The organism is Ruegeria sp. YKSD179, assembly GCF_059612885.1.
In genome coordinates this window covers 1-41,552 of the sequence record NZ_JBXWRL010000050.1, presented here as the reverse complement: position 1 = coordinate 41,552, position 41,552 = coordinate 1, and the positions used below count along the sequence as shown (strand labels likewise).

Genomic DNA, 41,552 nt, shown 5'->3' with positions numbered 1-41,552 from the left:
CTTGGCGCGGGATAAAGGACAGTATCACTGGCCTACCAGAGACGAGTTCGAATTCGTCTGACAGCACCTTGATACAAGCGTGGCTTCAGAACCCCTTGTGTCTGCTTTGGCAGCGAAAGCCGTCATCCGACAGTTTTTGTCAGATGACCGCGTTGAGCCCATTGCAGACGTGCTCTTTCGGCTCTGTCCTCTCCCAAACGTATGGAATGCGCTCCTCCAAACCCGAGATTCTAGATTTCTTCTGAACTTGCACTAGCTCACCTGCAGTAAGTCTCATGACGCCTACCGTAGTTGGTTCTTAATGACATTTCTCAAGATCGAAAACGTTCAGGACTATCCGCGACCTCCAGTGTTGGAACCAGTGCAGCAGTCCATTCGTGTCGAGTTTGGCGGTGAAACAATCGTAGAAACCGACAATACATTTCGGGTGCTCGAAACCCACCACGCCCCAACTTACTACATCCACAAGGATGCCGTAGATGCCATTCTGATCCAGACCGCTGGTCGATCATACTGCGAGTGGAAAGGCGTTGCGACTTACTGGGACATTCAGAGCGGGGCAGTCAAGGCCACAAAAGCTGCATGGAGTTACGCGGCACCGACCAAGGGTTTTGAGCAAATAAAGGGCTACATCGCCTTTTACGCCGGGCTTATGGACGCTTGTTTTGTTGGCGAGCATCGAGTGATTCCGCAACGTGGGGACTTCTACGGAGGCTGGATCACTGAAAATTTGAATGGTCAAATTAAGGGTGCTCCTGGCACGGAGCTTTGGTGAGAATTGGTGACCGACCCTAAACCCTCGTCCAACCCTGTGGCTGTTCCTACAGGGCGTTTGGCCCGTATTGCCGGTTTGAGCAGCATGACGGCAGGCATTGCCGGGAACGTTGCAGCGAGCGCCCTACGGGAGATTGGTCGCGGGGCGCGACCAGATATGCGTGGTTTGTTGATGACAACGGGTAACGTGACACGGATCGCGGATCAACTTGCGCGGATGCGAGGGGCCGCAATGAAGGTGGGTCAGCTGATTTCTATGGATGGAGGTGAGGTTCTGCCACCTGAGCTCGCTGACATCATGGCGCGTTTGCGAGATCAGGCAAATTTCATGCCTCCGAAACAATTGCGAGACGTTTTGAACCGAAACTGGGGGCAAGGCTGGCTAAAGTCGTTTCAGAGTTTCAATGTTAGGCCGATAGCGGCGGCGAGTATTGGGCAAGTCCATCGCGCAACCCTAAGAGATGGGCGTGATGTGGCGATCAAAGTCCAGTATCCTGGCGTCGTTCGCAGTATCGACAGCGATATTGCCAACGTGGCTTCTTTGGTTCGGATGTCGGGTTTGCTCCCCAAAAACTTTGATCTTGGTCCATACATCCAAGAGGCGCGCTGTCAATTACATGAAGAAACGGATTATGAACGCGAGGGCCAGCACCTACGCCATTTTTCTGAACTATTGCAGGGTGACGAAGCGTTTGAAATCCCGCAGTTCTATCCAGATTGGAGCACATCAGAAGTTCTAACGATGTCATTTCTAGAAGGTCGCCCCATCGAGACAGTGAGTGATGCGACCAAAGAGGAACGCAGTCGAGTGGCCGAGGTCTTGGTTGATCTCACGCTGCGCGAGATTTTCGAGTTCTGTATTATGCAAAGCGATCCAAACTTTGCCAATTTCCGTTACAATCCGGCCAATGGGAAGATCAGTCTGTTGGATTTTGGCGCGGCCCGCACACTGCAATCATCTGCAATTAAGGGGTATGTACAAATTTTGCGTGCGGGTTTGCTTGAAGATGACAGAGGCCTTCGCAAGGCTGCCATCCAACTAAAGTTCATTGAAGGTGATGGTCCATTCGACGACCGTATCCTTGGAATGATCCGCAGCGTTTTTGGTGCAATCCTATCTGCGGATGAATTTGATTTCTCAGACCGAACGCTTTCCAAACACCTCAACAAAGAGGGCATGGCCTTGGCCGAGGCCAAGTACATCCCGCCCGAGGTGCCAATGGACATTCTTTACCTTCAGCGAAAAATCGGGGGGATGTTCTTACTGGCCACTCGTTTGAACGCCTCGGTGCCTGTGAAGACGCTTCTTGCAAAGTACGTCATCTGAATGGTCACCATTCTCCTTAACCCTGTTGAACGGCCAGATCAGACATTTGAAATGGCTTTCGTCAGGGCGGATCATGTCAACGTATCTGTATGGTTGACTGGCTTCACCCCCATCCAACACGCGATCCGGAAAAGTGTCGATCTAAGAGGTAGGAAGCCCCGATATGCAAGCTCCAGCAGAGGCATGACACCCGGCAAACGCGCCACACGTGCCAACCAACGCCATTTGGGCAGAGCGTCCCAGAGTTCCACGAACCCGCGCGCACCGGATACCAGTTCTCCATCTGATCGACGCACATGGAACCGGCTCATCGCATCCTGCCGCGTTAGATCATCACTAACGCGACCACCTGCTTTTGAGACGTCGAGAAAATGCAACCGATCAGCGCCTTCGCAAGAGGCGTAGTGACCAATCTCAACAGAGCAAAGCGGACAAGATCCGTCGTAGTAAACCGTAGTGCCGTATTGATTGACTTCGGCTTCAACCAATTTGACCGCAGCGACAGCCTTGTCCGTTTTATGCACTTTGTTTTACCTCATCCGTGGGGCCTCGCCCGTCCATCTGTAAGAGCTAGCGCACAATACGAAGAAACGAGGGAGCAGCCGGGGAAAACAGATGCGGTATGAGGCCGCAACTTGGGATACAGTTGGCCAAGTTTAACGGCGGGTTTGTCCGCATAGTGGTCATATGTGCTATTTCGGCCAACGTCTGCTTCGAGCCCATGGCGGCCGTTAATCTAGCTGGTTTGACTTAAATCATACCGCGTTTGCCGACGCCCGCTAAACTGCCCGTCCTATTAAACTGGATGGGAGAAAATTCGATGACCAAACGCAACTGGTTACCCGCATTTTTTGATGGCGAACGGGATGACGCCAATGATCCTTTTGGTGCTCTTCGAAAGCAAATGGATGAAATGTTCGAGGACTTTGGCAAGAAACTTCCCATGAAATCCGGCGGACTCTCTGTTCGTTCGAATGTCAGCGAGACGGAGAAAGAAGTCTGTATCACTGCCGAACTGCCAGGCATCAGCATGGAGGATGTCGATGTTTCAATTGAAGGAAACCGCATCTCCGTAAGCGGAGAGAAAGTTTCTGAAGAGGAAGAGAAGAAAGAGGACGAAGGCCGCCAGTTTCGCCGGGTCGAACGGATGTCCGGCTCCTTCCGGCGTGACATGACTCTGCCCTTTGAGATTGACCCGGACAGCGTGAAAGCCCACGCGAAGGACGGCGTGCTGACCGTTACGATTCCAAAACCACCCGAGCAGGTGGCGAAAGCAAAGAAAATCAAAATCGAGTCTTCGGGATAAGTAATCATCCGAAAACTGAACAGAAGCTTCCCCGTCGGTTCACACAAAGCGATCCGCCGGGGGACACTCGGCACGCGGTGCATTTGATGATCGGAATGAAGTCGTGAGGACAAAGTTTTACCGATTAGCTAGGGCCTTTCGCGTCTGCTTGCCCTGTTTGCGTTCGATCAAAGAGCCGTTGACGACTTTTTGCTAAAAGGAGTCCGATTTCATCGCGAAGAAGTATCTGTGGGAGGGGCTGCTGTGACTGATGGGCGCTTAATATTCTCAAACCGCGATGATGCTGGACGCAGGCTTGCTGCAGAACTGGTTAAGCGGAGCTTTAACGCACCAGTGGTATTCGCATTGCCGCGCGGCGGCGTGCCGGTTGCTGCGGAAGTCGCAGAAGCTCTTGGTGCACCGCTTGATCTGATCCTCGTGAGAAAAATCGGTGCGCCGCGCAATCCGGAGGTCGCGCTTGCGGCAATCGTTGAGGGGGACCCACCCGAGCGGGTTATCAACGAAGAGGTGATGCGTCGGTCGGGTGCCGATCAGGCATATCTGGAGAGGGCCACCGAACAGCAAGCAGCCGAAATGCAGCGCCGTCGTGAAAGGTACTTGGGCGAGCGTGGCAGGTCCGATGTTGAAGGCAAGACGGCGATCGTTGTAGACGACGGTCTTGCAACGGGAGCCACAATGAAGGCTGCGCTGATCGCGCTGAAACGCTGGGGTGCTGAAAAAGTGGTGGTGGCCATACCCGTCGCGCCCGCCTCGGAAATACCTCGACTTCAAGAGATTGCGGATGAAGTGATCTGCTTGGTCCCGGACCCTCAGTTCCGTGGTGTTGGTGGCGCCTACGCCGATTTTCACCAACTCAGCGATGAAGAGACTGTCGGCTATTTACGCCGGGCATGGACTGTTCAGCAAGCAAGCGTGGACGGTCCGGTACTGAGCCGCACCGTTGAAATTTCTCCCTTGCGGTTGCTGGGTGATCTGGTCGTCCCACCCGATCCGCGTGGCGTCATCCTATTTGCCCATGGTAGCGGGTCAAGCCGACTGAGCCCGCGCAACCGGGAAGTCGCGGAACGGCTGAACGAGCTCGGTTTTGCGACATTGCTCATGGACTTACTGACGGCGCAAGAGGCCGAGGACCGACGCAATGTCTTTGACATTCCTCTTTTGGCCGGGAGGTTGCTTGACGCAGATCTGTGGATAGCATCGGAACCGGAACTGGGCGATCTGCCCCTTGGCCTGTTTGGAGCGAGCACAGGAGCGGGTGCTGCTTTGTTGGCTGCCGCCGAACTGAGCGGGCGTATTTCAGCTGTAGTATCCCGCGGGGGTCGTCCTGATCTCGCCGGGGAACGGCTTTCCGAGGTCATGGCGCCGACACTCCTAATTGTTGGAGGCAAGGATTTTCAAGTTCTGGAACTCAACCGCCGCTCCCTCGCAGAGCTGCGCTGTGAAAAACAATTGCGGATCGTACCGGGCGCTGGCCATCTGTTTGAAGGGCCAGGTGAGTTGGAGAAAGTTACCGATATAGCTGGCGCCTGGTTCCAGCACTATTTGGTCAAGTCGGAGGCGCCTCTTGTGCCTCCCCCGACAGAGGAACGGGTGCCCGCCACTCCGAATGAGGTCGTCCGCGCCGCAGGCGAGGCCTTGCCTGCGTTGGACAATCCGAACTTCGGCACAGCATTTGATCGTTATGGCGCGGCTCGGGTCGTTTTGCTCGGAGAGTCGTCGCACGGAACATCGGAATTCTACCGCGCCCGCGCAGCGATAACGCGTCGGCTAATCGAAGAGCATGGCTTCAACATTGTCGCTGTTGAAGCAGATTGGCCTGACGCCGCGGTCCTTGATCGCCGCGTACGAGGGTTGCCTGAGCGGAGCCGCAACGTATCTGCGTTTTCGCGTTTCCCTGTTTGGATGTGGCGCAACCGTGATGTGGATGACTTCATCTCTTGGCTTTGCGCTTACAACACCAAGCTGCCAGACGCGAAACGCGTTCGTTTCCAAGGGTTGGATATTTACAGCATGTTCAACTCGATCGCGGAAGTTTTGTCTTATCTGGACACTCACGACCCTGCAGCCGCAGCGCTCGCGCGGCGGCGGTACGAATGTCTTGCGCCTTGGTCAAACGAGCCCGCAGCCTATGGTCGCGAAGCTTTGTCCCGTGGCCACGCACTGTGCGAGGAGCCGGTGACGCGGGTCTTAGTTGACTTACTTACAAGAGAGCTTTCTCAGGCGCGGCGCAATGGCGACAACTTGTTCAATGCAGTGCAGAACGCCCGGGTCGTCGCCGGTGCCGAGCAGTACTATCGAATGATGTACTACGGTTCGGCCGAAAGCTGGAACTTGCGGGACATGCACATGTTCCAAACCTTGAAGCAGATAGTGGACCATGTTGGACCGGACGCGAGGGCCGTGGTCTGGGCGCACAATTCTCACATCGGCGACGCAAGGGTCACTGACATGGGGGCGAACCGAGGCGAGTTCAACATTGGCCAGCTTTGTCGTGAAGAATGGGGCGAAGACACCGCCCTCATCGGATTTGGAACCCATACCGGCACGGTGGCCTGCGCGTCGGACTGGGATGGCCCCATGGAGATCAAGGCAGTGCGTCCATCGCGTCCTGACAGCCATGAGGGGGTCTGCCATTCCGCTGGGGGCGAGCGCTTTCTGCTCGACCTGCGGCCCGGGGTTAATGAGGCGCTCCGATCCGCAATGTCAGAGCCGCGGCTTGAACGGTACATCGGCGTGATCTATCGGCCAGAGACCGAGAGATGGAGCCACTACAGCCATGCGATCCTCTCGTCTCAATACGACGGTTATGTCTGGTTTGACCGCACACAAGCTGTGGTGCCGTTACCTGCGGAACCCGTGCCTGGGTCGAAGGATACCTTCCCGTTCGGTCTGTGAGACGATCCCTGATTATCGGACAGTGCTGCCACATAGATATGACTCCGCAGTCCTCGAATACATGCGGTCCAAGGTCGGGTTGGGCGCTGCCGTGGGCGGTCTTGTTCCGCATCATTGCAAGCCAAATCTCTGTGGCGAAGACCAAAAAAACAATCTGTCGGCGTAAATTTTGGCTCTCTGCAAAAATGGTCCTCATGGTGCGAAGCAACCCCAGAATGGAACCGAGGCAATTTTTTGGAATGGCGGTTTTGTCCGCATAGCAGTCTTTCACATCGAGCGCGGTGATTGGCCGGTCCCAGCCCAAAGTCGCCATGTAATCGACCATGGCGTACCGCTCCGCAGCAAGGCCAGGGCCTATAGCCGCTCCAGCCTACATTCAGACAGCAAGCGTTCGGCATCTGCGCATTCGAAAAGTGCGGTTCCCTCGGTGCTGACAGTCGCGCTGGCTGCCGCCACTCCCCATCTCAGCGCTTGCTCGGGAGCGATTCCACGCGCGAGCGATAGTGTGAACGCGCCGACCAGCGCATCCCCGGCGCCAACCTTACTGCGGACCGGTACCTGGGGGGCACTGCAAAAATACTTTTGGTTGCCATTAACCATGACAGAACCCTCTGAGCCGTGGCCGCAAACCACAATCCGCGCGACGCCACGCGCAATTAGGTGTTCGCAGTAAGCGAGATTGTCGGCGATTGTCCGCATTGGGCGACCGGTCGCTTTTTCCATTTCGCTGCGGTCAAGCCTTAGAACGTCTAAGGGGGAAGCGGGTGAGTTGATTAGGTGCAACAGCGGCGCCTTGGACGTGTCAACGACCAAACGTCCATCGAACCGCGATACAACCGCCTGCACTTTTGAGGGAAATTCATCTGGAAGGCCGTGAGCTGCGCCACCACTCAATACGACGAAGCCTTCCTGAGGCGCGGTCTTTGAGACCAGATCCAGGATCATCTGCGCTTCATTTTCACTCACCGGTTCTCCGGGCAGCGTAAAACGAAACTGCTCACCCGATGTCGCGTCGGTAACCGCTAGGCTATAACCCGTTTCACCGGCAACCCGGCATTCAACGGTCGGAACATTTTCCGCTTCCAGCAATCTAAGTAGACGATGTCCCATTGTTCCACCAACTACGACCAAAGCGCTGACGCTTCCGCACAATTTTATGATCGACCGTGCGACGTTGACGCCGCCACCGCCCGGATCAATCCGCGGCTTCGCGCAATATAGTTTGGGCCCGGGCTCTACATGTTTGGTAGAGGTTGCATAATCGACAGCCGGCTTCAGGGTGATCGTCAGGATTTCGGGCAAGAGGGTTTTCCCCAATTTCGGTGGTTACTATCGCGATGGCAGTTTACCATGATGAAGCCGTACTCTGAGTAAAATAGTCGGATGACTGCCTCGAGCCCAAAGCTGCCTCTAGGGAAATATCACATGATCTGCGGGTAAGTTGGCAAATATTTTTGTTTATACGACGGATCTGAACGTTTGTTTTCTGGCGGCTTTGACCTGCGCGAGAGCTTAAGGCATTATCGAACTATGGCTGCCCTGACAAAAATCGAAATCCTCTTGCCGGAAATCAGGGCCTACGCATATTCGATCTGCCAATCGTCTGTAGAAGCGGAAGACCTTGTCCAGGATGCGGTAGAAAGAGCGTTGAGAGCTGACAACAAGCCCGACGAACTTAACGATCTGCGCCCATGGATGTTCCGGGTGGTGCGAAACCTTTTTTTCGATGAATTGAGAAAGTACAGGGTACGAAGGGAATATTCACGGGTGCAGGGACGTATTTCTAGTGAGGTTGACGGATCGAACCAGGAAAGGGATGTCCTTTTGCGTCTTGCTTTCGAAAAACTCAGCCCTGAGTTCAGAGAAATTTTATTTCTTGTGGACGTGACAGGCCTGAAATATGCGGAGGCTGCAATAGTTATCGACGTTCCGAAAGGGACTGTGATGAGCCGCGTGAGTCGAGCAAGACGCGCACTTTTGAAGTTGGTTGGTGTTGAAGACCGCGACGCGATAGCGAAGAAACGGAAGTGACAGTGGCGCTGAGTGATAAAGATTGGGAATTGGTGAACGCCTACCACGACGGCGAGTTGGACAAGCAGTGTGCCGCGTCTTTGAAGAGGCGATTGAGAAGCGAACCGGAACTTGCGGCTGCACTTGAATGTGTCAAGCAGGTGTCTGTCAGCTTAGAAAAATTAAGCCCAAGGACTGCCGCTTCTAAAGCAACTACTCCGACCAATAAGCGTCTACGGAAGTGGGCCGCGGGCGGTGCCGTCGCGGCCTGCCTCATCCTTGGGATAGCCTTTACTATTTTGTCAGACGAAGAGTTGGGCGTATATGAAATCCACCAAGCGTTTCTTGATCAAACCTTCGCGTTTGGATCCGGAGATCTGCAAACGGTTGCTGGGATTGCACACTTTCCAGATCTCGGCGCTGCAAATCTGACTTTCGTTGCTTCCCGTACTATAGAAGTGGGAACAGCAGCCCATTACACAGGCCGCAATGGTTGCCGCCTTACTTTTTTGTCTATGTCCAGCACTGCTAAGGTTCCATCGCACTTAAAAATGCAGGTTCAGCAGTGGAACTATGGCGACAACTATTTTGCAATTTTGGCAAGCGGCATGGATCACGGAAAATTTGTCGCGATATCAGAATACCTCAAAGAAGAAACGCGAAAAGCGACTCTCCCAACGACTGTCTTGGCACTTCGAGAAGCAACGAATAAAGCTAATCGTTGCACTTGATCAGAATACTATTTGTTTGCCTTGCCTGGAAAGTTGGGTCTGTCTTCGTTGTAGTGCGTTGCCAAATAATCCAAGATGACCGTTCGATCAGGCTCGTCGATCTCCGACATACCTTGTTCCTCAACCATCCATTCCAACATTTCATCCCAGTGTGCTCGCGTTAGACCTTGCTGCGCTACAATCATCTCCGAATGGCAAGCGGTGCAAGAATAGTAGGTTTCCTCTACGCCCTCGGCCACATGCAGGATGCCGAATTCCGGCTCCTCTGCCGTATCTTCAGTTACCGCTGTTTCCGTATCGGCACCGAATTCGATCGGCGCGTCAGAAAATGAATTGAGGTAGGCAATCAAATCTGCCCGGTCACTGGGTTTTTTGAGCCCGGCGAAGCTCATCTTCGTTCCTTTTATAGCCTTGCGCGGCGCTTCGAAGAATGCATCCAGCAATTCAACATTCCATTCACCGCCGACGTTCGTCAGCGCCTTCGAGTATTTGAAGTCGTCTCGAGCAGCAACGGGGCCACCAACTATGCCATAAATGTTCGGCCCGGTCTTATTCTTGCCTCCCTGTTCGACCGTGTGGCAGGCCGTGCATTTTTTGAACACCTTGGCACCGTTCTTGGGATTGGCTGTCGCAAGGCCTTCAATCGTGTCGGCTAGGGTGGGGGAAGAAAAAAGGCCAAGGCACTGCACAGCTAGCGCCAGAAAGCGGGGACGCATGTAGTTCTCCTATTTTTGAGATAAGGGGCGGCTGCGTGCCGCCCCAACTGTCGAGTTTAGCTGGCTCGCACACCTACCCGGTGCATAGTGTTGTTGAGATAGCCTTTCGGGTTCCAGTCGATGGCATGTGGCTGTGCCTCGCCATCACTGTCTGTAGCCCGCGCCCATATCTCATAGTATCCGGCCACTGGGAGGCTAACATTGGCCCGAAAATTCTGCCAAGCCCCGGAATTTGCAGGGTCGTCAAGTTCCGCCTTCATCCAAGTTGCGCCAAAATCAATCGAAATCTCAACGCTGTCGATCGTTCGGTCACCAGACCAAGCGTGTCCGCGCACTTCGGTAGACAATCCAATATCCGCGGCATTTGCGGGGAAGGTCACAAGCGATTTCACTGGCATCCGTTCGATAATTTCAAACGCCTCTTTTGGCACTTCATCACCTGCCGCGACCGGATAGCCCGGCACCCGGTAGGATGTTCCGGTCATTTTCGGTCCATCATGAACCTGATCACGGAGCTCGATCCGGCGAAGCCACTTCTGTGAACAGGATCCTGGCCAACCCGGTACCACCAAACGCAGTGGAGCGCCGTTCATCGGATGCAACGCTTCACCGTTCATCTCGAAGGCAATGAGGATATTGTCGGTCATCGCTTTGTCGATCGGAACGCCGCGCGAGATTGGTAACTTCTCAGGGTCTCCAGACAGGTGACTGTCGGCCCCGTAATGTGCGGTGTAAACCACGTTCGATTGGACACCGGCTTTTTCAAGAACATCTTTTAAGCGTACCCCTGTCCATTCCGAGCACGCCACTGCGCCATATGTCCACTGGTTACCCTTTGCAGGCGGATCAAAGAAAGCGCGCCCATTGCCTCCGCATTCTATGGTCAGCGCCATGGTTACGACCTCGAACTGCGACTTTAGGTCGGCGATCGTCAATTCCATCGAGTTATCGACCAATCCATCAACTGTCAGGGTCCAGCTTGCAGGATCCATATCATCCGGCAACAACCCATTGTTACGGATGAAGTGACGGTTTGTTGGTGTAATCGGATCATCCAAAAATTCCGGCGGCGTTTCGGCATTGACGGGTCGATCATTCAGCAATGTCAGGCCGTCCTTACCAACGAGAACATCTCCTTGTGCGTGAGCTGCTGGAACGAAGCCCAAAGGTAAATTTTCATGGAAGGGGATCGACGTCCCTACGACAGCAGCCATACCCGCGAGGCCTGTGTTCTTGAGAAATCTTCGCCGTCCCGGATCGGTAGCATCGCCTAAGTGCCGAGAGACGTCCACCTCCGACCGATCTGCAGCTTTCTGTCCCACTTTGCGATTATTGTCGTCATCAAGCGCCATATCATCCTCCCTATGCTTGTCTACAAATGTGCTTGTCTGCACCTTCTTTCGGAAACCAACGTGAGAGAGTTATGTTTTATTCCATTTTGAATATTGGTTTTTGAAACTCGCAATCAGAAGCTGTGCAAGGCCTGGTTAAGAATTCATTGCGCGACGTACAAAAAACTTGCGAACTATTGCGGTTTTGCCGTTCGCATTCGGCAAAAAAACATTGACAATTAAAAAATCAAGTATTCGAATAATTGCATGCATAGTGAGGAGCCATATCAAACTAGGCTTGAAATCGGCAAGCGCATAAGGCGGCTCAGAAGGAAAATTGGTCTGACACAATGTGAACTTGCCGAGTCATTGGGCCACAACAGTTCGACCAGAGTTAACCAGGTGGAACTCGGAAGAATTCGGCTGTACGCTGAAGAGCTACCTAAGCTGTGCAGCACGCTGAAATGTTCGTTATCCGACGTCGTTGAGGAAGGAATTTCCCAAAACAAGGAAACCGATACCTAACTTGGGCATTCGTTGGCTGGTTTGTTCGAAAAATGGCCGCTAACAAATTTAAAACTGACTGGGCTTCCTGCTAAAAACTGGTGAGTCCGACGTTGTACATCCGGGAGAAAACTATGAAAAGTATTATTGCTGCCGCTGCGCTGTCACTGGCGATTTGTACTGGAGCATTTGCAGAGGGCAACACCCACTATGTTGCCATTCATGTTAACGAAAATGACCCCGGTGTGATGAATATGGCGCTCAACAATGCAGCCAACGTAAACAAGTACTATGGGGAGCAAGGAGACAACGTCGTCATTGAGTTGGTTGCATACGGACCGGGCTTGAACATGCTGATCCCTGACAAATCACCCGTTGCAGATCGAATTTCGACAATGAGCCTTGAAATTGAAAACCTGTCCTTTGCCGCATGTGGAAATACCCACCGCAAGATGTCCAAGAAAGCTGGAAAGGACGTAGTTTTGATGGACGAGGCGTCAGTTGTACCCTCTGGAGTCGTGCGTTTGATTGAGTTGCAGGAACAGGGATACGCCTACGTGCGGCCTTGAAGGCTAGCGTTAAAACAGGGCTTCTAAGCAACCGCTGAGTTCAAAGGCTCAACCACAGGTCTTGTCAGAAGAACTTTGCTTGAGCGGAGTAGGGCGGTTGCATACCATTTAGTAATGACCAAAAGCGAACCTTCCAGTCACATTGAACAACTACAATGCAAACCAGTTTCGAACAGAAAGCAAACGCTCTGAAGAGCATGTTTCTCTGACTGGTAAATCCACACTACAGCCAAAAGCGACAGTCAGAAGTTGAAGTTTATCGCGGCATAAGGTCCATACAAACCAGCATCTACTAACACTGCATCTTGATCAAAATCGAGCGTTAGGTATCGGGCCCCCCGGCGCCAGTTCAGTGCGGTCTGTCCATTGCCAGCGCACTTCCGCTGCGACGTCGAATTGATTGTCCGCGTCGCCAGAAACACCGAAGGACGTCATACCATGTAGAGAAGGGCGCCATCGAGATCGAGTGTTTCGAGGAAGGTACAGTTGAGGCATTGCTGGTAGAAACCGGCGATAAACTCCCCGTTGGAACCCCTCTCGCCCGCATCCGCGCAAAGGGCGACGATTTGGCCGAAGCCGACAAGCAAGCCCCTCAAAGCCCGCAGACGGAAACAGTACCAAAAACACCGGGAAAAAGAATGCCGATGGCCCCGAGTAAATCCCAAGTGGTAGTGCCACACCCGGAAACGGTCGCTGCGTCACCCGCGGCGCGCCGCAGGGCACGAAACCGTAACGTCAACTTGGGAGAGATCAAGGGTTAGTTCCCCGGCGGGCGCATTGTTCTCTCTAATGTCGAGGCTGCTGCGTCCGGGGAACCGATCCATAGGCCGAACAAACCACTGGTCGCGTCAGAGAGCATGCGGTAGGCGATCGGGGCGGCCATGACACGGTCCAAACGGTAAATTCCACACTTCTATCTTTCCCAGCAAATTGACGTGCAGCCTGCGATGGATCGGCTTGCCGCACATAATGAGGGTGTGCCGCCGTCGGAGCGCATTCTCATAGGAGCACTATTTGTGCTTGCTGCGGTACATGCCGCCAAGGCAGTCGGCGTAATGAACGGTCATTATGAAAATGGCCAATTTCTGCCTGCGGAGACCGTGAATATAGGCGTCGCGATGGCTTTGTGCGGAGGTGGACTAGTGGTACCGGCGCTAATTGGCGCGGATGAAATGACATTGCAGGAAACCATGCGCGGCATGCGGGATCTTGTTGGCCGTGCCCGTGCAGGCAGGCTTCGAAATTCTGAGATGACGGAAGGTACGATAACCGTCTCCAGTCTCAGTGAAGATGGCGCTGAAGCAATGACCGGTGTTATCTTTCCTCCCCAGGTGGCGCTGGTGTGTCTTGGAGCCCCTCAGGTCAGGCCTTGGGTGGTCTCAGGCGAGATTGTTCCACGTCGCGTTGTGACCTTGACCTTGAGCGCTGACCACCGCGTGAGTGATGGCCGTCAGGCCGCCCAGTTAATTGCAGCGTTCATCACAGCTGTGTTTGAACCGGAGAAACTATGACCGAAGAAGAAATCCGCGTCGCGTTTGTTGAAGAACTCGTAAGGATCGCGCCCGACATCGCGCCGGACGACATTGACGATAATGATCACCTTCAAGATGACCTTGGTTTGGATTCGATGGACGTCCTGAATTTGGTCACGGCTTTGCATAGCCGTGTAGGAGTGGATATTCCGGAAGTCGATTACCCGAAGCTTTCAACCTTGCCGTCTGCAGCAGCTTATATCTTTTCAAAACTTACCTAAGAACAAGTAGTTTGAGTGGTCGCAATGTAGCGGTCAGCCATCATTCAGCAGTATTCAACAAAATCGGCAGACATAATGGCGGCCAGTGGCTCACGATTCGCATCATTTGCGTTTGATCAAGGAAGCACTAGGCGCATTCTGCTAAAAAGAACCAAACCTTGCCGCTGAGTTTCTATTGAGACGTAACTTCTTCACAGGTTTATGAAACGGTGCTCAAAAGGAGAGACAAACATGAAAGATCCGGAACTTTCGACCCTAATCGAAGAACTTGAGACCAGATCAGATTTGTCTGTAGCTGACTTCGATGGAGTTGCCCACGGTCTAACTTTCCTGTTTTCAGGCCAAGAGAGCCTTGCAGGCCTTTCCGCACAGGATGTGGCAGGCGCAGAGCAGGCAATACATATTGCAGATGTGGCTTTTCCGAACTGGTCGGTGAATATTCACGGTCGAGCCAATGAAAGAGATGGACACTGGAGATGTTCGCTGCGGGAAAGCGATGCCAGGGACAATGACGCCGCGATTGGTATCGGCAGTTCACCTGTCTTGTCCCAAGCCATACTTGCCGCGACCATGCGGCTTGCAATGTCATTACACCCGGATTGAATCGCTTTCGACCGCCGATTGAGCTTGGGCAAGGAAATGAGTAGCGGGATAAAAACGGGCTGATATCTCCAATTTTCGTGCGTGCATTTTGGATGAAATTCTCACCATAACTCTTAACACAGCAGTGGATTATGCCACTTCCATTGAGGCTGTCGTTCCGGGTCCGAAGCTATACTGCAAAGCACCGAGGGTCGATCCGGGGGCGGTGGCGTCAATGTAGCCAGAGCCATACGCATGCTTGGTGGACGGGCAAAGGCGTTGGTCGCGACAGGTGGCGCTAGCGGCCAGAAACTGTGCACTTTGCTTGAAGCCGAGTGTGTTCCGCTTCATGCAATGGACGTCGGCGGCGAAACTCGACTGAGCTTCGCTGTGACGGACTAGAGCAGCGGTGAACAATACCGGTTCAGCCTTCCCGGAGACACGCTGACGGGAGATATCGGCGAGCGTCTGATAGAGGAAATCGTTTCGCAAGCCCCGCGCCATGGATTAGTGGTACTAAGTGGTGGCGTCGCGCCCGGTCTTGCCGATCGTTTTCCAGAGAAAGTCCGTACCGCTCTTGAAGGAATTACACACAGGCTCGTCGTTGATACCTCCAAGGGCGCGCTGCAACGGTTGATTTCCGAGCCTGTTGCTCCTCTTCATGTTCTGCGGTTCGACCAAAGGGAAGCTGAACGCGCCGCGATGCGGCCGCTTGCAGATCTGCAGGAGAGCATCGGGTTTCTAACCAACATGATTACGCGGGTCGTGGCAGAAACGCGGGTGATGGGTCTTGGTGCGGAAGGATCGCTGCTCGTGACCTCCGCGACGCGATACATATGCCGGACCCCAAAGCTTCCTGTCGTCAGTAAAGTCGGGGCAGGCGACGCTTTCATTGGGGGGCTCACCCTTGCATTGCAACGTGGAGATGGTTTGCGAGATGCGTTGCGGTGGTGGGGTTCTGCCTCTTCCGCAACAATGGCGACAGAGGGTACGGGGCTATGCAAGGAAAAAGATTTTCTGGCGCTTCTTCCAATGTGCCAGGTCGAAGTTCCATGAGTCAGCCAATTTCCGCATTCGCGACATTATGGAGTACCTTTATGAAACTGTCCGGTGTCACCGAAATACTATCGATCCCCAACTTCACCAATTGACGCGCGTAGGCCGGGTCATTGCTTGGCGCTTGCCCGCAAAAGCCAACTTTGACACCTGCATCATGTGCCTTGCGAACAACGGTTTCGATCATCCAGAGCACTGCGGGGTCATCCTCACGGAATAGCTCGGACAAGTCTTCAGAGTCTCTGTCGATGCCCAGTGTCAGTTGTGTCAGATCGTTGGACCCGATCGAGAATCCATCGAAGCGCTTCGCAAACTCTGCGGCGCACACAACGTTCGAAGGGATCTCGCACATCACGTAGACTTCCAAACCGCCGGTGCCGCGTTCCAGTCCGTTTTCGCCCATGACCCTGAGAACCCGGTCGGCCTCCGCTGGGGTTCGGCAAAAGGGGATCATGACAATCACGTTTTGAAAGCCAATCTTGCGCCGCAGACGGTCGATTGCCCGGCATTCTAACGCGAACCCCTCCCTATAGTGCTCAGAGTAGTACCGCGATGCGCCCCGAAAACCGATCATTGGATTTGCTTCGCTGGGCTCGAAGGAACGACCCCCCAACAGATCTGCGTATTCATTCGTCTTGAAATCGCTCATGCGCACTATGACCGGTTTCGGATGGCAGAAGGCGGCAATCCGAGACAATCCGCGTGAGAGCCGTTCGACAAAGAATTCCTCTTTGCTGTCATATGAGTGTGTAAGCCGTTCAATCTCGTCCAGCGCGTTGCTGTCCGCCACCCGTTCCGGATGAACAAGTGCCATCGGATGTACGCGGACGGTTGAATTTATCACAAACTCCATGCGCGCAAGTCCAACACCCCTTACGGGCAAGCGCCACCATCTGAATGCAGCAGACGGGTTTGCCAAGTTCATCATGACATCGGTACGCGTGTCCGGCAGGTCGTCTATTGTGTCTTCGGTCACGGTAATCTTTGACAGGCCTTCTGTGACTGTGCCTGTCTCTCCGCCAGCACACGAAACAGTCACTTCTTGTGCATCATGCAGCACATGGGTTGCGTCCCCGCATCCGACCACTGCCGGTAGTCCAAGCTCGCGGCTGATGATCGCGGCGTGTGACGTCCTGCCCCCATGATCGGTGACGATCGCTGCCGCCCGTTTCATAACCGGCACCCAGTCCGGATCGGTTGTTGATGTCACCAGTATGGAACCATCGACAAAGTTGTCGATGTCCCTAGCGCTCTTGATGATATTGATCCGCCCGCTTACGGCGGCATCGCCTACGCTCAGCCCGGTCGTCAGTGCCTCGCCGGGCGCTTCAACGGCATAAGTTCTAAGCGCAGGCAAATCGCGGCGGGATTGGACTGTCTCCGGTCTGGCCTGCACGATGAACATCTCGCCGGTATCGCCGTCGCGGGCCCATTCCATGTCCATCGGCTGGCCGTAATGTTCTTCAATAATGCTTGCCTGGCGAGCCAGTTCCAGGATTTCGCTGTCGCTTAGAACGTATTTTTCCCGCTCCGCAGTGGATGTGGCCACGGTTCGCGCGTCCCCGCTGGCGTCGAGGATCATCTTGATTTCCTTTCGTCCGCACTTTTTCTCCAGAATCGGACATAGCGCCCGATCGTTTAGAAACGGCTTGAATATCTGGTACTCATCAGGGTCGACCGCGCCTTGGACAACGGTTTCGCCGAGACCCCACGCCGCATTTATTAGCACAGCATTCGGGAAACCCGTCTCTGTATCGATGGAAAACATCACTCCGGATCCGCCTTTTCCGGCGTTGACCATTTGTTGGACACCAACAGACAGGGCCACTTTCTGATGCTCGAATCCTTTGGTTTGCCTGTAAGAGATTGCGCGGTCCGTATACAGTGAAGCGTAACAATTGCGGCAGGCTTCCAGCAAAGCGTTTTCCCCACAAACGTTTAAGAACGTTTCCTGCTGACCGGCAAAACTCGCGTCGGGCAAGTCTTCTGCAGTCGCGCTGGAACGCACGGCGACCGCGACGTTCTTCTGCCCGAGCGCATCGCTGAGGCGCCGATAGTGCGAGCGGATTTCTTGTGCAGTTTCGTCCGGCCAGTCGCCGTTTCTTATCGCGTTCCGGATGGATTTTCCGGCATCGCTTAACGAGACTTTACCAATGGCAAGTCTTTGCAAGTCGCGCGCGATTTGGATCTCCAGTTCATTGCGTTCGATGAAATCCCGAAATGCACCTGCAGTCGTCGCAAAGCCGGGTGGTACCTTTATGCCCTTCTGACCCAAGGTGCGAACCATTTCCCCTAGAGAGGCATTCTTTCCTCCGACTATATCGGTGTCGGTGTGCATAACGTGCTCAAAGCCGATAACGTAGCCGTCCCGATTGGACATGATCCCCTCCTCTTGGAAACTTCGAAACTGTAACATCTCTATTCAAGCGAGTTTTGATCCATGTCAGCATCCGAGAAATGCAATCGGAAAACCTAGACGAAAGCTATGTGAACAAGCCAGAACTGACGTAGATCAATGCATCGTCTTGCGCATTGTTTAACAATGCTTCGTCTGACGAGGCTGTAAGGCCCAAGATGATGGAGGTTTGCCCGTGTCGAAAATCTTGCGAGTACCTGAAGACGTCGTTGTTCTGGTTTGCGATTCAAAGAAAGCGCCGCTTCTCAAAAACACTGGGGCGGTCGCGCAACCGGTATTGCAAACCGAAAAAGCATCGAGCGACCCAAACATGCGGGCGAGGTTGGCAACCCTGATCGACCCGGCCGAAGGTTTGATGGTGGCGCCGCGGCAGTCTCTGGTAGTTCTCGCAGCGCCATGGAAGCAACCGACGTCGAAGCGAAGCGTGCAGAAGCATTCGCAGTAAGTGTCGTTTCGGCTCTGGGTGAACGACACCGTAAAAATCCAATAGGGGGCTAATAATCGCTGCACCAACAAATTTTCTTGGAATTCTGCGTCAGAACATGGATCATGATCTTCGACAACTCATCCGCGATGAAGTGGCGAAAGAACTTGCCGAAATGCCATTGTCGGAAATTCAGAAGGGCTTGCTTAACAGCCTGTGACAAAGTTTAAATTTGCTCGCGCGCTGGTAAATTCCCTTTAAGAAATCGTTTATTGTGACGATCGTACCAGAATAAATCGTTCTGCAACGCTCTTGGGGTTACGTATTCCGGAGCGGAGTAGAATAGTACGATCCAACAAAACAGAAAATGATAGACCTTTTGCGTAGTTTGCGCTCAAACGCATGTAAGGCAGTCTGAGTTGAACACTCCACAATGGCAGAGCCATAAACCAGAACATCTTCCATCATTCAGAAAAACAACTCGATCAAGTTTTTCAAGAATAGCCATAGTGTTTCTCGATACGGTCAAACGCGAGGTTTATCACATCCTCAGCTACACAGTATGCCATCCGAACGTGACCTGAGCCAGAAGGGCCAAATGCGCTGCCCGGCGTTACGGTGACCTTCGCGTCGCGTAGCAGTTCATGTGAAAACATTACATCTTCCACTTGCGACCCGCGAAGGCGAGGGAAAACGTAGTACGCCCCTTCGGGCCGCGCGTAATCGAAAATATGGGACACAGCATCCAGCCGATCACAGATCAGTTCCCGCCTGCGATCCAGCCGCGTCTCAAAGTCTTGCAAGTGGGTTGGCTCCGAAGACAAGGCCGCCAAAGCGCCAACCTGAGAAATCCGTGGCGTACAAATCATTGTAAGGTCATGCACCTTGGCTACCTCACCGCAAATCACTTCGGGAGCGATCATGTAGCCTACTCTCCACCCACTCATCGCGTAGGCTTTTGAAAAAGTGAAGAGGTATACTAGGTTTTCAACATGTTCTCGCGCCGAGGCCAGGTTAAAGAATGTCGTTTTGTTTTCGTAAGTGAATAGGCTGTAAGGGTCGTCGAGAATAATCAATACACCGTGCCGGGCAGCAATCTTTGCAGTGCGGCGCAAAGTGTGTTCCTTAATGATCCGACCCGTTGGGTTAGAAGGGGAGACCAGTACTATGGCTTTGGTTTGGGGCCCAATCAGTTTTTCGAGCGCATCGACGTCCAGTTCCCAGCCTTTATCCTCATGCATAGACCAGAACACAGGCGTTCCGCCGCAAAACTCGATCTGACTTATATGAGATACAAAACCTGGGTCCGTCACGATCACTTCGTCTCCGGCTTCGACCAGAACGTGTAGAAGGCTGTTCAACGCTTCCATATTGCCTGAGGTGATCGTCACATTTCGTTCTGGATCGACTCGTATTCCTGTTCGACGTTCATGCTCATGTGCAACGGCCGCGCGAAGTTCCGGTAAACCGGCAGGCAAAGTGTACATGCCCATCGTGGGATCACGTTCCAGTTCCCGCGCTACGCTCTCGCGAATGTAGGAAGGTGTGCGAAAAGAAGGCAATCCCCAAGCAAGCGATGCTGCTCCAGAAACTTTGGCGCTCAGAATAGACATTTCCTTGATCGCCGACATCGCTAGGCGGCGTGATCTGCTCGAGATAAGTTCAAACTGTTTTCTTTGCGCACTCATGGACGCTCTCTTTAGATCATAGAAAGATTCTCTGTCTTGAATACACCAGTAAACTCAAGTGTTAGTTTTCGGGTTCTGCGGATTCTTCGAAAAAGCTGGTTCTCTGGCATGTCTAAGACTGTTTCGGGCTCGTCTATGAGTACCTTTTGAATGACCGGACGTCCGCTCAGCAAACGCAAAGGACAAAGGCATGCTTGCCGGATTAGCATTGAAAAACGTATTCGCCTGGAGCATCGGCATAGGGGCGCCGAGGCCGAGTTTTATGAAACAGATTTGAGGGCAGCATGGCGTCAGTTGATCTTTTCCGCAACCATTTTACCAACTCTGGCCACCATGATCCGTTAACTGGATGGTGGCTTTCAAGCCAACTATCTGGGTCGACATAGAGACCGCCTCGCTTTCGGCGTCCCACGCGATAATGCCTTCCCGAGTGTCCCGGCTCACTTAAAATCCCGCCGTTATGTCCTGCATTGGTGAGAACGAAGGTCAAATCACAATCGGTGAACAAACGTGTTTTGTAGACAGACCGCCATGGCGCAATGTGGTCAGCTTCCGTGCCAACGACAAACATTGGAACTGAGATGTCTTTAAGAGCAATGACTCTGCCTTCGACGGCAAATCGACCCGCGGTGAGCCGATTTTCAAGAAACAGGCCCCGCAGGTACTCCGAGTGCATACGCGCCGGCATGCGAGTGGTGTCGCCATTCCAAACCAGAATGTCTGATTGTAGATCCTTTTGCCCAAGAAAGTAGCGTTTGACCGCGCGCGAGTAGATCAGGTCTTTGGCGCGTATGGTCGCAAAAGTTCGGGTCATCTGAGGTCGGTCAAGATACCCTTGCGTCCACATCAAATCTTCGATGAAAGAGACCATACTTTCATCCACGAAGAGCAATAGTTCTCCAGCCTCCGCGAAGTCTATCTGTGCTGCCATCAAGGTGAGTGAGGCTAGTCGGTCATCACCGTCGCGTGCCATCAGGCACGCCGCGAGAGCCAATAACGTGCCGCCGAGACAATAGCCGTTTGCGTGCACTTTTTGTCCCGGAACGATCCCGTTGATAACATCCAAAGCGGCCATGAAGCCTTTTTTGCGATAGTCTTCAAGGCACAACTGGGCTTGGTCCGCTGTTGGATTGCACCACGAGATCATGAATACTGTAAACCCTTGATCCACCAAATACTTGACCATCGAATTTTGCGGCGAAAGATCGAGAATGTAGTATTTCATGATCCAGGCGGGCACAAAAAGGAGCGGTTCAGGGTGCACTTTCTCAGTTTGCGGAGTGTATTGTATCAGTTCGAACAGATCATTTTGAAAAACGACTTTTCCTTGCGTGCAAGCCAGGTCTTTTCCGATTTCAAAGCCTTCAGGCGCGGGCTTGTGGGCTTGAGTCATCGTTTGGATCCAATCCTCGGCGCAGTGCTGAGCACCCTCTACTAGGTTCATGCCTAGCTTCCGAACCGTTTCTTCAATGATTTCAGGGTTCGAAAAAGGAAAGTTTGACGGCGACACCAAGTCTAACATCTGACGCACTTGGAAACGTATCCGATCTACGTCTCGCTTGCCCAAGCCCGGCATTGGTTCCGTAGCAGCATCCCACCAGTCCTGCATCGCCAGAAAACTCTGCTTCCAAAACTGGAAGGGCTGGTGTTCCCAAGCGGGGTGATCGAAACGGTGATCTTGTGGTTGCGATGCAAACAAGGGCTGGGATGGTTTCGCAGATGCTTCAACCAACAGCTTCACTGCGTCTTTATGCGCGCGTTCCATCAATTCGAGTTGCCTACCCGGTGACCGGCTGAGGTGCAAAGCCCAATCATTCCACGCTGAGAAGATCGAATAGGGTGAAACGCCTCCTGTAGATTGCGCAAGACCGGTGCGTAACGTGCGATCCAGCAATTGATGTGGGTGGTCACTCGTCACCTCACGGAATTCAGTTCCGTCAGAGATTTTAGATGCATGGCGGTTGCCTTTTTGATACTTAATCTTTTTGGCCATTGTCTGCACCCTTTCCTATTCCCAGGTCCTGAGAGTTGACCAAGCTTTAGAGAAAGATACAGGTCGCGACGTTGACCCATGTCATTAGTGGCCAAGCTGTCAACATGATTTTTCCAGCCTAGCAAACCAATTTTCGCAAATGAATGCTGGTAGTATCCGATTTTTACGCGGGGCTTTGTTCGCCGCTGAGCGGCATGCGAAGGTCTGATGCCTAACTGTCTTGGGCAGAAAAAAAGTCGTTCGCATCGAGCGCAATCGCTCCCTCCAAACATACAACCACTTTGGGCTAGCTGCAGCAACTAGATCTGTTTCTTTAAAATGACCGCTCGGCGGACTTTGCTTCCGTCCGCAAAAGGGCATTGTGTGAAGAACTAGACTCATGCTGAGGTAGCAGCACGTTTTCAGGTTGCGTGGAAGTCCCAGCGGTGGGAACCTGATAGAGCCGGTCTTTCAGCGTTTAGCAAAGGTGCGTTGAATCCACCTTTGGCCGGATCGGCCCCGATTCCAGTGAGCCAAACGGTAGTTTGCAGCAAGGAGCCGCCGATGAATTTAGACCCCCGGACAAGGGGACAGGTTCACGCCCAGGACAGCGCGGGCGCACTTGCTTTGCTGGAAGTTGATCTGGAGCGCGGGCTGAGTGCGGAAGAGGCGGCGCGCCGACAGAAGATCTATGGCGAAAACCAACTGGAACGAGCGAAACGTACTACAGTGCTGACGCTTCTACTTGATCAGTTCCGCAGCGTGATTGTTTGGCTTCTGACTGCGGCCGCGGTGCTGTCAATGATGGTTTCCGACTACCCTGAAGCGATTGCGATCTTCTGCGTTTTGGCTATCAACACCGCTATAGGCTTTTTCACCAGCTGGAAAGCGCTGCGGTCGATGGAGGCACTGTTTCAACTGACCGCGTTCACCACCCGAGTGCGGCGGGACGGAGAATCGGTGTTGCTGCAGGTAGCCAAGGTCACCCCGGGCGACGTGGTGATCCTCGAAGCTGGAGATGTGGTGCCTGCCGACTTGCGGTTGATCAAGGTTGAGAATTTACAATGCAACGAAAGCGCTTTGACTGGGGAGTCGGCTCCCGTTACGAAAACGTCGCAGCGGCTGGTCCCTGATACTCTGGTCGCAGATCGAACAAATATCGCCTTCAAAGGTACAGCGGTGACGCGTGGCGCCGGTATCGGCGTCGTCGCCTTGGTCGGTGCCGAGACGGAAATAGGTCGGATTGCTACCCTGGCCCAAACCGCGGAAGCAGCGGCGAACCCGCTAGAGAAACGTCTCGACAAGCTGGGTCAGGCATTAGTGCTGATTACTATCGTCTTATCAGGGTTGATCGGGCTGATTGGGTTCATGCGCGGCCTCGGGATGGTCGCGATGACTGAGACCGCGATAGCGCTCGCTGTAGCGGCAGTGCCTGAGGGCTTGCCCGTTGTTGCTACTCTAGCGCTGGCGCGCGGCATGCTGCGGATGGCCCGGCGCAACACGTTAATAGAACGTCTGTCAGCGGTCGAGACCTTAGGCGCAACTACAATGATCCTGACAGACAAGACCGGCACCCTAACCGAAAACCAGATGACGGTAGCGGGCTTTCTATTAGAAGATCGCGATCTGACTACCGAGAATTTAGTACGAAACGTGGCCGATGCACCGGACTTGCGCATGGCGCTGGAAATAGGGGCGCTCTGCAACACTGCGGAACTAACCCACAGCGGTCAGGACGGCATTGGGGATCCGCTGGAACTGGCGCTGTTGGACGTAGCGGCGCTATTGGGGGTACGCCCCGATCTCGACCCCGACGACCGGCCCGAGGTTGGAAAGCATCCATACGACCCAGCCTTCAAGATGATGGCGACTCAGCACAGCGCTGAAGGTCGCTATTTCGTCGCGGTCAAGGGGGCTCCCGAGGCTGTATTGGAAAGCTCGATCGCGGTGCTGACCGCGACCGGCCCTCAGCCTCTGACCGAGGCCCAGCGGCAGCAATGGCTGGACCGGATCGAGGCGGCGGCTGGGGCCGGCTATCGCCTGATCGGCCTTGCGTACAAGTATAGCGACAGCGTAGAGGAGCCGCTACTTGAGCAACCGACGTTTGTCGGTCTCGTTAAATTGCTGGACCCTCTGCGACCGGATGTACCGGCGGCGATCGCGGAATGCCTGAGCGCCGGCGTGCGAGTGGTGATGATGACCGGCGACCATATAGCCACTGCAACCGAGATCGCGGCTCAGGCCGGGCTGGGTGTGGATGGCCGCATTGTCGCAATGTCCGAGCAGTCGCTGCAAGAACTGAAAAAAGGCAAGGTCGGCAAGGTGTTGTGCCGTCAACTGGCTGAGACGAACGTATTCGCGAGGGTGGCGCCCGAAACCAAGCTGCGGCTGGTCGAATATTACCAGAATCAGGGCCACGTGGTGGCTATGACCGGCGACGGTGTTAACGACGCTCCTGCACTTAAGAAATCCGATATCGGCATCGCCATGGGTCAACGTGGAACTCAAGTGGCGCGCGATGCAGCCGATGTTGTGCTTAAGGATGATGCATTCGCCTCGATCGTCGCAGCGATGTGGCAGGGTCGCGTGATATTTGGGAACATTCGCCGCTTCGTGGTCTATCTAATGTCATGCAATTTCAGCGAAATCCTGATAGTCGGGCTTGCTATAGCCGCTGGTCTTCCCGCGCCGTTGGTGCCGTTGCAAATTCTGTTTCTCAATATCGTCACCGATGTGTTCCCCGCATTTGCCTTGGGTCTGGGAGAGGGTGATCGCAACGTAATGAAACGGCCGCCGCGCGACCCACAGGATCCGATCGTCGGCCGTCCGCAATGGATCGATATCGCGGTATTTGGCCTTCTGATCACGGTTGCCACTCTGGGCGCGTATTGGTTGGCGCTGATCCATCTTGCGCTTCCGGTGCACGAAGCGGTGACAGTGGCCTTTCTAACACTGGCGTTGGGGCAACTTTGGCACGTTTTCAATATGCGGGAACGCGGAGAAGGACTGCTGATCAATTCGGTTTCGAAAAACCCTTGGGTCTTTTCTGCACTGCTCTTGTGCCTGGCTCTGCTTACGGCTGCATTTCAATTGCCTTCGGTGGCAGGGGTACTGCAACTTTCCTCGCTATCGTTCGAAGAATTTGTCTTAGCGGCGGGGACGAGTTTGTTCCCGCTGATCGGAGGCTCGCTGTGGCTTAAACTGACCCGCGCTCTAGGCATCTAGACAAAGTTGCGGCGCATTGCCATCGCGTCGCGCACCCTTGAGTGCGCAATATCTAAGGCCGCCTGTCGCGGCGGAACTCGATTTTCGCGCATCACCTCCAGTACCACGCGAGTGTTGTGTCGGATCTTCCCTGCTATAGTTTGCATGGCTTGCGCTTCGGACCCGCCGTGATACTCAATCGAGGCGCAAATTACCCCGCCGGCATTGGCGATGAAGTCCGGTACTACGAGCACTCGTCGGTTATGAAGCTGAACTTCGATCTCGGCACTTGCTGGGATGTTTGCGCCTTCCAGAATCAACCGGGCTTTGATGCTGTCGACATTCCTTGCATGGATGGCACCGGGGCGCGCGGCAGGAATCAAAATATCACAATCGACTCCGATAACCGCTGTGGGATCAGGCAATACTTTACCGCCGGTAAGCGCAGTCACGCTTTCTCCCGCGCTTTTCAATTCCCTTAATTCGGCCAGCGGCAAGCCGCCTGCGTCCACCAGGCTGCCATGACTGTCAGAGACAGCGACCAAGTTTGCGCCTTTTTCGGTTAGGAACCGCGCCGCGTTTTGGCCGACCGCGCCAAAGCCCTGAACCGCCACCCGCGCACCTTCAAGGTCGAGGTCGCAATAATCCAAAGCCACTTCGGCGGCTGCAGCGAGTCCAAAACCGGTGGCGCCGATTTCATCCAACGGAATACCACCCAGAACCCGTGGCAAGCCGACAGCGCGGCCAATCTCGTCGGCAACCCAACCCATGCAGGTTTCGTTGGTGCCCATGTCAGGGCCGGGGATGTAGTCTTCAATCTGCATGATTGCCTGGGAAAAAGCGCGCATCAGCGCTTGTTTTGCTGCAGCCGGCATGGCCGGGTCTGCAGAAATCACCGCCTTTCCACCGCCATGTTGCAAACCAGCGGCGGCGTTCTTCAGCGTCATCGCTCGGGCCAGTCCGGCACATTCCGCTAGGGTTACGTCAGGTGCCATGCGAACCCCGCCGATCGAGGGTCCAGCAGCAATGTTGTCGACAACCACGATTGCCTGCAAACCTGCTTGAAAATTATGCAGGTGAATGATCTTTTGTGGACCTAAATCGTCGCACAATGCGAATATCTCGCTCACTGCATCATCCCTTTTCCGAGGGCGTTTCCAATCGGGCTCGCACCGTTGCAAGAAAGCGCGCCGCCTCGCCACCTGTGACGGCGCGGTGGTCGAAGCTGAGCGACAGGGGCAGCAGCCGCTGTTCCTGTGGCCTACCGTCCTTCATGATGATGCGAGTACCGATGCGACCGGCGCCGAGGATAGCAACTTGGGGCGGGACGACCACCAGCACCGCATGTTCACCACCGATCATACCGAAATTCGAAAGTGTTATTGTGGCATCGGTCATCGCATTTGGAGCGATGGTCCGGTCGTGGACCGAGGCTTTGAGCGCTGCTAATTCGGGCGCCAGATCACGAGGGGTTTCGACACTGCGCAGCACCGGGGCGAATAAACCATCGGGCGTGTCCATAGCTATGGCCAAGTCCACATGCGCGTGCAATTGTCGACGTTTACCGTCGAACCAGGCGTTCAGCGCGGGTTCCGCGGCGCATGCAGCGGTAATGGCGCAAATTAGCTGCTGCGTCGCATTGGCTTCCTTTGCCCAAGCGGATATGTCGGCATGATCCATAACGGTCGCGGGCACTACGCTTGTGCCAGAGCGCTCCATCTTCCGGGCCATGACTCGGCGCGGCCCGTGCAGCGCTTCGCCCAAGCCATCGATGGCGGTTAATACATCGGCAGACTGGATCGCACCGCCGGGACCGGTGCCTGTCACCATCGCCAGATCAACCTTGTGCTCGGCTGCTAACTTGCGCACCGCCGGGCTGGCTTTGACCGGAGTCGCTGTGTCCGCACTGGGTTCTTTCGGTGTAGGTTTGGGTTTTGGTGCCGCAGCATCGATCTCACCCACGATAGCACCCTTGTCTGTAGCCAGTTCGCTGTTGAACATTACCAAAGCTCCCCCGACTGGCACGACATCGCCGGTTTTCGCCATGAGCCGGGACACGGTGCCGCTAAGGGGCGAGGGCACTTCGATCACCGCCTTGTCGGTCTCGACTGATACTAATGGCTGGTCGGCAATCACATGATCGCCTGCAGCCACATGCCAAGCGACAACTTCCGCCTCTTTCAGACCCTCTCCAAGATCGGGTAAGTAAAATATGCTCATGCAAACTCCATAGTTTCCCGGGCGGCGGTCAAGATGCGGGCGACGTCGGGAAAGAAATGATCTTCGAGCCGAGAATACGGAGTTATGGTGTCATACCCAGTAACCCGTCGAACCGGCGCCAGAAGGCTGGTCAGGCGATGTTCCGCCAAATCGGCGGCTACCTCGGCACCAAACCCGCCAATCATCGGTGCTTCATGAACGATCACACAGCGTCCGGTCTTTTCTACAGAAGCGTGCACCGCGGCGCGGTCATAAGGTTTCAGGGTCGCCAAGTCGATCACCTCGGCCTCGACACCCTCACTAGAGAGCTGCTTGGCGGCTTCTATTACATCTGTGCAACAGGCACCCCATGTGATCAGGGTCAGATCACCGCCCGCGCGCAAACTAAAGGCGTTGTCGAGCGGCAACGCCTCTCCGTCATCCTCGACTGGCTCCGAAAACGCGCGGTAGAGCCGCTTCGGCTCTAAAAACACGACTGGGTCAGGGTCTTGGATCGCTGCCAGTAACAGGCCATAGGCTCGAGCGGGTGAACTAGGAATTACCACCCGCAGCCCGGGGATATGCGCCAGCATTGCCTCCATGCTTTCGGAATGGTGCTCGGGAGCCTTAATGCCGCCGCCATAAGGCGCACGCAACACCATCGGGCAACTCAGTCGCCCTCTAGTGCGATTACGCAGTCTTGCGGCATGATTGACCAACTGGTCGATGGCGGAATAGATGAAGCCCATAAACTGGATTTCGGCCACTGGCCGCAGCCCCTGCGCCGCTGCACCCACTGCCACGCCAGCGATCACAGTTTCGGATAGGGGCGTGTCGCGCACCCGAGCCGCGCCGTGGCGCTGGATCAGCCCGTCGGTGGCGCGAAAAACACCGCCATCGATGCCTACATCCTCTCCAAAGATGATCACCTCGGGGTTGTCTTGCAACGCCCGACCAAGTGCTAGCCGTATGGCCTCGATCATAGTAAGTTCAGCCATTGGTGACGTCCTCGGCTTGAAAAGCCAGATCGACGGGCAACTCAGCGTAGAGGTGATCGAACATTGCCCGAGCGGGTTCTGGTTCAATGGCCAGATAGGCTTCGGCCGCGGCATTGACGCGAGTATCGGAGTCCTGCAAGAGCGCCTTTTCTTCCTGTCTGCTCCAGCCATGATCCGCGACGAGAAGCTTTCGCAGCCTGGCAATAGGTTCTTCTTGCCAATGCGGGCTGACCTCTTCGTCATCGCGATAACGGCTGGCGTCGTCCGCGGTAGTGTGATCGCCTAACCGATAGGTCTGGCATTCGATCAGGCAGCCGCCTTTCCCGACCCGCGCGTTATCTACCGCTTCGGCGACGGCTGCGCGGACAGCAATCACATCGTTGCCATCAACGATTGTCCCAGGCACACCCGCCGCTACTGCCTTTTGTGCCAGTGTCTGAGCCGCGCTCTGATCGGTGCGTCTGACGGAAATTGCCCATTGGTTGTTATTGATCACGAACACCGCCGGCAAGCGCCACACTCCAACAAGGTTCAGCGCTTCGTAAAAATCTCCCTTTGACGTAGCGCCGTCGCCAGCCACTGCCACCGCCACCCGCGGCTCGCCACGCTGCGCCATTGCCAATGCCACTCCTGCGGCATGGGGGAATTGTGAAGCGACTGGGATACAAACCGGAAAATCTTGCACCGCCTCGGCAAAGGCATTGCCACGTTCGTCACCACCCCAGAACAGAAACAGTCCCTCCAGGGGCACGCCACGCAGCATCTGCGCGCCGTGCTCTCGGAAAGAAGGCAGGAAAACGTCCTCAGCCCGCATCGCTAGTGCGCTGCCAATACCAACCGCCTCTTGCCCCAAGCTGGAGCCATAGGTGCCCAACCGCCCAGTACGTTGCAGCGCGATCGCCTTAGTGTCGAAGGCTCGGGTCAGTACCATCGCTCGATACATACTCACCAATGTGTTGTGGTCTTGGGCAAAATCGGGCAGGACGCCAATGACTTCCCCTCCGGGCGCGACAAACCGCAGCGGTTCAGGAACCTTGATTTGTACGCGATCGACCATGGGCTATTCCTTTTTCGCAGCAGAAAGTTCCCGCGCCATCTGTTCGCGCATCACATATTTCTGCACCTTACCGGTAATCGTCATTGGGAAGCTATCGACGAACTTGATGTAACGGGGGATCTTAAAATGAGCGATTTTGCCTTTGCAGAATTCGCGGATGTCCTCGTCGTTTGCGAGGTAGCCTTTACGTAACTTGATCCAGGCGCAAACCTCTTCGCCGTATTTCTCGTCCGGGGCGCCTATCACTTCGGCCTGCTCGATGCCTGGGTGTGTATAAAGGAAATCCTCGATTTCTCGCGGAAAGATGTTTTCGCCTCCACGGATCAGCATGTCCTTGCTACGACCCACAATCTGGAAGAACCCTTCGTCATCAACGACCGCGATGTCGCCACTGGCGATCCAGCGGGCATCGTTGATCGCCTTCGCTGTCTTTTCGGGATCGTTCCAGTATTTGAGCATCACGCAGTAGCCACGAGTCAAAAGTTCGCCCGGCACCCCGCGTGATACGATCAGGCCTTCTGCGTCGACGATCTTGATTTCCGTATGTGGAAGCACTCGGCCAACGGTTTCGACCCGGCGGAAGACTGGATCGTCAATTGCCGTCTGGGTGCTGACAGGACCGGTCTCGGTCATACCGTATGCGATGGTTATTTCGGTCATATGCATTTCAGACATGATCCGCTTCATCAGTTCGGCCGGGCAGGGCGCACCTGCTATGATACCAGTGCGGAGATGCGTCAGATCGCGACCTTTAAAGCCCGTACTGTCGAGTGAAGCGATGAACATAGTGGGTACTCCGTGCAACACTGTGCAACGTTCTGACTCGGTTACGTCCATTGTCGCCGCAGCATCAAAACCGGCCGATGCAAAAACCATGGTGGCAGCGTGCGCAACGCAGCAAAGCGTTCCAAGCACCATGCCGAAGCAATGATACATGGGCACGGGGATGCACATCCTGTCGCGTTCAGTCAAACGCATTTGCAGCCCAGTGAAAAAAGCGTTGTTAACTATGTTATGGTGGGTCAGTGTCGCGGCCTTGGGGCGGCCGGTGGTGCCCGATGTGAACTGAATGTTGATAGGATCGTCGAACTGTAGCGTTGGCATCAGCGCCGTTAATTGCGACCGGGTTTCTCGGGTGGCTCGGGCAATGATTTCGGAATAGCGTATACAGCCGGGCAACCGGTCTTGGCCTAAGGTAACCACCCAACGCAGGCTCGGGATCTTGGCCGCTTTTAACCGTCCGGGCGTGGCTTCGGCCAGTTCCGGCATCAGTTCGTTCAGCATCTCGACGTAATCGCTGGTCTTGTAAGAAGGTACGAACACCAGTGCCGTTACCTCAACTTGCCTCATCGCGAATTCTAACTCGGACAGCCGATAAGCGGGGTTTATATTGACTAGGATCAAACCGGCCTTGGCAGTGGCGAATTGCAGCACCACCCATTCCGCCATGTTAGGTGCCCAAACCCCAATCCGTTGTCCGGGCTTTAGACCGAGGCCAATCAACCCGGCAGCAATGTTTTCGGCATGGTGCTCCAGCTCTTGATATGTCCAACGGATATCCTGATAGGGAACCACCAAGGCCTCTGCGTCAGGAAATCTTGTTGCAGTCTTCGTCAATAATTTTCCAACTGTCACACCGGTCAGAGGTATAGTGGAAACGCCGTGCTCGTAGCTCTTCGACGACTGGATGTACTGGTAAGCCTCTTGCATTCAGAGCCTCCCACTCTGTCTGAAAGACTGGCGACTCCGGTTCTTCTGGTACCGGAGTTGCTTTGAAATAACATAGCGCCAGATTCGCGATCCGGGATTGATGGAAATCAAATGCGTGATGCCAGCTCCGTCCGCAAAGAGTTGTCGCCCGAAATTTCGATGAGGCTTTGCAGGGTAGTCGGAACTCTAAAAGTTGAACTCTCTGCATGTGAGAGAGAATTTCGGGTCGTGTACTTTCATCAGCGTATCATTGTTATCGATGAATTAAACTAGGCTTATCTCATGGCTGACGAAAACGCCTCGGCAGTAAACTGTTTGTCAATCTTCTTGGAAAGGACACGCAGCGGTGCCGCCGGGAAGACAACTGGCCGCTGGTCATTGACCCAAGTTCGGCAAAGTCGTGAATACGCCAACCAGACCTGCCGTGCTTAGCAACAGCAAGAGCCATAGTACTATCGTTCTGTAGGATTCAGCTCCTACAGCAGCGAAATGTCTAGTTCCCAACCAGAGGCCAATCGCGAGTAACGGTAGAGAGGCTCCGGCGCGTATGATGGATACGCTGTCGTAGTAACCAGCCTCAATCAAAAGAAAAAAAGCCCATACATCAGCGGCAAATAAGTAGAATATCATCGTCGCACGCATCTCGGCCGCTCGCTCGTTTGAAAAGCTGAAAAACAGAGCCAGAACAAGGCCGCTAAGAGCCGTCGCGCCGTTGATGACACCAATTGCAGATCCGACTAGCGCATACATGCTGGGAGAAAACCGGCGCAAGCGTGCACGCCAAAAGACCAAATAGAGGCTGGACGCGAAGACGAATACCAAAGCTGTCAACCTCAGAGTTTGGTCGTCAATGTGTCCAAGCAGGTAAACTCCTATAGGTGTGCAAGTTATGCCTGTTGCAAGCAGGATGCCAAGTTCGCGCCATTTGATATGCTTTAGAATACCGCTCATCTGCGCCGAGGACGCAGTTAGTTCCAGGGCGATAGACAGCGGTACGATTTCGATCACAGGCAAAATGAAAGTAAGTCCGGCGAAAAATATTGCAGTAAAGCCGAACCCAGAAAACCCGCGAATATAAGACGCCATTAAGAGGATTACCGCGTACCAAAGCGCTTGACCGCTAGGAAAGTCGAGCAAATTTTCCATTAGAAGACAAGCGCTTCCTATGCTGAATTAGATGTATGTTAGCGAGGTTCGCACCAGAAGTTTTTCAACCAGTATCACGGAATTGTCGAACGGTGTTGAGGTAAATCCAAACTCAACAGCATTTCTGAAAACGCGCAAAGAGGTGTTCGGAACCCTTTTCGAATAAGTTGCGTTTCGAAAAGGAATCCAAAGTATTTCCCAACTGATCTTTGTATAAAAGAAGCTTTCCTAATTTAATTTGCTCCGGGGTTCTTCGTGGTTTCTTTTGACCTGTATCAAAGAAATGCCATCGCCTTTGTCAAAAATGTTTGTCAGTACCAATCACTCTAATCTGGCGTCAGAAAAATGGCTTACAAGCAGATTTTGTTTCACTCGAAGGCACGGGAAAAGCTTCTTTCTGGGACAAAGGCACTTGCTGACGCAGTGCGTGTAACCTTGGGACCTAAGTCCAAATCTGTCCTTATTCAGCGTAAATGGGGAACTCCTATCGTTTGCAACGACGGTGTAACCATCGCTAAGGAAATCAAGTTGAAGGACCCGGAGGAAGATCTAGGGGCGCAGATGCTGCGGCAAGCAGCAGAAAAGACAGGAGACTTGGTAGGGGATGGTACCAGCACCGCGACGCTTCTCGCCGAGGCGATATTTGCGGAAGGTATCCGAAATGTAGTCGCCGGAGCGAGCGCAATCGAAATTCGACGTGGTTTGGACAGGGGAAAGAAAGCTGCGGTCGACGTGCTTCGAGGTTTGTCTCAGCCGGTTAAGTCGCGCGTCGAAAAAGTTCAGGTTGCAACGATTTCAGCTCATAATGACGTATACATTGGAGAACTCGTTGCGGACGCCATTGAAAAAGTAGGGGACGAAGGCGCGATTACGGTAGAAGACTCTCGCACAATTGATACGGTGCTTGAAGTGGTCGAAGGCATGCAATTCGATCGTGGCTATATTTCTCCGTATTTCGTTACAGAAACCGAGGATTTAACCTGCGACTTGGAAAACGTTCTCGTATTCCTTCATGATAAGAAACTATCAAGTCTGCGACCATTGATTCCTTTTCTTGAATCAGTTGTTCAGCAGAACTCACCACTGTTGATCATCGCCGAGGATGTGACCGAAGAAGCACTGGCAACTCTGGTCGTCAACAAGTTGCGAGGCGGCTTGAGGGTTGTTGCAGTAAAAGCCCCTGGGTTTGGTGATCGGCGACGGGCGATGATTGAGGACATCGCGGTGCTTACCGGTGGACAGTTGATATCCGAAGAGGTCGGCACAACGCTGGAAAGTCTCTCGATCGAGCAACTCGGCCGTGCGAACCGCGTGATCTGTACCGGTGATACGACCACAATAATTGGCGGGGAAGGAGACAAAGATCATATCTCTGAGCGGATCAATCAGATTCGAGCGGCAATAGATGCAACGACAAGTGACTACGATCGAGAGAAACTGGAAGAGAGGTTGGCTAAGCTGGCCGGCGGTGTTGCAGTAATTCGCGTTGGTGCACCATCTGAGGCAGAAGTGAAAAGCCGAAAAGAGGCTCTGGACGATGCAATCAGTGCAACCAAGGCAGCAATGGAGGAGGGGATTGTTCCAGGGGGTGGCCTAGCACTCCTTCGCTGCACGCAACCCATAATGGAGCTGGCTGAAAAAGCCGAAGGAGACGAGCGCACTGGTCTACTGATCCTTTGCCGTGCTCTCAGTGCGCCTACTCGGCAAATAGCGGACAACTCTGCAGTCGATGGTGGCGTCGTTGTCGCGCGCATGCTGGAAAGCAAAGGGGCCCTAGGGTTCGATGCGGCCAAGAACGAATATGTCGATCTTTTAAATGCGGGCATTGTGGATCCTACAAAAGTTGTAAGAACTGCTCTTGAGAACGCAGTCTCGGTGGCAGGAACCCTGCTGCTTACAGAAGCTACAATGACGGAGGTTGAGGAGGAGAAAGACAAGTTGGAACAACAGATGCCGCAAGGTCTGTGACCGGTGGATGCGCATTGTCGGGAGCAGTTTGGTTGAGGTGGGCAAAGGTCTTTGGTAGCTTCCGAAGTTGAACAATCCCGGCCCACATAAGTACCTCGAGGTGAGTGTTGAGGTCTTGTCATAAGAACGTGGCTAATGGCGGCGCGTAAACTTTCGAAACCTTAATCAGTGAATAGGCTCTCGGCTTTCAACTGCGTTCAGTCGAGACCCGAAATAATTCACTTTTCAGTATTATTTTACGTTTGGTTGCTTTCTTCGTTTCGAAAGGCGGATAAAAGGCATTAAAATATCCGGTTGCCAACTCCCGGAGAACATCATTTTTCCTGTAAACAAACGGATTGGGAACCATTCATTGGCGTAAATTTACTGTTTGATTGAAGTCAATGCGCAGAACTGTAGATCGGTTTATTCACCTATTTAAAGCCGAGATGGGCAGTGGCGAGGGAAATTTTCGTGGCCTGAATAAACGTTTAGTTACGGTATTCGGCAATCAGACTTAAGCCAAGCCGTAATCTCCGAGTTGGGAGTGGTGATATCTTGGAAACGGGTTTTCGAGAAGAGAATGCGAGCTTTGATGTTCGGCCGCGATGGCACATCGATCAGGCGAAAGGACCAATCCTTGCCGCTGCAATCCACTCCGGCCATGACCTTCGCGCCGAATTAGTTCCCTTGTTAGCTATTAGTGAAGCGGAACGATTTCGCGAGGAGGATCCTTATGCCGACTACTGGGCAACCGCCTGTCCAACACGCCTTCTCGTCGACCGCTCCCGTTTTGAAGTGGATCTCAATCGTCCGCGTGACTTAGCCGTATACCAAACGCCCGAGCAGGCTTGGGGGCTCCATGTCTGGCGGGAACCACTTGGCAAGAGAACTGTCGAACGTTCGTTGGCCGAATACGATGCTTTCTATGACGCGCTAGCTCGCGATTTAGAGCAGGTAGAGCAACAGCATGGAACTTTTGTTATTCTTGACCTGCATACCTACAATCACCGAAGAGATGGTCCAGACGTTAGCCCGGCAGAGAACCTGACGAACCCGGAAATAAACGTTGGGACAGGGACAATGAAAGACCGCGATCTTTGGGCGCCCTTGATCGATCGTTTCATGAGTGATATCGACTCCGTCCCGTTTCTCGGGCGGAAATTGGACGTGCGTGAGAATGTTAAATTCAAGGGCGGATGGTTTCCGGAGTTCGTTCATCAGCGGTTCCCTGAGACAGGCTGCGTGCTTTCTGTCGAGGTCAAGAAATTTTTCATGAATGAATGGACTGGCTTTGCCGACCGTGAGGCAATTAGCGAGTTGTACCGTCTTTTTCGCTACGCTTCGGCCGGGCTCTTGCAGGAATGGACGTCATTATGACAGGAAAATCGGCGTTAGATTTCACGTCAGTCTCGCCAATTCCAACGGTTCCATTCGACATGGAGATTGTAGGTGGACGGCTTGCGATAGAGGAACGCCATCCATTTCTCTGTCTCCATCGCGGGCCGAAGAACCGCGAGGATCATGCCACTGCAGAACTGCTTTTAGGTCAAGCCTCATTTGCAATAGCGCCGATGGCCACCCCTTACAGCGCTGAGTTTTCTGATGTTGTAAAACAAATGCTCGCTGAGTTAGCGAAGGAGTTCCATTCGGTTCTTTTGCTAGAAGTTTATTCACTTGAAGCGGCGGGCTCCGGCTTTTCGAAAGAACAATCGTTGCTATTTGAGTGCCACGTTCCTGAAACCAGCGCCGGCGACAGCTTCCTGAATGAACTGGAGCGCGCGATACTTGCTGAAAACTGGCCTGGAGCAAAGGAGCCGGAGATTAAGGTCGCTTATATGCGTGTTCCTCATCCCGAGACGCTACGCCCGCTGCTGACAGGATCGGCTGCAATCGAGGCTAACATTGTCCCAATTTGTTTGGGATTAAGCCCCATTTACCTCGACCAAATTACAGGAGAAATCCTGCCTGTATTGCATCGGGAATTTCAAACCCTGTTCGGAAGAGTGCTGAAGAAGGCACTTTACTCTTTTTGCCACTCTGAGCGTGTCCATCTTCCGCCACATTATCACGCTTTGGGACGGACTCGTGTTGGCGAAGCTATTTTAGCTATTGACCGAGAGCTTTATCGATTTGGCGAAGCATTTGATCCGCTTCTTCTGTCAACCCCGGTGAATGCGCCTTCTGCCTGGAGACGGTTCGCAGCGGACCACTATGATCGCGAGCCCGACTTCCACTACCGTCCCCTGCCAATTGATCCAGGACGTTTCAAGCGTAACATCTACCAAATCCCACTTGAACAAGTCGAAGATCCTACTCTGCATAGATTTTTTGCAACCAAGCGCACAGAACTTGACCGGTTTGCGACACTTCTTGAAGAGCGCGAAACAGAGCGATTTGTTCTCGTCAGCCGTCAGATTTTTGGCGCCCCGGATGACCGGCTTGTCGCTCTGGCCAAAGACATTCTGGAACACGTGCCACCGCACACAAAGGATGATCACGCGAGTGACTCGCTTAATGCAGAGGCATTCGCCGCTGCGGCGCGTGAAGACTTGCTCGGTTATGGATTGGATCCTAAACTGGTTGAAACCCGCGAGGATGTCCCCGGTCTAATGGTCAGTCGCGGTCGCTTTCTGGTCGGAAGCGACGCAAAGGTTCCGCGTCGACGATTGCGTGCGACACTGGATCACGAAATCGGCGTGCATGTTTTGACACACCGCAATGGGGCTGAACAACCTTTTGGACAACTCCGTCAGGGAATGGCTGGTTATGAGGAACTTCAGGAAGGTCTCGCCGTGTTTGCGGAACATTGCACAGGCGGCCTAACACGCCCTCGTTGGCGCCAGATAGCTGGGCGTGTCGTTGCAGTGGCGAATCTTGTCGCGGGGGCGGGATTTATTGATATTTTTCGTACCCTTAATAGAGAGTACTCTTTTGGACGGCGTGCCGCGTTCACAATGACAATGCGAGTAGTTCGTGGAGGAGGGTTCACGAAGGACATGGTGTACCTTCGGGGGCTGCAGTCTGTTGTGGAACACGTTCTAAGCACTGGGAACATAGAACCTCTATTGGTTGGAAAAGTGTCTTACGATCATCTCGACATTTTGGAAGAGATGAGTTGGCGTGGGTTGCTACGGGCTCCGCGTTTTAAGCCGGCGGTATTCGAACCAGAACGGCTGACTCCGATAGTCGAGGGGCTGAAACGCGGCGGTGGGTTGCTCGAAATGGCGCGGAGCACGGAATTATGAAACTGGGATTTCTAGTAAACCGACTAGAGACTGAAAAGGAGCGGTATACGACGACGCTACTTGCGATGACAGCGGCAAACCGCGGCCACGAAGTATACAGGATGGATGTAGCATCGCTCTCTTGCAATATCGATGCTAAGGTAACAGCCCGTGCGGTTCAGGTCGCTTCAGCCGCTTCCGTGGATTTGATTGCTGAAAAAGAGGCTCGCGATGCAGCTTCTAACTCGATAGACATCAGTAATCTGGACACTCTTTTCCTAAGGAATGATCCGGCGGAAGACGTGGTTTCAAGGCCGTGGGCGCGCCTTGCTGGGATCAACTTCGGTCGTTTGGCCAAGCAAAGCGGTGTGACTGTGGTCAACGATCCAGACGGCTTGGCTCACGCGATCAACAAAATGTATTTACATTTCTTCCCAGCAGATGTTCGACCAAAATCCATTGTAACCAGATCTAAGGCCGATTTACTGGATTTTGCGACCAATTGTGGCGAACAGATAATGGTGAAGCCGTTACACGGATCGGGCGGGCACAATGTCTTTTACCTCCGCCTTGATCGTCCGGAAAACATCAACCAAATCTTTGAGATACTTCTGGAGGAAGGACACATCCTCGCCCAAGAATACTTGCCAGCGGCAGTAAAAGGTGATGTCCGCCTTTTCGTTATGAACGGTCAGATACTCGAACGCGACGGAAAAGCAGCGGCAATACGACGCCTGCGAGCACAGGGCGATGTGCGTAGTAACATATCAGTCGGAGCAACAGTTGAAGCCGCTTCAATCACGCCTTCCATGAAAAAACTGGTAGATAAGGTTGCGCCGCGGCTCGTTGACGACGGAATGTTTCTCGTTGGCCTCGACATCGTGGAAGACAAGCTACTGGAGATCAACGTTTTCAGCCCCGGAGGTATGTGGTCCGCAAACCGGCTTCACAAAACAAACTTCGCTCAGACTGTAATTGATGCGTTAGAAGCAAGATGCTAGAAATAAACTTAGTTCTGTTACCCTTTGTTTGAACGATAAAGGAGAGTCTGACTTCTCTTTTAGTTGCACGCCTACCGGTTTTTGTCGTCCCGCTTTACCGCAGTTCGCCAATTTATGCTCTGGTGAGCAAGGCAGGCAATAGGGATTAGACAGGACAGGCGTGCTGGCATTGATCCTGGCGTAATTAATGTCCAGAATTCAAGTTATGGAATGCGACCGGTAGGTTGGATTTTCCGGTTCGAACGGTCTTGTCAGAAGAACTTGGCTTGAGCAGGGCAGGGCGGTTGCGTAGCTTTTGCCCATGACCAAACCTGCCTCTTTCAAGTACTTCAAAACCAGTCCCGAGATCATCCGCCTGGCCGTGATGCTTTATGTCCGATTTCCACTTTCGCTGCGGAATGTCGAAGATCTGCTGCACGAGCGCGGGATCGATGTCAGCCATGAAACCGTCCGATACTGGTGGAACAGGTTCGGCCCAATGTTTGCTTCTGAGATTAGACGCAAACGGGTCCAGCAACTTCGTGCATTCTCGAAATGGAAGTTCTGTGACATCGGCAAACCTCATTGTGTGACTTGAAAAGCGACCTAGCTATGACTGCTATCCGCCCCTAAGCAGTCATCTGACAGAAAGACTCAGATGACCGCCTTGAGCCCAAAGCCGTAGTCGGTTGAGACCTTCCAAACTAACCAATTTTTCATCCTCAATTAGCTACTGAGTATCGGTTGGGATTTCCATGCCTGCTTTCACAAGGCCGTCCATGGCCGAAGCGATCAGGTCCTCAGGAAGCCCGCGTTTGCGGAACGGAAGTCTCGGATCGTCGGGGCATGGCGGTTCGATTTTCGCGATGTGGTCAAGCGTTGCCTTTCCATTCGCTGTGTCGCCCACCTTTCCATAGGCTGCGGCTTTCGACCACTGGATGAAACAGTGATTGGGCAACGTGATTTTCACGACCTCCGCCAACGCCTCGGGGAACCGGTCATTTCGAAAATGATCAAGGAAAAAAACGAAATGCGCCCATGAGGGATAACGCGGGTTGATCTCCATCATCCGCCCCACCAGTTCTTTGCCGCGTTCAAGATCGCCTGAGTAGTAGGAAAAATTTCCAAGATCGCCGATGACATCAGCGTCATTTGGATTCAATGCCAGCGCCTTATCGGCTAGCTCCTTGAAGGCTGCGTATCCCTCTCCGCGCAACTGGCTAATCACGGCTCGCCGGTAATAAGCTTCTGCGTTGGCGTTATCGAGTTCGGTCGCACGCTTTGCCGCAGCATCCGCGCGATCTAGAAGCGCTTGTGCTTCTGTTTCAGAAAAAGCTTCGTTTTTATAGGTTTCAATCAATATGCCCGCCAGATGCGACCAGGCGGTGGCGTAGTCCGGGTCCAGTTCAACGGCCTGTTCGAGGCACGCGCGCACCCTCGATCGGTCTGAGCGCGATACGTTGATCCCATGGTAATCGTATAGCGCGACGCATTCGTATGCGGTCAGGTTTTCAGTCCGTGTGGAACGAACACGTCCAGCTTCCTGTAATCTGACTACGCCCGAGCGGGTACCGACTGTCGCCACAACACCAGCTGTGATTTCGTCCAGAACATCGAAAATGTTGCCCGCGGTCAGGTCGCCGTCGTATGTCTCGGACCATACCAGCCGCGCGTCTTGCGCATCGATCAGCTGCGTGGTGACCCTCAACTTATTGTCGGTGCGCCACAGGTTGCCCTGCAGCAAATAATCAGCACCAAGTTCTTCGAAAAGCTGCCGGGGCTCAAAATCGGTGCCTTGATATGGCCGCGTCGCGTTCAGAGACAATACGAACAAGTCGGTGAACTTGGACATATCGTTTGAAATCGACTCCGAAAGGCCCGTAGCCAACTGAATACTTTCTGCGTCTTCGCTGAGACTTTCGAGCGGAACAATCGCGATTTTCGGACCCGATGGCAGAGGCGGCAAAGCCTCTGTTTCGGTTGGGCGCAGCCACGTGCTGGCGAAACCGACAGCGACCACGATCACGAAAGCGGTCGCCGCAAGCGCCACGTGCAAATTGCGCTGGAGTTTCTTGGGGACGGGAATTTGATTGTCCGTCCAGCCATAGACCGGAACTGAGATGGTAATGTTTTTGAGTGTGCGCTTGCCTCTGTCTTCGAACATCCCTTTTTGGTTTGAGGCCAACTGCTGATAGGCCGTTTGCGAAATCAACACACCGCCCGGTTCGGCTTCTCCTTGCAATCGCGACGCTAGGTTCACGCCTTCGCCGTATCGATCATCGCCTTCCACAATCACATCGCCCAAATTCACGCCGATGCGCAGAATGATCTGACTACTTTCGTCGTAATCCTTATTGTAGTCGCGCAACCCATTTTGAAGAGCGATGGCGCAATCAACGGCATCAACGACACTGTCGAATTCGATCAGAAAACCGTCACCCATTATCTTGAAAATGCTACCTCTATGCTTGCTGACGATTAGATCAAGAAGCGAATTTCGCAGGTCTTTAAGCCGTTCATAGGTATCGGCCTCGTCGTTTTCCATGAGGCGCGTGTAACCGACCACGTCTGCGGCAAGGATTGCGGCAAGGCGGCGTTCTCGACGTTCGTCCTGCATTCAACCTCCCAGGCAAGAGTCGGAATCGAGCTAATTGTCTTATTTATGATAACCTGCAAGCCTGCTTCAGGCGAATTTTCAGTTCAAACCCATTTCTGGAGCTAACCCCGCTGCAGCCGCTACTTTGCCAAAATGGGTGACATGACAGTTTGGTCCTGTTGGCGGATCGTTGAAAAACGCTATGCGAAAACCTTTTTCGAATGTCGGCTTGGTCCGCATTACGGTCGCTGGAAAGAAGATCGGCCAACGGCTGGATCTACCGAGAGCAGACGTTCATGCAAGCTGCAGCGAACGGCGGCATTGAGCCCGAAGCCGTCATCCTGCTCAACTAGATTGCACGGTACGCTTCCGTTGTCGGAGGGCTCAAAACGTCATGCCAAGGCAAGCGCCAGTCCCCCGAGGATCAGCGCGAC

35 protein-coding genes and 1 pseudogene are annotated in these 41,552 nt (G+C 53.7%); 21 read left to right on the top strand and 15 right to left on the bottom strand.

Features of this window, described 5'->3' with window-relative positions; genetic code table 11:
- The first annotated feature begins 301 nt into the window (after positions 1 to 301).
- Positions 302 to 775 carry a DUF427 domain-containing protein gene (locus AC2FNE_RS19690; RefSeq protein ID WP_170609109.1) on the top strand — a complete coding sequence of 158 codons (474 nt, stop codon included), beginning with the start codon at positions 302 to 304 and terminating at the stop codon, positions 773 to 775.
- Between the two features lie 6 nt (positions 776 to 781).
- The gene (locus tag AC2FNE_RS19685; protein WP_496806099.1) at positions 782 to 2,101 is read left to right on the top strand and encodes an ABC1 kinase family protein; all 1,320 of its coding nucleotides are present in this window, start codon (positions 782 to 784) and stop codon (positions 2,099 to 2,101) included.
- Positions 2,102 to 2,172: 71 nt separating this feature from the next.
- Here AC2FNE_RS19685 and AC2FNE_RS19680 read toward each other — a convergent pair whose 3' ends face one another.
- Positions 2,173 to 2,625: a thiol-disulfide oxidoreductase DCC family protein gene (locus tag AC2FNE_RS19680; RefSeq protein ID WP_367648226.1), complete on the bottom strand. Its 453-nt coding sequence runs from the start codon at positions 2,623 to 2,625 to the stop codon at positions 2,173 to 2,175.
- A 296-nt stretch (positions 2,626 to 2,921) separates the two neighbouring features.
- On the opposite strand from AC2FNE_RS19680, the gene AC2FNE_RS19675 reads away from it, so the two are divergent.
- Entirely contained in the window at positions 2,922 to 3,407 is a 486-nt protein-coding gene (locus AC2FNE_RS19675; RefSeq protein WP_496806098.1) for an Hsp20/alpha crystallin family protein, read from the top strand.
- 243 nt (positions 3,408 to 3,650) lie between these two features.
- On the top strand, positions 3,651 to 6,302 hold the full coding sequence (locus AC2FNE_RS19670) for an erythromycin esterase family protein (protein WP_496806097.1): 2,652 nt from the start codon (positions 3,651 to 3,653) through the stop codon (positions 6,300 to 6,302).
- Positions 6,303 to 6,656: 354 nt separating this feature from the next.
- Here AC2FNE_RS19670 and AC2FNE_RS19665 read toward each other — a convergent pair whose 3' ends face one another.
- Positions 6,657 to 7,604, bottom strand: a complete 948-nt coding sequence (locus tag AC2FNE_RS19665) for a 1-phosphofructokinase family hexose kinase (protein WP_170608728.1) — start codon at positions 7,602 to 7,604, stop codon at positions 6,657 to 6,659.
- 228 nt (positions 7,605 to 7,832) lie between these two features.
- Here AC2FNE_RS19665 and AC2FNE_RS19660 point away from each other — a divergent pair, with 228 nt between their 5' ends.
- A complete protein-coding gene (locus AC2FNE_RS19660; protein WP_170608729.1) occupies positions 7,833 to 8,333 on the top strand; it encodes an RNA polymerase sigma factor in 501 nt (166 codons plus the stop codon).
- A gap of 2 nt (positions 8,334 to 8,335) precedes the next feature.
- Complete coding sequence (locus AC2FNE_RS19655; protein WP_170608730.1) at positions 8,336 to 9,043, top strand: anti-sigma factor; 708 nt, start codon at positions 8,336 to 8,338, stop codon at positions 9,041 to 9,043.
- Between the two features lie 8 nt (positions 9,044 to 9,051).
- Here the strand turns inward: AC2FNE_RS19655 and AC2FNE_RS19650 are convergent, their stop codons facing one another.
- Positions 9,052 to 9,759, bottom strand: coding sequence for a c-type cytochrome (locus AC2FNE_RS19650; protein ID WP_496806096.1), 708 nt, complete (start codon positions 9,757 to 9,759; stop codon positions 9,052 to 9,054).
- 56 nt (positions 9,760 to 9,815) lie between these two features.
- Positions 9,816 to 11,111, bottom strand: coding sequence for a sulfite oxidase (locus AC2FNE_RS19645; protein WP_170608732.1), 1,296 nt, complete (start codon positions 11,109 to 11,111; stop codon positions 9,816 to 9,818).
- Positions 11,112 to 11,357: 246 nt separating this feature from the next.
- On the opposite strand from AC2FNE_RS19645, the gene AC2FNE_RS19640 reads away from it, so the two are divergent.
- The 6 genes from AC2FNE_RS19640 to AC2FNE_RS19615 all read left to right on the top strand — a co-directional run bounded on the left by AC2FNE_RS19640 (position 11,358) and on the right by AC2FNE_RS19615 (position 14,519).
- On the top strand, positions 11,358 to 11,615 hold the full coding sequence (locus AC2FNE_RS19640; protein WP_170608733.1) for a helix-turn-helix domain-containing protein: 258 nt from the start codon (positions 11,358 to 11,360) through the stop codon (positions 11,613 to 11,615).
- A 113-nt stretch (positions 11,616 to 11,728) separates the two neighbouring features.
- Positions 11,729 to 12,163 (top strand): DsrE family protein, encoded by a 435-nt coding sequence (locus tag AC2FNE_RS19635; RefSeq protein WP_170608734.1) that lies wholly within the window; start codon positions 11,729 to 11,731, stop codon positions 12,161 to 12,163.
- Positions 12,164 to 12,657: 494 nt separating this feature from the next.
- On the top strand, positions 12,658 to 12,924 hold the full coding sequence (locus AC2FNE_RS19630; RefSeq protein WP_170608735.1) for a hypothetical protein: 267 nt from the start codon (positions 12,658 to 12,660) through the stop codon (positions 12,922 to 12,924).
- A gap of 186 nt (positions 12,925 to 13,110) precedes the next feature.
- Positions 13,111 to 13,674, top strand: coding sequence for a 2-oxo acid dehydrogenase subunit E2 (locus AC2FNE_RS19625; RefSeq protein WP_254442658.1), 564 nt, complete (start codon positions 13,111 to 13,113; stop codon positions 13,672 to 13,674).
- The gene (locus AC2FNE_RS19620) at positions 13,671 to 13,916 is read left to right on the top strand and encodes an acyl carrier protein (protein WP_170608737.1); all 246 of its coding nucleotides are present in this window, start codon (positions 13,671 to 13,673) and stop codon (positions 13,914 to 13,916) included. Before AC2FNE_RS19625 ends, AC2FNE_RS19620 begins: the two co-directional genes overlap by 4 nt.
- 231 nt (positions 13,917 to 14,147) lie before the next feature.
- Positions 14,148 to 14,519 carry a hypothetical protein gene (locus tag AC2FNE_RS19615; protein WP_170608738.1) on the top strand — a complete coding sequence of 124 codons (372 nt, stop codon included), beginning with the start codon at positions 14,148 to 14,150 and terminating at the stop codon, positions 14,517 to 14,519.
- Positions 14,520 to 14,648: 129 nt separating this feature from the next.
- Here the strand turns inward: AC2FNE_RS19615 and AC2FNE_RS19610 are convergent, their stop codons facing one another.
- Positions 14,649 to 15,002: a hypothetical protein gene (locus AC2FNE_RS19610; RefSeq protein ID WP_496773969.1), complete on the bottom strand. Its 354-nt coding sequence runs from the start codon at positions 15,000 to 15,002 to the stop codon at positions 14,649 to 14,651.
- Positions 15,003 to 15,008: 6 nt separating this feature from the next.
- On the opposite strand from AC2FNE_RS19610, the gene AC2FNE_RS19605 reads away from it, so the two are divergent.
- Entirely contained in the window at positions 15,009 to 15,554 is a 546-nt protein-coding gene (locus AC2FNE_RS19605) for a PfkB family carbohydrate kinase (RefSeq protein WP_496806095.1), read from the top strand.
- 1 nt (position 15,555) lies between these two features.
- Here AC2FNE_RS19605 and ppsA read toward each other — a convergent pair whose 3' ends face one another.
- Complete coding sequence (gene ppsA, locus AC2FNE_RS19600) at positions 15,556 to 17,934, bottom strand: phosphoenolpyruvate synthase (protein ID WP_170611154.1); 2,379 nt, start codon at positions 17,932 to 17,934, stop codon at positions 15,556 to 15,558.
- 211 nt (positions 17,935 to 18,145) lie between these two features.
- On the opposite strand from ppsA, the gene AC2FNE_RS19595 reads away from it, so the two are divergent.
- Together AC2FNE_RS19595 and AC2FNE_RS19590 are read left to right on the top strand one after the other, a co-directional pair.
- Positions 18,146 to 18,415 carry a hypothetical protein gene (locus AC2FNE_RS19595; RefSeq protein WP_496806094.1) on the top strand — a complete coding sequence of 90 codons (270 nt, stop codon included), beginning with the start codon at positions 18,146 to 18,148 and terminating at the stop codon, positions 18,413 to 18,415.
- Positions 18,416 to 18,467: 52 nt separating this feature from the next.
- Complete coding sequence (locus AC2FNE_RS19590) at positions 18,468 to 18,614, top strand: host attachment protein (RefSeq protein ID WP_496806100.1); 147 nt, start codon at positions 18,468 to 18,470, stop codon at positions 18,612 to 18,614.
- A 274-nt stretch (positions 18,615 to 18,888) separates the two neighbouring features.
- On the opposite strand, the gene AC2FNE_RS19585 is transcribed toward AC2FNE_RS19590, so the two are convergent.
- Together AC2FNE_RS19585 and AC2FNE_RS19580 are read right to left on the bottom strand one after the other, a co-directional pair.
- Positions 18,889 to 20,082: a pyridoxal phosphate-dependent aminotransferase gene (locus AC2FNE_RS19585; protein ID WP_496806093.1), complete on the bottom strand. Its 1,194-nt coding sequence runs from the start codon at positions 20,080 to 20,082 to the stop codon at positions 18,889 to 18,891.
- A gap of 202 nt (positions 20,083 to 20,284) precedes the next feature.
- Positions 20,285 to 22,075 (bottom strand): PHA/PHB synthase family protein, encoded by a 1,791-nt coding sequence (locus AC2FNE_RS19580; RefSeq protein ID WP_496806092.1) that lies wholly within the window; start codon positions 22,073 to 22,075, stop codon positions 20,285 to 20,287.
- Positions 22,076 to 22,618: 543 nt separating this feature from the next.
- Here AC2FNE_RS19580 and AC2FNE_RS19575 point away from each other — a divergent pair.
- Positions 22,619 to 25,279, top strand: a complete 2,661-nt coding sequence (locus tag AC2FNE_RS19575) for a cation-translocating P-type ATPase (protein ID WP_170608744.1) — start codon at positions 22,619 to 22,621, stop codon at positions 25,277 to 25,279.
- On the opposite strand, the gene AC2FNE_RS19570 is transcribed toward AC2FNE_RS19575, so the two are convergent.
- From AC2FNE_RS19570 to AC2FNE_RS19545, 6 genes are all read right to left on the bottom strand, one after another.
- Positions 25,276 to 26,388, bottom strand: a complete 1,113-nt coding sequence (locus AC2FNE_RS19570) for a Glu/Leu/Phe/Val family dehydrogenase (RefSeq protein ID WP_496806091.1) — start codon at positions 26,386 to 26,388, stop codon at positions 25,276 to 25,278. The two genes, AC2FNE_RS19575 and AC2FNE_RS19570, sit on opposite strands and share 4 nt — an antisense overlap.
- 4 nt (positions 26,389 to 26,392) lie before the next feature.
- Complete coding sequence (locus tag AC2FNE_RS19565; RefSeq protein ID WP_496806090.1) at positions 26,393 to 27,478, bottom strand: dihydrolipoamide acetyltransferase family protein; 1,086 nt, start codon at positions 27,476 to 27,478, stop codon at positions 26,393 to 26,395.
- Positions 27,475 to 28,455 (bottom strand): alpha-ketoacid dehydrogenase subunit beta, encoded by a 981-nt coding sequence (locus tag AC2FNE_RS19560; protein ID WP_170608747.1) that lies wholly within the window; start codon positions 28,453 to 28,455, stop codon positions 27,475 to 27,477. Before AC2FNE_RS19560 ends, AC2FNE_RS19565 begins: the two co-directional genes overlap by 4 nt.
- Entirely contained in the window at positions 28,448 to 29,512 is a 1,065-nt protein-coding gene (gene pdhA / locus AC2FNE_RS19555) for a pyruvate dehydrogenase (acetyl-transferring) E1 component subunit alpha (protein ID WP_170608748.1), read from the bottom strand. The genes AC2FNE_RS19560 and pdhA overlap by 8 nt, the downstream gene beginning before the upstream one ends.
- A 3-nt stretch (positions 29,513 to 29,515) precedes the next feature.
- Entirely contained in the window at positions 29,516 to 31,222 is a 1,707-nt protein-coding gene (locus tag AC2FNE_RS19550; RefSeq protein ID WP_496806089.1) for an AMP-binding protein, read from the bottom strand.
- Positions 31,223 to 31,597: 375 nt separating this feature from the next.
- The gene (locus AC2FNE_RS19545) at positions 31,598 to 32,368 is read right to left on the bottom strand and encodes a sulfite exporter TauE/SafE family protein (protein WP_496806088.1); all 771 of its coding nucleotides are present in this window, start codon (positions 32,366 to 32,368) and stop codon (positions 31,598 to 31,600) included.
- 345 nt (positions 32,369 to 32,713) lie between these two features.
- Here AC2FNE_RS19545 and groL point away from each other — a divergent pair, with 345 nt between their 5' ends.
- The 5 genes and pseudogenes from groL to AC2FNE_RS19520 all read left to right on the top strand — a co-directional run.
- Entirely contained in the window at positions 32,714 to 34,336 is a 1,623-nt protein-coding gene (gene groL / locus AC2FNE_RS19540) for a chaperonin GroEL (RefSeq protein WP_170608751.1), read from the top strand.
- A 537-nt stretch (positions 34,337 to 34,873) separates the two neighbouring features.
- Positions 34,874 to 35,695, top strand: coding sequence for an N-formylglutamate amidohydrolase (locus AC2FNE_RS19535; protein WP_174823297.1), 822 nt, complete (start codon positions 34,874 to 34,876; stop codon positions 35,693 to 35,695).
- Positions 35,692 to 37,563: a peptidase MATCAP family protein gene (locus AC2FNE_RS19530; protein ID WP_170608752.1), complete on the top strand. Its 1,872-nt coding sequence runs from the start codon at positions 35,692 to 35,694 to the stop codon at positions 37,561 to 37,563. Before AC2FNE_RS19535 ends, AC2FNE_RS19530 begins: the two co-directional genes overlap by 4 nt.
- On the top strand, positions 37,560 to 38,543 hold the full coding sequence (locus AC2FNE_RS19525) for an ATP-grasp domain-containing protein (RefSeq protein ID WP_496806087.1): 984 nt from the start codon (positions 37,560 to 37,562) through the stop codon (positions 38,541 to 38,543). Before AC2FNE_RS19530 ends, AC2FNE_RS19525 begins: the two co-directional genes overlap by 4 nt.
- 301 nt (positions 38,544 to 38,844) lie before the next feature.
- Positions 38,845 to 39,051, top strand: a pseudogene (locus AC2FNE_RS19520) (IS6 family transposase); the annotation flags it as partial.
- A 201-nt stretch (positions 39,052 to 39,252) separates the two neighbouring features.
- Here AC2FNE_RS19520 and AC2FNE_RS19515 read toward each other — a convergent pair.
- Positions 39,253 to 41,139, bottom strand: coding sequence for an adenylate/guanylate cyclase domain-containing protein (locus AC2FNE_RS19515; RefSeq protein WP_496806086.1), 1,887 nt, complete (start codon positions 41,137 to 41,139; stop codon positions 39,253 to 39,255).
- Positions 41,140 to 41,552: the final 413 nt, after the last annotated feature.

Bases quoted from the DNA above. Each gene is read 5' to 3' on its own strand.
- AC2FNE_RS19690 (WP_170609109.1), top strand. From the start codon at position 302: ATGACATTTCTCAAGATCGAAAACGTTCAGGACTATCCGCGACCTCCA.
- AC2FNE_RS19675 (WP_496806098.1), top strand. From the start codon at position 2,922: ATGACCAAACGCAACTGGTTACCCGCATTTTTTGATGGCGAACGGGAT.
- AC2FNE_RS19660 (WP_170608729.1), top strand. From the start codon at position 7,833: ATGGCTGCCCTGACAAAAATCGAAATCCTCTTGCCGGAAATCAGGGCC.
- AC2FNE_RS19650 (WP_496806096.1), bottom strand. From the start codon at position 9,759: ATGCGTCCCCGCTTTCTGGCGCTAGCTGTGCAGTGCCTTGGCCTTTTT.
- AC2FNE_RS19645 (WP_170608732.1), bottom strand. From the start codon at position 11,111: ATGGCGCTTGATGACGACAATAATCGCAAAGTGGGACAGAAAGCTGCA.
- AC2FNE_RS19640 (WP_170608733.1), top strand. From the start codon at position 11,358: ATGCATAGTGAGGAGCCATATCAAACTAGGCTTGAAATCGGCAAGCGC.
- AC2FNE_RS19635 (WP_170608734.1), top strand. From the start codon at position 11,729: ATGAAAAGTATTATTGCTGCCGCTGCGCTGTCACTGGCGATTTGTACT.
- AC2FNE_RS19625 (WP_254442658.1), top strand. From the start codon at position 13,111: ATGGATCGGCTTGCCGCACATAATGAGGGTGTGCCGCCGTCGGAGCGC.
- AC2FNE_RS19620 (WP_170608737.1), top strand. From the start codon at position 13,671: ATGACCGAAGAAGAAATCCGCGTCGCGTTTGTTGAAGAACTCGTAAGG.
- AC2FNE_RS19615 (WP_170608738.1), top strand. From the start codon at position 14,148: ATGAAAGATCCGGAACTTTCGACCCTAATCGAAGAACTTGAGACCAGA.
- AC2FNE_RS19610 (WP_496773969.1), bottom strand. From the start codon at position 15,002: ATGGCGCGGGGCTTGCGAAACGATTTCCTCTATCAGACGCTCGCCGAT.
- ppsA (WP_170611154.1), bottom strand. From the start codon at position 17,934: ATGTCCAATCGGGACGGCTACGTTATCGGCTTTGAGCACGTTATGCAC.
- AC2FNE_RS19585 (WP_496806093.1), bottom strand. From the start codon at position 20,082: ATGAGTGCGCAAAGAAAACAGTTTGAACTTATCTCGAGCAGATCACGC.
- AC2FNE_RS19580 (WP_496806092.1), bottom strand. From the start codon at position 22,075: ATGGCCAAAAAGATTAAGTATCAAAAAGGCAACCGCCATGCATCTAAA.
- AC2FNE_RS19575 (WP_170608744.1), top strand. From the start codon at position 22,619: ATGAATTTAGACCCCCGGACAAGGGGACAGGTTCACGCCCAGGACAGC.
- AC2FNE_RS19565 (WP_496806090.1), bottom strand. From the start codon at position 27,478: ATGAGCATATTTTACTTACCCGATCTTGGAGAGGGTCTGAAAGAGGCG.
- AC2FNE_RS19560 (WP_170608747.1), bottom strand. From the start codon at position 28,455: ATGGCTGAACTTACTATGATCGAGGCCATACGGCTAGCACTTGGTCGG.
- pdhA (WP_170608748.1), bottom strand. From the start codon at position 29,512: ATGGTCGATCGCGTACAAATCAAGGTTCCTGAACCGCTGCGGTTTGTC.
- AC2FNE_RS19550 (WP_496806089.1), bottom strand. From the start codon at position 31,222: ATGCAAGAGGCTTACCAGTACATCCAGTCGTCGAAGAGCTACGAGCAC.
- AC2FNE_RS19545 (WP_496806088.1), bottom strand. From the start codon at position 32,368: ATGGAAAATTTGCTCGACTTTCCTAGCGGTCAAGCGCTTTGGTACGCG.
- groL (WP_170608751.1), top strand. From the start codon at position 32,714: ATGGCTTACAAGCAGATTTTGTTTCACTCGAAGGCACGGGAAAAGCTT.
- AC2FNE_RS19530 (WP_170608752.1), top strand. From the start codon at position 35,692: ATGACAGGAAAATCGGCGTTAGATTTCACGTCAGTCTCGCCAATTCCA.
- AC2FNE_RS19525 (WP_496806087.1), top strand. From the start codon at position 37,560: ATGAAACTGGGATTTCTAGTAAACCGACTAGAGACTGAAAAGGAGCGG.
- AC2FNE_RS19515 (WP_496806086.1), bottom strand. From the start codon at position 41,139: ATGCAGGACGAACGTCGAGAACGCCGCCTTGCCGCAATCCTTGCCGCA.